The sequence below is a fragment of the Verticiella alkaliphila genome (assembly GCF_018904615.1).
Taxonomy (GTDB): domain Bacteria; phylum Pseudomonadota; class Gammaproteobacteria; order Burkholderiales; family Burkholderiaceae_B; genus Verticiella; species Verticiella alkaliphila.
Window position 1 is genome coordinate 112,151 of record NZ_JADCNH010000003.1, and the last position, 54,901, is coordinate 167,051.

Below are 54,901 nucleotides of genomic sequence, written 5' to 3' on the forward strand. Positions count from 1 at the left end.
GCCGAAGCCATACCGGATGGCGAGATCGATGTCCTCGGCGCTGGCCGCGCCCTGCTCGATCATGCGGGCCGCCTCGTTCATCACCATCACCTGCAGGCGCGGCACGATGTAGCCGGGCGCGTCGTTGCACACCACGGGTACCTTGCCCGCCGCACGCAGATCGGTCAGCAGAGCCTCGCGCACCGCAGGTGCGGTGCCAACATGGGGGGCGACTTCGACCAGGGGCACCAGATAGGCCGGGTTGAGCCAGTGCGCGTTGAGGAACCGCTCCGGGTGGGGAAGGAAACCGGCCAGTTCGCTTGCCTGCATGGTCGAGGACGTCGAGGCGATGATGGCCTGCAGCCCGGCCAATGCGCCGATCACGCCCAGGCCATCGCGCTTGGCGTGCAGCGTCTCCGGCACGGCCTCGAAGATCAGCTCCGCCTGGGCCAGAACGGCAGGCGCATCGGCCTGGTCCACCCAGGGGATGCGGGCCAGCACCGCGGGGCGCTGGGCCGCATCGAGCAGGCCCAGACTCACCAGATGCGCCAGGATGCCAGCCATTTCGGCCTGTGCCTCGTCGCGCAGCCGGGTGGCGGCCTCGGGCGTTCGCTCGCGCAGGTCGACCAGCGCGCAAGGCTGGCCAGCCAGGGCGTACGCCACTGCGATGCTGCGTCCCATGCGGCCGGCGCCCACGGCGGCATGCCGAGTCGAAGTCAGCGTCGTCATGGCCTTGCCTCCGGACGGGTCAGATCGGGCGCACTCACAGGCCTTCTCCCGAGACCAGGCGCTGCTTGAGTTCCGCAGTCGTCAACCCGGCCAGACCCAGACTGGCCAGCGTGCGCGGCCCCTGGCGCAGATCACGTCCGCAGATCGCCGAGGCCATGGCGAGCAGACCGCTCGCCACCGGCACGTCGGTACCCGTCGCTTCGGCCACGGACACGAGCAGGGCCAGACCGTAATGCACGTCCTCCGTCATGTAGCGGTGCGCGCGCAGGTCGATCTTCTCGCGCCAGTCGCCACTGTCGACCAGCATCTTGTGCGCGTCGCCATACATCCACTGATCGTTCTCGTAGTGGTCGCTCAGCGGGAAGTGCGGGGCGCCGTAGCCCAGGGCCTCGCGCACCCGCACCCGCTCGGCATCCAGCGCGTTGGTCACGGCACGCACCGACGGCTGCGTGCCCTCGTTGTGGATGTCCCAGGCGGGGAAATGCTCCAGCGGTCCCGCATTCATGAGGATGAGCGGCGGGTGGATGATCGGCCCGGCGTTCATCAGGGCACCCGACAAGGCGTCCTCGACGCGCTCCACGCTCGGGTAGCCCGCCTGCAGGATCTCGAAGGCCGGTCCGCTGAGCCGAGCGGGCAGCACGCCTGTCGGCAAGCGCGTGGCATAGGCTGTGATGGTGACTTGGCCCTCGCCGTGTTTGCGGGCAAGGTAGGGCAAGGTGCCGGTCTCGGCGAAGGCCACGTCGGCGCGGCAACCGGCTGCGCGGACGGTGCGCAGCATGGCGACGCTGCCCAGGGTGCCGGGCGGCAGGAACACGACCTGGCCATCCGCCAGGTGCGGCGCGAGTGCGCGCGCCACGTCTTCCTGGGCAAAGGCCGGCAGCGGCAGCACGATCAATTGGGCGCCGCGCACGGCTTCGCCGAGATCGGCGGTGGTCACGCCGATGGTGACCTCGCGTTCGCCGCTGGCATCCTTGACCCGCAGCCGCCCACCCTGCGGAAACTCGTCCGCCCGGCGCCGCCACCACCGGACCTGATGCCCGCGCTCGGTGAAGTCCACCGCCGCGGCGTAGCACCCATGCCCGCCACCCAGAATCGCCACCTTCATGATCGCCTCGCTGTGTGTGTCTTGCGGCGCATCCGGTCTGGCGCCGTTCGGCCATTCATTTGCATGCACATGCATCTAATCACGAAAGAATCCATTGCAAAAGGGATGCCAGTTCGGGGTTTACACGCATGTCCCCCGCAAGCTGCGGGAAACTCCCTACACCACCCGCACGTCGCCGCACCCAGGCCACGCACGGCATGCGCCGAGACGAGGCATGGCGCACCAGCCTGCGTCACGATGGCGCTGGCCATGCGGCGCGCAGCCCGCAGCACAACCCGGGGCCACCCCCTGCCCCTGAGGTAAAATGCCCGGTTGCGTGTGGCCCGGACCGAGTCCTTGCCACACACCGTCTGTCCCGCGGAAATGCCGCCAAGGACAGACACCGGGCGTCCTGACCGACGCTCCCGCATCCCGGCCGTTGCCACGGCCTTTGCGTATCACCTTGTTCCGGTGCTCACGCCCTGAGGGAAGAATCATGAATCTGCATCGCCAGCGCGCGCTCGTGCTGTTTTCGGGCGGCCAGGACTCCACGGCCTGCCTCGCCTGGGCGCTCGAGCGCTACGCCTACGTCGAAACCGTCGGGTTCGACTACGGCCAACGTCACCGCATCGAGCTCGACTGTCGTCTGACGGTGCGTGAGCGCATCGCGGCTGCCTTTCCCGCCTGGGCCGCCCGGCTGGGCCAGGATCACCTGCTGCGCGTGGACGTGCTGGGCGAGATCAGCGATACGGCGCTCACCCGCGACGCGGCCGTCCACATGCAGTCCAACGGCCTGCCCAACACCTTCGTGCCCGGTCGCAACCTGCTGTTTCTCACGCTGGCCGGCGCCCTGGGCTATCGCCGCGATCTGGACGTGATCGTGGGCGGCATGTGCGAGACGGACTTCTCCGGCTATCCGGACTGCCGCGACGTGACCATCAAGGCCATGCAAGTGGCACTGAACCTGGGCACGGACCGCGCCTTCGTCTTCGAGACGCCGCTGATGTGGCTCGACAAGGCGCAGACCTGGCAGCTCACCCAGGACCTGGGCGGCGACACGCTGGTCGATATCGTGCGCGAAGACACCCACACCTGCTATCTGGGCGAGCGCGGCGCGCCGCACGCCTGGGGCCACGGCTGTGGCACCTGCCCGGCCTGCGAGCTGCGCGCACGCGGCCACGCCCGCTGGCTGACCGGTGCGGTGGACGCGCCCGCGGTGCACACACCATGACCTACGCCGTCAAGGAAATCTTCTACACGCTGCAGGGTGAAGGTGCGAACGCTGGTCGCCCGGCCGTGTTCTGCCGGTTTGCCGGATGCAACCTGTGGACCGGCCGCGAGCAGGACCGCGCCGAGGCCGTGTGCCGCTTCTGCGACACGGATTTCGTCGGCACGGACGGCACGTTGGGCGGCAAATTCCGCACGGCCGAGCAACTGGCCGATCTCATCCTCGCTCAGTGGCCTGCGGGCGACGATGCGCACCGCTTCGTCGTCTTCACGGGCGGCGAGCCCCTGCTGCAGGTGGACGCCGAGCTGATTGCCGCCATGCACGCGCGCGGCTTCGTGATCGCCGTGGAGACCAACGGCACGGTCGAAGCCCCCCCCGGCATCGACTGGATCTGCGTGAGCCCCAAGGCGGGTGCACCGTGGGTGCAGCGCAGCGGCCATGAACTCAAGGTGGTGTGGCCCCAGCCCGGCATCGACCTGGACGTCATGGAACAGGGCGAGTTCCAGCACCGGTATCTGTCGCCCATGGACAACGCCGAGCAGACGAGCAACATCGCCACCTGCATCGCCCAGTGCATGGCCCGCCCTGCCTGGCGGCTGAGCCTGCAGACCCACAAGATCACCCACATCCGCTGAGGGCACCATGACGTACACGCTCACCCAGCGGTTCTGGTTCGACGCCGCCCACACGCTGGATCGCCAGATCGAGCGCGAAGGCAGCCTGCGCATCCACGGCCACACCTACCACGCCGAAGTCAGCGTGCAGGGCACGCCCGACCCGGCCACCGGCATGGTCCTGGACCTGGGCCTCTTGCGCCGCGAAGTCGAGGCCGTGCGCGAGCGCCTCGATCACCGGCTGCTCGACGAGATCCCCGAGCTGGGCAAGCCCACGCTGGAGAATCTGTGCGCCTACATCGCCCGGCATCTGGCGGGCCGCGTGCCGGTTACCTCGGTGCGGGTGTGGCGCGAGTCCATTGGGGATGGGTGTCTGTTGACGCTGTAAATAGCAGCGGCTTTCAATCGACTATCGCCGAAAAACGCCGCTTCACAGCAATAGTCATCAACGGCTGACAGGCGGATTTGGAGCCCGAGATCCCGAAAGACGCAACAGCTTCGGAACACCGCGCAACTTAAGGCAAGCATGCTTACTAACTGATGAACGCCATCAGCGTTGCAGCGAAGGCATCCGATGCGAGCAGGTCTGAATCGGCAGCACGCTCATGCCTTAGCTTCCCGTTCCAACAGTCGGTCTACTAGTTTTTCGTGCACGCGATACATGGGTGTCCCGGCCGGCGTGATATCCGAAATGAAACCGTGCTCAATGAGCAATAACATTGCCGGACGTAGGTCAGGATGCTTATCAGTGTGGTATTCAAAAGACGGCTCGCTCACGAATCCCATCACCGTGTTGCTTGTCTTTATGAAAAATGCACGCACATTTCGACCGTCCGGCGTGGAAAAATCGGATCTCATCTCGGCAATCAGCTTGGGAAACCGATCTTCAACATCCTTCCACTTTTTGTCTTCTTGGTGGACTAACTGTCTTCTCCGACGGTCGTCTGTGAACTTATCGGCCAGATACGCACCCGCGGCGCCTGTGACGACCCCGATGACCAGCCCGACGCCCAAGGAAACAATGTCCATAAGTTTTCGTGAATCTCTTGCGTTGCGTAAACACACTTTGGCACAGGCCACAGCCGTCAAGGCAAGCATGGACGCCATAAGGGCGCGATGCCTCTAGCAGCTTAGCAGGACGCTGTGCTTTCACCTCGCCGACGGCGATAAGGCATAGGGCATTCAGACGACAATCAATGGCAACACAGGGGTCTATTGTGCCTGCTGCCACGTGATCGACGAGGCCGGCGTCCAGCCGCAGTAGCCAGACGAGAAGCGATGCCACGGTATGATCGTGGCATCGACTGAGTGGCAACTAGGGTTCCGGCCGCACCCGGCGCAGGACCGAGCGTTGCGAAAACCTGACCGAGATGACGGCGCCCAAGCCGTCCTCGGCCGGGCTGCACCCGAGGGACAAAAGCCCAGAGGCGGAGACGTCGAGTCTTCGTCATGTCCTGGAGCCTTTGCATGTCCCTCGCGTCCCTGTCTCTCGTCGTTCTCGCCGCATTCATCCACGCCACCTGGAATCTGCTCGCCAAGCGCGCGGCAGCCGTCGGGGCGGCCTTCGTGTTCGCGTACGGCCTGTGCGCCGTCATCCTCTATCTGCCGCTGGTGATCTGGGTCCTCATCCACGAGACCACGCCGTGGAGCGCGCCCGTCTTCCTCGCACTGGCCGCGAGCGGGCTGCTGCATCTCATCTACAGCCTGTGCCTGCAACGCGGCTACCGGGAAGCCGACATGTCGGTGGTCTACCCGGTGGCACGCGGCACGGGCCCCTTGATCTCGGTCATCGGCGCCATCCTGCTCCTGAACGAGCCCGCGACGACGACAGGCTTGCTCGGCGCAATGGCGGTGGTGGTGGGCATCGTGCTGATCGCCACGCAGGGCAGGCTGGCCACCTTCCGGCGCCCCGGCGCCTGGGTCGGCGTGAAGTGGGGCATCATGACGGGCCTGCTCATCGCGGCCTACACCGTCGTCGACGGCTATGGCGTCAAGGTATTGCTGATCGCTCCGGTGGTGCTCGACTGGTTCGCCGGCCTCGTGCGCATCACGCTGCTCTCCCCGCTCATCCTGGCCCGGCGCCGCACGGCGTGGGAGGCCATGCGCGGCCATTGGGGCTTGGCGCTGGCCGTGGGTGCACTGTCGCCGCTGTCCTACATCCTCGTGCTCCAGGCGCTCAGTCACGGCGCCCCGTTGAGCCTGGTCGCCCCGGCGCGCGAGATGTCGATGATGGTGGGGGCGTTGCTGGCGATGATCTTCCTGCGCGAACGCGTGGGGCCCGGCCGGCTTCTGGGCTGCGCCGTGCTGATCACCGGGGTCGTGCTGCTCGCGCGGGCTTAGCCGTCGCCAGTGGGGTGCGCGACGCCGCGCCCGAGCAGATCGTCGCGCAACACGGTCACGAAGCCCTGGGCGGCCGGTGACAGCGAGCGGCCTCGCTGGGAGACGACGCTGATGGCGCGGGTGACGGTTGGCGACACGAGCGGACGGATGACGAGGTTGGGATACGGCGCCGTGGCCACCAGCGCGCCCGGCAGGATGGATACGCCCAGCCCGCTCGCCGTCATCCACAGGGCCGAAGTGAGGAACGCCGCCTCGTTCACGACACGCCAGGACACGCCCAGCTGCGCCGCCATGGCGTCCACCTGGCGCCGCACGCCATAGCCGCCGCGAATCGCGATGACGTCCATGCCGTCGAGCGCCGTCCAGCGCACCCGCCGGCGTGCGGCCAGCGGATGGTCGCTCGCGCAGACGACGCACAGCGTGTCTTCCACCAGGGTGTCGAGTGCGATGCCCGGATCGGCCTGCTCCGGCGTGCCGATGCCGAACTCGACCTTGCCGCTCAGCACGCGCGCGAGGAACTGCTCGGGCGCGCAGTCGTCCAGGACGATCTGGATATCGGGGTACTCGGCCCGGAACCGCCGCACGGCCCCTGGCATCACTGCCATACCCACGGCCGGCGTCACGGCCACCTCCACGCGGCCGCGCTGGCGCAGACGCAGCGCCTGCATGCCGTCACCGAAGGTACGCACGTCGCCCAGCACGCGTTCGGCGAGCGCAATGGCCTCGTCGGCTGCCCGCGTGGGCTCGAGAAACCGCGTGGTGCGGTCGAACAATCGCACACCAAGCGACGATTCGAGCTGACGCAGCAGCACGCTCACCGCCGATTGCGTGACCGACAAATGCTCGGCCGCAGCCGCCAGGCGGCGGAACCGGTACACCGCCGCGAACGCCCGCAGTTGCTTCAGGCTGATCTGCTGCTCCGTGCCCATGCGGCCTCACTTGATGAATTGTGAAGAATCCTTAGGAATTTTTCGATTCTAGAAAGTCCTGGCCTGGGGTTCAATGGGCCACCAACGTCACAGCAGCCTGCAGAGCTGCGTTTCGAGGAGACACCCATGACCAGCCATTCTCGACTCGGGCCGGTACTGCTGCTGGCTGCCCTGGCCAGCGCGCCAGCCATCGCCGCAGACGCGTTCCCGACCAAGCCGGTGCGCATCGTCGTCACCTTCCCGCCCGGCGGCTCCACCGATGCCGTCCTGCGCATGATCGCGCCACGACTGTCGCAGCAGCTCGGCCAGCAGGCCGTGATCGACAACCGGCCAGGCGCCGGCGGCAACATCGGCATGGCCGCCGTGGCCCAGGCAGATGCCGATGGGCACGTGATCGGCGTGGGTGCAGCCGGTGCGCTCGCAGCCAACGCCAGTCTGTACAAGGACATGCCGTTCGACGCCCAGCGGGACTTTGCTCCCGTCTCGCTTCTGGCTCACGTGCCCTTCGTGATCGTGGCCCGCGCCGACGATGCCCTCGCGACCCTGCCCCAGATCCTGGACGCAGCCCGTGAGCATCCCGGCACACTGACCATGGCGCACGGCGGCAACGGCACTGCCATGCATCTGTCCGTGGAGCTGCTGCGCCAGATGGGCAAGGCCGACATCACCGGGATCGCCTATCGCGGCAACGGCCCGGCGACTGTGGACGTGCTGGGCGGCCAGGTGCGCCTGGCGATGCTGGATCTTCCCTCGGCCCTGCCGCACGTCCAGGCGGGCAAACTGCGCGCCGTGGCCGTGACGAGCGAATCCCGTCTGTCGGCGCTGCCCGAGACGCCCACCATCGCCGAGGCCGGCCTGCCGGGCTATGCGTCCACGGGGTGGTTCGGCTTCGTGGCCCCCGCCGGCACACCGGTGCCGGTGGTGGCGCGCTGGCATCAGGCGATCACGGCCGCGCTGGCGGATCCGCAGATCGCCCACGACGCCGAGACCATGGGTGTCACGCTGGCGCCGGATACCCCAGCGGATTTCGGCCGCTTCATCGCGACCGAGACTGACAAGTGGCGCGAGGTCATTCGCACCGCCGGCACACGCCTGGACTGAACACATGCCCAACACGATCGATACCGACGTCGTCATCATCGGCGCAGGCCCCGTTGGCCTTACCCTGGCCATGGACCTGCACACACGAGGCATCCGCACCGTGGTGCTCGAGCGCAGGGCCGCCGGCGAACTGCCCAGCGTGAAGTGCAATCACGTCTCGGCCCGCACCATGGAGCAATTCCGCCGGCTCGGCATCGCGGCCACAGTGCGCGAGCTTGGCCTGCCCGCAGACTATCCCCACGACATCGCCTTTCGCACTGACGTGTGCGGCCAGGAACTCACCCGCGTGCGCATTCCCGCGCGGGCGCAGCGCTTCACGGACCTGTCCGGCCCGGACGGGGGGTGGGCGACCCCCGAGCCGCCCCATCGCATCAATCAGATCTACCTGGAGCCCGCGCTACAAGCCCATGCGGCCACGCTGTCCCGGATCACCCTGATGCACGAGGTCGAGGCCGGCGCCTTCACGCAGGACGCCGAGGGCGTCACGATGCCTGCGACACGCCTGGCCGACGGCAGCAGCTTCTCGGTGCGTGCCCGCTTCCTGGTGGGCTGCGATGGCGGCCGCTCCGGCGTACGCAAGCAGCTGGACATCCCGCTGGAAGGCACCCCGGTCATTCAGAAGGTGCAGTCCACCTGCATCCGTGCCCCCGGCCTGCTCGAACGCCTGCCGGGCACGCCCGCATGGTGCTTCTACGCCGTCAACCCGCGCCGGTGCGGCACCGTCTTCGCGATCGACGGCCAGGAGACGTGGCTCATCCACAATCACCTGGCACCGCACGAGGGCGACGGGGAGGCGGTGGACCGGGATGTTGCCATCCGCACCATCCTGGGCGTGGGCCAGGACTTCACGTACGAGATCATCAGCCGCGAGGATTGGGTGGGCCGCCGGCTGGTGGCGCCGCGGCTGCGCGAGGGCAATGTCTTCCTGTGCGGCGATGCGGCGCATTTGTGGGTACCTTACGCCGGCTATGGCATGAACGCCGGCATTGCGGATGCCATGAATCTCTCGTGGCACCTGTCGGCCTATCTGCGCGGCTGGGCTCAAGCGGGCATCCTGGACGCCTATGAACAGGAGCGCCAGCCCATCACGGATCAGGTCTCGCGCTTTGCCATGGACCATGCCCAGAAGATGATCGCCGCGCGCGGCGCCGTGCCGGCCGACATCGAGGCCCCGGGGGCGCACGGCGACGCCATCCGCTGCGAAGTGGGCCGCAAGGCATACGACCTGAACGTGCAGCAGTTCTGCGCCGCCGGCCTGAACTTCGGCTACTTCTACGACGCGTCGCCCCTCATCGTCTACGACGGCGAGACGGCGCCGCCCTACACCATGGGCAGCTTCACGCCCTCGACAGCGCCCGGCTGCCGCGCCCCGCATCTCTGGCTCGCCGATGGCCAATCGCTGTATGACGCGATGGGGCCGGACTACACGCTGCTGCGCCTGGATCCGCGCGCCGATGTGAAGCCACTCGTGCGGGCGGCCCACGCGGCAGGCGTTCCACTGACCGTCCTGGACGTCACCGGGAACGTGCCCGATGCCTACCGACACGGCTTGGTGCTCTGCCGTGCCGACCAGCACATTGCCTGGCGAGGTCATGCCCTGCCGGACGACGCCGAGCACCTCGTCACGCAGCTGCGGGGTGGGGCGGCCGGTATCGCTTCGTCGTAAATGTCATATTGACATGCCAATAGACTATTCGGGAGAATCGACCGCAGACAAGACCCAAACATCCGAGGAGCCTTCCATGAGCCTGTCCGTCGTCCCCATGACCGAACGCCCGCCGACCCCCGCGTGGCTGACCGAGTGGGCGGCCTTCGCCGCCAACGTGCGCTGGGAAGACCTGCCGCCCGCGGTGACGGAACGCGCCGTCCAGGTGATGTATGACAGCGTCGGCGCCATCGCCGCCGGCGCCCAGGAACCGGAAACGCGGGCGCTGGCCGATCGGCTCGCGCCGGCGGGCGACGGCGGTGTGGCGCCTGTCATCGGCACGCACCGGCACGCGCCGGCAGCCACGGCCGCGCTCCTGAACGGCGTGGCAGGCACCATGCTGGAGCTCGACGAGGGCAACCAGTATTCGCGCGGCCATCCGGGCATCCACGTGGTGCCCGCGATCCTGGCCTACGCCTCCACGCACGCGGTCTCCGGACGTGACCTGCTGCTCGCGCTCGCGCTGGGCTATGAGATCGGTGCGCGCATCGGCATCGCCTCCAAGCTGCGCGTGACCATGCACCCGCACGGCACCTGGGGCACGGTGGGTGCGGCCGTCGCGGTGGCGCGCCTGGCGGGCGCCACGGCTGAGCAGATGGTGGAAGTGATCAACGTGTCCTCCACCCTGGGCCTGGCCACGAGCCGGCGCACCATGCTCGAAGGCGGCACGGTGCGCAATACCTTCGCCGGCTGGTCCAACCAGATCGGGCTGACGGTATGGGATCTGGTCGCAAGCGGATTCACCGGCGAGGCCGACGGCCTGGCGACGATCTTCGGCACGGTGGCAGCGGACGACTGGACGCCCGCTGCCATGACGGAAGACCTCGGCACGCGCTGGGAGATCGCCCGCAATTACTTCAAGCGCCACGCCTGCTGCCGCTACAACCATGCCGCACTCGATGCGCTGGAGAAGATCAAGGCCGAACTCGGCACCGCGCTGCGTGCCGAGGATGTCGACGCGATCGAGGTGGATACCTACATCTGGGCCGCCCAACTGGCGGGCCCGGCGCCGCACAACACGCTCGCCGCCAAGTTCTCGCTGCCCTACTCGCTGGCCACGCACATCGTGCATGGGGCGGCCTCCGTGGAAGCATTCCGCGCCGAAGCCCTCACCAACGAGACCACGCGCGCCCTGGCGCGCCGCGTGACACTGCGCGAATCGAAGGAATACACGGCAATGCTGCCGGCGCTTCGCCCGGCGCGCGTCACGGTCAAGCTCAAGGACGGCCGCACGCTGTCTGCCGAGAGCCTGACCAACCGCGGTGATACGGAAGATCCGTACACCACGGCAGACGTGGAAGCGAAGTTTCTCGCGCTCGCCACGCCGGTGTGGGGCGACACGCACGCACAGACGCTGCTGCGGGCCACGCAGCAGCTGCCGGCTCAGGCGGATCTGGTCGACTACCTGGCGCTGCTCGCGCGCTGACGCGTCAGGCCTTGCCCGCTTCCACTGGATCCATGTGGAAGCGGTTGTTCGCCCCGCGCGAGAGCGTCATGCGGTATTCGAAGCGATCCGGGCGGTACAGCATCTCCACGTAGTCCACGGCGCGGTCATCCGCGTCATAGAACACCCGCAGGAGCTTGAGCAGGGGCGACCCCACGCTCACGTCCAGGTGCCGCGAGGACTCGTGATCCGCCACGGTGGCGGTGATCGTCTGCTGCACCCGGGCAAGCTCCACGCCCGCGCGCGCCAGCAGCTCGATCAAGGGCTGCTCGGTCAATTCCTCTTCGGTGAATGTCCGGCCAATCGATTCGACGACGTAACTCGTCGAGCGCGAGAACGGCGAGCCATCGAGATGCCGCACGCGCACGGCGCACTGCACGAGCGCGCCTGCCGGCAGATCCAGGGCGTCGATCACGTCCGGCGGCGGCGTCACGTAGTCGAAGGACTGCATCTCCACCGAGGTGCCATGGCCGATCAGCGACAGGTTGGCGAGCAGCCCGTCGATGCCTGCGGCGATCGGACCGCCGCCCGAGCGCAAGGCCCCGGAGCGCGTCACCGTCGTCCCACGCCCGCGCACCCGCACGGCCAGGCCTTCGCCCGCGAGCTCGTCGAGCGCGCGCTTGGCCGTGATGCGGCTCACGCCGTAGGTCTCGGTCAGCTCGGCCTCAGTAGGCAGGGTTTCACCCACGCGGTAGGTGCCATTCACGATACGTTCGCGCAGAATGACATAGAGGCGGTGGTACAGCGGGATGGGCGAGCGGTCCTCGCCCAGCGGGCCAGAAGCGGCTGGGCTATTGCGTCGGGCCGACTTGCGGGCTGGCTGGCCCGCCAGGGGCGTTGCGCGTCGAGTTGTCATTCTTCGTAGGCGCCAGAGATGCGGAATTCGATAAAACCGAAGCATGCCAGAAACCCGCGCCGCCCCGGGGAAACCACCATTGCGGCCTCGAACCTAATGATATAGCATTAATTCATTTAGAGCCGATGACGAGCCGCAAGCGCCCGTCACGACTCGCTTTTTCCTTTTGCGCCCTGCGCATGCCGCTTTCGGAGAGCTTCGCGATGGAAACCTCGAACCTGACAGCCCGCCAACTGTTTGAAGCGATCCGGGAGAAGCCGACCCGTCCGCGCTTCGGCTTTGGCCGCAAGCCCATCCTCGTCAACGTCGATCTGCAGAACGCCTACACCCGTGTCGGCGAGTTCGCGACGGCCTACGAGACCGACCCGCGCCAGCTGGAATACGTGAACGAGCTCGCGAAGGGCTTTCGCGCGCACGGCCTGCCGGTGGTGTGGACTTACGTGGCCTACATGGAATCCGGCGAAGACTGTGGCGTGTGGGGCACCCGCACCGACACCCCGGATTCGCTGCAGAACATCAAGGTGGGCTCGCGCCGTTCGGAATTCGATGAGCGTCTGGAGATCGATCACGTCAAGGATGTGATCATCAACAAGCGCATGGCCTCGGCCTTCTTCGAGACGCATCTGTCTTCGTTGATGGTCTGGCACCAGTGCGATACGGTGGTGCTCACAGGCGGCTCCACCTCGGGCTGCATCCGTGCCGCCGTGGTCGATGGCCTGTCGCGCGGCTATCGCATGGTCGTGCCGGAAGAGTGCGTGGCCGACAAGCACGAGAGCCCGCACTTTGCCAACCTGTACGACATCGCCGTGAAGTACGGCGACGTGGTCCCCGTGAAGGATGTGTTCGACTACCTCGCCACCTATGGCAAGGAGGCAAAATGAGCCAGGCCGACGTCACCATGACCATGGGCAGCGATCCCGGCCTGTATGGCTACCTGCCCTACAGCCAGCGCCCGAAGATCACCTGGCCAAACGGTGCGAAGATCGCCGTCTGGATCGCGCCGAACATCGAGTTTTACGAATACGCGCCCCCCACGAACCCGCAGCGCACCCCCTGGCCGCGCCCGCTGCCGGACGTGCTGAGCTACTCGCACCGCGATTACGGCAACCGCGCCGGCTGGCAGCGCATGTTGAAAGCCATGGATGCCGTCGGCATGCGTGGCTCGGTGTCCCTGAACGTGGCCCTGTGCGAGCATCACCCCGAGATCATCAAGGCCTGCGCCGATCACGGCTGGGAATTCTTCTCGCACGGCATCTACAACACGCGCTACACCTACGGCATGACGCCGGACCAGGAGCGCGAGATCATCCGCGATTCGATCGAGACCATCCGCAAGCACACCGGCCAGCGCATGGACGGCTGGCTCGCGCCCGCGCTGTCGAACAATACCTGGACGATGGATCTGCTCGCCGAAGCCGGCGTGCTCTACACCTGCGACCTGTTCCACGATGACCAGCCCACGCCGATCAACGTGAAGTCGGGCCGTCTCATCAGCGTGCCCTACTCGCTGGAGATGAACGACACCATCGTCTACAACACGAATCTCTACACCCCGCGCCACTACGGCACGGCCATCAAGCGCCAGTTCGACCAGCTGTACGCCGAGGGCGCCGAATCGGGCACGGTGATGTGCATCCCGCTGCACCCGTATCTCGTCGGCCAGCCGCACCGCATCGACGCCTTCGCCGAAGCCCTGCAGCACATCGCCGGCCATGACGGCGTGTGGCTCGCCACCGGGCGCGAGATCGCCCAGCACTACCTCGACAACCACTACGACGCCATGGCCCAGGCCATCGCCGCCGCCAACCGCTGACCGGGGGGCCGAAGATGCCGCTGAACGACGACTACCTGCAATACACCGAACGCGCGCACCGCATGGACCACGACCGCTATGACTGGTCGGACATGTTCCAGCGCGCGCCGATCACCTGGCCGAACCAGGCTCGCGTGGCCCTCTGGGTGATGCCCATTCTCCAGTGGTTCCCGCTGGACATGACAGGCAAGCCGTTTCGTGCGCCCGGCGGGCTCACGATGCCCTTCCCGGACTTCCGTCACTACACCAACCGCGACTACGGCAATCGGGTCGGAATCTTCCGCATCCTGAAGGTGCTGGCCGAGCGCAACGTGCCGGCGTCCGTGGCCGTGAACGCCGTCATCGCCGATCGCTACCCGGCCCTGATGCGGGAGCTCCTCGCGCACGACGTCGAGATCGTCGCCCACGGCCAGGATGCCGCCCAGGTGCTGCATAGCGGCATGAGCGAGGCCGACGAGCAGGCCCTGATCTCGGGCGCCCTGGACACGCTACGCCGCGCGAGCGGCCAGGCCGTCACGGGCTGGCTCTCGCCGGGCCGCGCACAATCGTCGCGCACGCCGGAGCTCCTGGCCGCCAACGGCGTGGCCTATGCCTGCGACTGGGCCAACGACGATCTGCCCTACGCCATGCGCACCGCCAATGGCCCGATCTTCGCCATGCCGCACGCGCAGGAGACGGACGATCGCACGGTGATGCTGGACTTCCATCACACCGAGGACGACTGGCTGCGCCAGATCACGGACCGCTTCGACGTGCTCTACCGTGAGTCCGCCGAGTTCGGCGGCCGCGTGATGAGCCTGCCCCTGCACGCCTGGGTGGCCGGCGTGCCCTACCGCATCGGTGCAGTGCGCGAAGCGCTCGACCACATCCTGGGGCATGACGGAGTCTGGGCTGCCACCGGCGCCGACATCCTGGCCGCGTTCCAGGCTTCCGAAGGAGCTGCCCGTGGCTGACGCTGCCGCCCGCGCTCGATGTTCGACAAGGTGTGGGATCGTCACGTGGTGGTGGCCCGTGAAGACGGGCCCAACCTGCTCTACATCGACCGCCACATCGTCCATGAAGGTTCATTCCACGCCTTTGCCGACCTGAAGCGACGTGGCCTGTCGATCCGGCGCCCGAAGCAGGTCTTCGGCACGCCCGATCACTACGTGCCCACGCACGCGCGCAGCGCCGACGAGGCCGCCAGCCCGCAGATCGGGCACATGATCCGGCAATTCGACGTCAACATGCAATGGGGCGGCGTGCCGCACTTCCCGCTGCGTGACGCGCGCCAGGGCATCGTGCACATCATCGGGCCCGAGCAAGGCATCACCCTGCCCGGCATGACCCTGGTGTGCAGCGACAGCCACACCTCCACGCACGGTGCGCTCGGCGCCATCGCCTTCGGCATCGGGCAATCCGAAAGCGCCCACGTGATGGCCACGCAGACGCTGTGGCAGAAGCGCCCTAGCACGCTGCGCATCACTGTCACCGGCACGCGCGCGCCCGGCGTGTCGGCCAAGGACGTGATCCTGGCCATCATTGCCCAGATCGGCGCCGATGGCGCAGTCGGCCATGCGATCGAGTATGCCGGCCCCGTGATCGAAGCCATGTCGATCGAAGAGCGCCTCACGGTGTGCAACATGTCCATCGAGGCCGGTGCCCGTTGCGGCATGGTCGCGCCGGACGAGACCACCTTCGCCTACCTGAAGGACAAGCCGCAGGCGCCCAAGGGCGCGCTCTGGGATGCCGCCGTGCAGGATTGGCGTTCGCTGCGCACCGACGACGGCGCGCACTTCGACCGCGAAGTCGTGGTCGATGGCGACCGCATCGAGCCCATGGTGACCTGGGGCACCAGCCCGGATGCGGCCGCGCCCATCGGCGGCGTGATTCCCGATCCGGCTGCCATGACGGATCCCCAGCGCCGCACCACGGCTCAGGCCGCGCTCGACTACATGGGCCTCACCCCGGGGGACCGACTGGACGCCATCGCCATCGACACGGTGTTCATCGGCTCCTGTACCAACAGCCGCATCGAGGATCTTCGGGCCGCCGCCGCCGTGCTGAAGGGCCGCAAGTCGCGCGTGCCCGGCATGGTCGTGCCCGGCTCCGGCCTGGTCAAGGCCGCGGCAGAAGCCGAAGGCCTGGACCGCATCTTCATCGATGCGGGCCTGCAGTGGCTGGATGCCGGCTGCTCGATGTGCGCGGCCATGAACGGCGATGCGGTGCCGCCCTTCCAGCGCTGCGCCTCCACCTCCAACCGCAATTTCGTCGGCCGCCAGGGCCCGAATGCCCGCACGCACCTCGTGAGTCCTGCCATGGCCGCCGCGGCCGCCGTGGCCGGACACCTGACCGACGTGCGCCAGCTGCTCGCCGACTAGAGGCCAAGCCATGGAACCCTTCATCTCGCTGACCGGCGTGGCCGCGCCCCTGGAAGGTCGCAACATCGACACCGACCAGATCATCCCGGCCCGCTTTCTCAAGGTGGACAAGGACGCGGGCTACGGCCAGTTCCTGTTCCACGACCTGCGCCTGGACGACCACGGCCAGGAACGCCCCGAGTTCGTGCTCAACCACGCCGCGTTCCGTCAGGCGAAGATTCTCGTCACCGACGTGAACTTCGGCTGCGGCTCCTCGCGCGAGGGCGCGGCCTACGCATTGCACGATTACGGCGTGCGTGCGGTGATCGCCCCGAGCTTTGGCGACATCTTCTACAACAACTGCCTGAAGAACGGCATGGTGCCCGTGCGCCTGCCCGACGACGTGACGGCCGCCCTGCGCGAGCGCCTCGCGCGCGGCGACGGTGCCGAGATCACCGTGGATCTCGACAAGACCGAAGTCACGTTGCCTGATGGCAGCAAGCATTCGTTCTCGATCGACCCATTCTGGCGCGACTGCCTGATGCAGGGCAAGGACGAGATCGGATTGACGCTGGGCCATCTCGCCCAGATCGAAAGTTTCGAGCGCGATTACCACGCGCGCATGCAGTGGCTGGACAACTGACCGGTAACAGGAGATCTCTATCATGTCGCAATACGAGAAGGGCAGTGCGCACTTGACGAAGGCCGGCACCAGCCGCCGCCGTTTGATGCAGGTCGGGGGTTCGGCCCTCGCGTTGAGTGCCCTGGGCGCGCCGGCCTCTTGCGGGCCCAGCCCAAGCCGATCCGCATCGGCGCGATCAGCCCGCTCACGGGTGCACTGACCTACAACGGTACGCAGGCCCAGGCCGGCATCCGCTTCGCCGTGGACATCATCAACAAGGCGGGCGGCATCAAGAGCATGGGCGCGCGCCGCTCGAAGTGATCTTCGCTGACGCCGAATCGCGTCCTGACGTGGGCGCGGCCCAGGTCGACAAGCTGGCCGAGGCCGGCGTGGCCTGCCTGATCGGCGCGCAATCGAGCGCCATCACGCTCGCCACCACGCAGGCCGCGGCCCGTTTCGGCCTGCCCCAGGTCGTGGACATCGGCACCGCCCCGCAGCTGCTGCAGCGGGGTCTGACCAACGTGTTCCGCTTCACCCCGGGTGTGGAATCGTCGGTGGGCACCGGCATCGGCAACCTGGACAGCCTGAACAAGGCCGCCGGCAACCCGATCAAGCGCGTGGCGATCGTCCATGAGGACGGCCCCTTCGGCTCGGGCATGGCCAAGATGCTCAACGAGCGCCTGCCCGGCATCGGCCTGGAAGTGGTCGAGACGATCAGCCACCCGACGCCGCAGCGCGACTTCACGAACATCGTGCTGCGCCTGCGTCAGGCCAAGCCCGATCTCATCATGCCGTCGCACTACATCAACGAGTTCATCCTCTTTGCCCGCACGATCCGCCAACAGCGCCTGCAGACGAAGGGCATCTATTCGATCTTCGGTGGCGGCGCCTCGAACATCCGCTTCGTGCGCGAGCACAACGAAGCCGCGCAATACATCATCGACACCAACCACTGGTACGACCCGCGCAAGGAGCTCTCCAAGGAACTCGCCAAGCGCACGGCCGATGCCAAGCTGGATCTGACCTACGACATGATGGTGTCCTTCGGCTGCATGCAGATCATCGCGCAAGCCCTGGAGACGGCCGGCTCGGCAGACCGCGAGGCGCTGACCAAGACGTTCACCGAGCACACCTTCGGCGACACGATCATGCCCTACGGCCCGACGAAGTTCGAGAAGGGCAACAACGCGGGCGCGCAACTCGTGAACACGCAGATCCGCGGCGAGAACATCGAACTCATCTACCCGAAGGAGTTCGCCACGGCCGAGCCGGTGTTCCCGATGCCGGCCCGCAGCTGACGCCTCACCTGACCACCCCGGGCCGCCGCGCAGACGGCCCGGGTCTTCCACCCCCTCCCTAGAAAGGCAAGCGCATGCTGGGTCTCATTGTCCCCGCAGTGCTGAACGGGCTCATGTCCGGAGCGATCTATGCTCTGGTCGCGCTCGGGCTGACACTGATCTACGGCGTACTGCACATCATCAACTTTGCGCACGGCAGCCTCTTGATGCTGGCGCTCTATGCCGTGTACTTCCTGCACGTGCTGTTCGGACTGGACCCATACGTCGCGCTGCCCTTCATGGTGGCGGGCTTCTTCGCGCTGGGCTATGCCCTGCAGCGCGGGGTCATCAGTACCTTCAGCCACGGCAAGGACAGCAACATCCTGCTCGTCACGCTGGCCCTGTCGATCATCATCGACAACCTGGCGCTGTACTTCTTCACCTCCAACACCCGCACGGTCGACTTGGCCTACGCTTTCGAGATGGTCGAGATCGGGCCGGCGTTCATCCCGCTGCCCCGCCTGATCGCCTTCATCGCCGCCCTCATCTTTGCGGGCCTGCTGTGGTTCGTGATGACGCGCACGCGCACCGGCAAGGCCATTCGCGCCATCGCCGTGGAAAAGCGCGGCGCCGAGCTCATGGGCATCAACGTCAAGCACGCCTACGCCATGTGCTTCGGCATCGGCACGGCCTGCCTGGCCGCCGCGGCCTGCCTGCTGCTGCCGACCTTCTACGTGACCCCGCAAGTGGGCTATGCCTTCGTGCTGGTGGCCTTCACCACGGTGGTGCTGGGTGGCATGGGCTCCTTCGTGGGCGCCCTGGTGGGCGGCCTGCTCCTGGGGGTGGTCGAAGCCCTGTGCGGCCTGTTCCTGGGTGAAACCCTGGGCCAGATCGGCATCTTCGCCGTCTTCATCCTGACCCTGCTCTTCCGTCCTGCCGGACTCTTCTCGCCGCGAGGTGCCCGATGATCAAGCGCGAGCACACCGGCAACGTCATCGTCGCCGTCCTTCTGGGCGTGTGCGCCCTGCTGCCGTATTTCGTCCTGTCCGCGGCCTGGACAGGCTTTGCCATCAACATCCTGATCTTCAGCCTGCTCGCGCTCGCCTGGAACATCACCGGCGGCTTCGGCGGCATGATGTCCTTCGGCCATGCCGTGCTCTTCGGCAGCAGTGCCTACGCCACGGCCATGCTGCAGCTGCACCTGGGGCTCAATGCCTGGCTCGCTGGCGCCGTGGCGCTGGCCGTGGGCGCGCTGGTCGGCGGTTTCATCGGCGCCCTGTCGTTCCGCTATGGCCTGCGCGGCTCGTACTTCGCCCTCGTCACCCTGGCGTTCGCCGAGGTGTTCCGGGTGCTGGCGAGCTCGTTCACCGTCACGGGTGGCGGGCAAGGCCTGTCGCTGCCGCTCGGCCGCGAACTCGCCAACCTGCAATTCGCCTCGCGCCTGGACAACTACACCTTCGTGCTCATCCTGGTGCTAATCGCCCTGGCCATCACGATCGCCGTGCGCCGTTCGCGCTTCGGTGCCTACCTCATCGCCATCCGCGAGAACGAGGAAGCGGCCAAGGCGCTGGGCATCAACACCTTCCGCGTGAAGGTGCTGGCCATGACGCTCTCGGGCGCGATGGCCGGCACGGCCGGCGTGGCCTACCTGCAGACGTTCCTCTTCGTGGATTCGCAGATCGGCTTCGGTACCGTGATGTCCTTCGAAGCCCTGCTCGGCCCCATCATCGGTGGCGCCGGTACGGTGCTCGGCCCCATCCTGGGCTCGCTGGTGCTGCATACCCTGGGCGAAGTGGCCCGTGAATCCATCGGCGGCGCCCCGGGCCTGAACCTCGTGTTCTACGGCGTGGTGCTGCTCATCATCTGCGCTTCCTGCCGGACGGTCTCATGGGGATCTTCAAGCCGCGCAGCCGTGCCCAAGCGAAGCCGGAGGACAAGTGATGCTGCGCGTACAAGGATTGACCAAGCGGTTCGGCGGCGTGGTCGCCGTGGACAATGCCTCGCTCGACGTGGCCGAGGGCCGCATCGTGGCACTCATCGGGCCTAACGGGGCGGGCAAGACCACGCTGTTCACCATGGTGTCCGGCTTCCAGAAGCCCGATACCGGCACCGTGACCTACCAGAACCAGGACATCACGGGGATGGCGCCGCATGCCATCTGCCAGATGGGCGTCACCCGCACCTTCCAGATCGTGCAGCCCTTCGCGGGGCTCTCCGTGCGCGAGAACATCGCGATCGGATCGCACCTGCACCACCCCAAACGCGCCGACGCTCTCGCCGAGGCTGCCGTGGTGGCCGAATCGCTGGGCATGAAGGCCATGCTCGACCGCCCCGCGCAGGACCTGACCGTGGCCGGGCGCAAGCGCCTGGAGCTCGCGCGCGCGCTGGCCACCCGGCCCAAGCTCTTGCTGCTGGACGAAGTGATGGCCGGGCTCATCCCGAGCGAAGTCCTGGAGATCATTCCCATGATCCGCAAGATCCGCGACTCGGGCGTGACGATCCTCCTCATCGAGCACGTCATGCAGGCGGTGATGAGCCTGTCCGAGGAAGCCTACGTGCTGGCCCAGGGCAAGATGATCGCCCACGGCACGCCGCAGCAACTGGTGGCCGATCCCACCGTCATCGAAGCCTATCTGGGCCACGGCGCGGCCGAGCGCCTGAAAGCGGAGCACGCCAATGCTTGAGATCTCTGGAATCCGTGCGGGCTATGGCCCCGTGGCCGTGCTGCACGGCATCGACATGGCCATCCAGGCCGGCGAGATCGTCGCGGTGCTGGGCTCCAACGGCGTGGGCAAGACCACGCTGAACAACGTCATCAGCGGCATCATCAAGCCGACTGCAGGCACCATTCGCTTCGAAGGCGAGGACGTGACCGGCGCCTCGCCCGCCCACATGGTGGGCCTGGGGCTGGCGCACGTGCCCGAAGGCCGCAAGATCTTCCCCAATCTGTCCGTGCACGAGAATCTCGAACTCGGCGCCTACCGGCGCGCCACGGCCAATTCGGCGCGCAATCTCGAGCGCATGTACGACACCTTCCCGCGCCTGCGTGAACGACGCACGCAGCTCGCAGGCACGCTGTCCGGCGGCGAGCAGCAGATGCTCGCCATCGGCCGCGGGCTGATGTCCGAGCCGCGCATGGTGATCCTGGACGAGCCTTCGCTCGGCCTGTCGCCCGTGATGGTCGAGGAAATGTTCCGCCTGGTGCAGAAGATCAACGCCGAAGGCCTCGCCGTGCTGCTGGTCGAACAGAACGTCGTGCAATCGCTCGAAGTCGCCACGCGCACCTATGTGCTCGAGCAGGGCCACTTCGTCCTGGAAGGCAAGTCCGCGGACGTGCTGAAGGATCCGAACCTGCGCAAGACCTATCTGGGGCTGTAATCCCTGCCTCGCGGCCGCCCGCAGGCGGCCGCCCTCCTCATTCCCGGAGACTTTCTTGACCCAACGCCTCACCACCCGCCTGCGTGAGTTGCTCGCCGGCCCGCGTGCCTTGATGGCCCCCGGCGTGGCTGACCCGCTCTTTGCCCGCATCGTCGTCCAGCAAGGCTTCGACGCGCTCTACATGACGGGCGCCGGCACCTCGGCCACGCGCCTGGGCATGCCCGACGTGGGCCTGCTCACGCTGACCGAGATGGCGGACAACGCCGCACGCATCGTCGCGGCCTCGCAGCTGCCCCTGATCGCGGATGCGGACAACGGCTTCGGCGGCCCGCTCAACGTGCGCCGCACCGTGCAGGAATATGAACGCGCCGGCGCCGCCGCCCTGCACCTGGAAGACCAGGTCCTGCCCAAGCGTTGCGGCCACCTGGCCGGCAAGCAGCTCGTCTCCAAGAACGACTTCGTCGCCAAGATCCACGCGGCCGTGGATGCGCGCCGCGACGAGGACTTCGTCATCATCGCCCGCACCGACGCCATCGCCGTCGAAGGCTTCGATGCCGCGATCGATCGCGCGCTCGCCTACAAGGAAGCCGGTGCCGACGTGCTGTTCGTGGAGGCGCCAAGCCAGGCCCAGCTGCCGGACATCGTGCCGCGCCTGGATCACCCCGTGCTCTACAACATGGCCACGAGCGGCAAGACGCCCTTCCTCAAGCGCGAAGAGATCGAAGCCCTGGGCTTCAAGCTCATCATCTATCCGAACTGGATGATGCTCGCTGCGATCAAGGCCGCCACCGGCGTGCTGCAGACGCTCAAAAGCGAAGGCACGATCGCCAGCATCGCCCCCGAGGTGCCGTCGTTCCAGCAGTTCTTCGATCTGGTCGGCATGCAGGATGTGCGCGCCCTGGAAGAACGCTACGGCGTGCCCGAAGAAGCCCGCACCAACTATTGATGTCGCGCGCGGCCGGTGCACGCCGGCCGCCGCCCTCCGCCTGGAATTCGCCATGCCCGTCCTTGATCCCGCCCAAGCCCAGTTCGATATTCACGTGCCTGCCGTTGTCGTCGGCGGCGGCGCCTGCGGCCTCACTGCTGCTCTGACCCTGGCCGATGCCGGTCTCGGCGTGCTCGTGCTGGAGCGCGATGCGAACCCGAGCGGCAGCACGGCGCTCTCGGCCGGGCTGGTGCCGGCGGCAGGCAGCCGCCTGCAGCGCGAGAAGGACATTGCCGATACGCCGGCGATCTTCGCGGCCGACATCGCGGCCAAGGCCCACCATGAGAACGATGCCGAGGTCGTGCGTGCCGTCGCCGAGGTGTCGGGTCCGACCATCGATTGGCTGATGGACACGCACGGCCTGGATCTGCACCTGGTCGAAGGCTTTCGCTATCCCGGCCATTCGCAGCTGCGCATGCACGGCCCGCATTCCCAGACTGGCGCGGATCTCCAGCAGATGTTGCTCGTCGCGGCCGAGCGCGCCGGCGTGGACGTGCTCACCAGCGCGTCGGTGGAGGACGTCTATGCCGACGCCGACGGCCGTGTGCGCGGCGTGCGCTTCGTGCGCCCGGACGGCAGCAGCGAGACGGTCGGCTGCGACGTGCTCATCCTCGCGTGCAACGGCTTTGGCGCCAATGCCGAGATGGTGCGCCAGTACATCCCCGAGATGGCCGATGCTGCCTACTGCGGCCACGAATCGAACACCGGCGACGCCGTGCGCTGGGGCGAGGCCCTGGGCGCCGGGCTTGCCGACCTGGGCGCCTATCAAGGTCACGGCTCCGTGCCCTTCCCGCACCGTTCGCCGCTCACCTGGGCCGTGATCACGCTGGGCGGCTTTCAGGTCAACACCGAGGGCAAGCGCTTTGCCAACGAGATGAGCGGCTACTCCGAGCATGCGCAGGAAGTGCTCAAGCAGCCTGGCGGCATCGCGTGGGACATCTACGATGCCCGCTGCGAAGCCCCTGCCCTGGCCTTTCACGACTACCGCGAGATGCAGGCGGTGGGCGCCATCAAGCAGGCCGACACGCTCGAAGCCCTCGCCACGGTGACGAACCTGCCGCTGGCCGCCCTTCGTGAGACGCTGGCGCAGGCCACGGCATGCGCCGCCGGCGAGGCAACCGATCCGCTCGGCCGGGATTTCACCACCAGCCCGGCGTTGAAGCCGCCTTACCGCGCCGCCCGGATCACCGGCGCGCTCTTCCACACGCAGGGCGGTCTCACGGTGGATACGGACGCCCGCGTCCTGCGCCAGGATGGCAGCCCCATGCCCAATCTTTTCGCCGGCGGCGGTGCAGCCCGTGGCCTGTGCGGCCCGGCGGCCTGGGGCTATCTGTCGGGCAACGGGCTGCTGTCCGCCGTGATGCTGGGCCGCCTCGGCGGCGCTGGCAGCGAGCCGGCAACTGGCCGCGTGAGGACACGGCCGGCACCGTCCGCCATGGCGCGGTGCCGGCGACCGACTCGGCGGCCGTGACGGCAGCGCCCTGCGCGTATAGGATGACGGTCTACCCTTGGGAGAGACCTCACCATGCACTACACGCATCTGGGCAAGACCGGCCTGCAAGTCTCACGACTGTGCCTGGGCTGCATGAGCTACGGCGACGGCCAGCGCGGCAAGCACGCCTGGACGTTGAGCGAGGCCGACAGCCGCCCCTTCCTGCGCAAAGCCCTGGATGCGGGCATCAACTTTCTCGACACGGCCAACAGCTACTCCGATGGCCACAGCGAAGAGATCGTCGGGCGCGCCGTCCTGGATTTCGCCAGCCGCGACGACGTGGTCATCGCCACCAAGGTGTTCTTCTCCGACAGCAAGGGACCGAACACCGAAGGCCTCTCGCGCAAGGCCATCTTCCGCAACATCGATGCAAGCCTGAAGCGCCTGGGCACGGATTACGTCGATCTCTACCAGATCCATCGTTGGGACAATCACACCCCCATCGAAGAGACGCTCGAAGCCCTGCACGACGTGGTCAAGGCGGGCAAGGCGCGCTACATCGGCGCCTCCAGCATGCACGCCTGGCAATTCGCCAAGGCCTTGTACACGTCGGATCGCCACGGCTGGACGCGCTTCGTGAGCATGCAGCCGCACTACAACCTCATCTACCGTGAGGAAGAGCGCGAAATGCTCAAGCTGTGCGCATCCGAAGGCATCGGCGTGATCCCCTGGAGCCCGCTGGCGCGGGGCCGACTCACCCGTGACTGGGACGAGACCACGAACCGGCAAGACACCGATCTGGTGGGGCGCAACCTCTACAACGCCACGGAAGACTCCGACCGTCGCATCGTGCAGGCCGTGGCCGACATCGCCGCCGAGCGCGGCGTGCCGCGCGCCCAGATCGCGCTCGCCTGGGTGCTGCACCAGCCCATCATCACCGCGCCCATCGTGGGCGCCACCAAGCTGCATCACCTCGAAGACGCCATCGCGGCACTCGACATCGAGCTGAGCAGCGAGGAACTGCAGCGCCTGCAGGCGGACTACGTGCCGCATCCGGTGACGGGGCTGCGCTGATCGCACGCGGCGGGGCCGGGCATCACCTGGCCCCGCAATGACCTCGCCAGGGCGACACCCAGCGCGCCAGGCTCGCTACACCACGCCCTGGGCTTTCAGGGCATCGATCTGCCCAGGAGTGAGCCCGGCTTCGGCCAAGACCGCTGCGGTGTGCTCACCCACGCGCGGCAGTGCACGCTCCGGACCCAGCGCCTGACCGTTCCAGCGAAAGCCCACCGAAGGCACGCGCAACGCCACCCCGCTCATTGCATCCTGCACCGTCTGCACCACGCCGCGCTCGGCCACATGCGGCTCGGCCAGCACGTCCGGCAATGCGCGCACGCGCGCAGCGGGCACGTGGGCATCGGAGAGCGCCCGCTCCCAGGACAGCGCATCGCGCGTGAGGAGCGCCTCGCGCAACGACGCGCCGAACTCGGCGGCATGCTCGCGGCGGATCTGCGGGTCGGCAAAGCGCGGATCCTGCAGCCATGCCTCGTGCCCCAGCACCGCGCACAGCCGCCGCACCTGATGCTCCTGGTTGGCCGCCAATGAGAGCAAGCCGTCCTGCGTGGGGAAGATGCCCGAAGCCGGGCTGCCGCTGGCTGCCGTATTGCCCTGGGCCTTCGGCGCCATCTGGGCGTTCGTCCAGCCGGACACGGTCGAGGCCATCGCGCACAGCGCCGCGTCAAGCATGGCGACATCCACGCATTGCGCTTCGCCCGTGCGATCCCGCTCGCGCAGGGCGCTCACCACGGAGAACGCGCCATAGATGCCGGCGAGGTAGTCGAACATCGGCGGGCCGATGCGATTGGGCACCGTCTGCGCCGTGCCATTGAGCATCGTGACGCCGGACATGGCCTGGATGACGTGATCGTAGGCGGGGCGGCGGCTGAACTCGCCCGTCTGCCCGTAGCCCGAAATCGCGCAGTAGACGAGATCCGGGCGATGCTGCCGCGCTGCCTCGAACCCGATGCCGAGCCGATCCGCCACGCCCGGGGTGAAGTTCTCCACCAGCACGTCCGTGCGGGCGATCAGGCGCTGGATGACGTCGGCGGATTCCGGCGCGTGCAGATCCAGCGTGATGGCGCGCTTGCTGGCGTTCTGCGCGGTGAATTGCGCGGACAGATCCGGCACGCCGGGCACGGCTGCACCACCGCGCGCCCAGTCGCCGCCCGGGCGTTCCACCTTGATGACGTCGGCACCCAGCAGCGCCAGCTGGTAGGTGCAGTAGGGCCCGGCCAGCACCGTCGTGAAATCCAGCACCCGGATACCGGCAAGCGGCATGGGTCGGTTGGCAGCGTCGGTCATCAGTCCACCTTCACGCCAAGCTGTTTCACCAGGTCGCCCAGTCGGTTGTAGTCGGCCTCGATCGTCTTGCGGAACGCGTCGCGGCCTTCGCCCAGTTCGACCATGCCGGCCAGCTTCAGACGCTCGTCGAATTGAGGCGTGTTGAGCACCTTCAGGATGTCTGTCTCGAGCTTGGCCTGGATGTCCTCCGGCGTCCCCTTCAGGGCAAACAGACCCAGCCAGGGCCGCAGCGGGGTGAAGCCCGGGGCAACCTCGGCCGCCGTCGGTACATCCGGCAGGTCCGCCAGCCGCTTGTCGCTCGATGTGAAGAGCGCCACCGCACGGCCCTCGCGCACCAGGGGAAGGAGGACGGAGGTGGATTCCTGCTGCAAATGAACGCGGCCGCCGACCATGTCCGTGGCCGCGGCGGAGGATGCCTTGTACGGCACGTGCTCGGCCTTCAGCCCCGAGGCAGCCTTCAACAGCTCGAAGTTCAAGTGAGGCACGGTGCCGTTGCCGAGCGAGGCGTAGTTGAGCTCACCCGGGTTCGCCTTGCTGTAGGCCAGCAGTTCCGGGAACGTCTTGACTGGCACGGTCGCACTCACTGCCAGCACGCCCTGGGGATACGCCACCGACACCAGCGGCGCGAAGTCTGTCAGGGCGTCGTAGCCCACGTTGGAGTACACATGGGGGTTGATCGCCATGGCCGCCATGGCCGAGAAGAGCAGCGTGTAGCCGTCTGCCGGCGCACGACGCGCCAGCGCGGCGCCCATGCTGCCGCCCATGCCGGGCCGGTTCTCGACCGTCACGGGCTGGCCCCATTCGCGAGAGAGCCCCTCGGCGACGAAACGTGCCAGGACATCGGTGACATTGCCGGGAGCGTAGCGCACGATGATCGTGACGGGTCTCGTCGGATAGTTGGCCGCGGTCTGCGCAGCGGCAACGCCGCACATGGCGAGGCCGAAAGCACCAACGGCCAGGGCCCAGGAAGAACGGGTCATGTCAGGTCTCCGTATCGTTGTTCGTGTGCGAACAGTCTAGGCGCGTCCAGGATTAAGCGATAATCGATTCATCGACTTGATCGATTTGATTTCCTGATGGCAAGACTGGATCAGCTCCGCCTGCGTGACCTCCTCGTGCTCGAGACCATCAACGCACTGGGCACCCTGCATGCCACGGCGGGGCAATTGCACATCAGCCAGCCGGCTGTGTCCCAGATCGTGAAAGGGCTGGAGGCGGCGTTCGGCACGGCGTTGCTCGTACGCGGCCAGCGTGGCGTCGCGCTCACGGCCGCTGGGCGGGCAGCGCTCGATCACCTGCGCGTGGCGCGTCACGCGCTGGAGGCCGCGCGCACGGCAGCGCGCGCGCCGCAGGCACCCGTGCTGCGCCTGGGCACCTTGCCGCTGGCGATGCTGCATCGCGTGCCAGCCGCGTTGGGCAGATTGCGCGAGCGTTTGCCCGGCGTGCGCGTGCGGCTCGTGGAGAGCACGGTGGATGCGCTCTGGGAGCAGCTCCACGAGGGCCGCATGGACGCCATCGTCAGCCGGCTGCCGACCCCCAAGGCCTCCCGCACGCGGTTCACGGGCATCGTGCACCAGACAATCGGCCAGGAGCCGATCGTGCTCGTCGCGCCACGCAAGCACCCCGCCGCGCGCCTGCGCCGGCCCACGCTGGCAGACCTGACGGGCTACGACTGGATCCTGCCCAATCCCGAATCGTTCACGCGCGCCACGTTCGACACCCACTGGCTGAAGGCCGGGCTCGTGCCGCCGGCGCCCGCCATGACCTGCGCCGCGTTCCACAGCAGCCTGCATCTGGCCGCGCGTGTGTCGATGCTGACGGTCGTCCCGGCGAGCGCGGTGGCGTTGTATGCGCGATCTCTCGATCTGGCGGCGCTGCGCATCGACTGGCCCGAACAGGACGCGGACATCGTCTTTGCCTGCCGCGAAGCCAGCCTGAGCGTCCCGACGCTTGCCGCCTTGCGCGACAGCTTTCTCGAAGACGACAGATAGCCGGATACGAAGACGGTCGCGGTATATTGTCGGTCCATTGGCATCACGACCAGACGCCAATGCACGCCTCATTCATCTCACCAGATCAGATCGGAACGCATGGCCGCCCACCCCACCCGCACGCTCTCCCCGGAACTCTCCGACCGCCGCATTCTCGTGACCGGGGCAGGCTCTGGCATCGGGCTCGCCACGGTGCAGATTCTCCAGGCGCAGGGTGCGCAGGTGGCAGCCGTCGTCCAGAACGAAGCGCAGGCCGCTGCGGCACGCGCCGAGATCCCGGAGGCGGTCCTGCTGGTTCAGGACCTGCTGGACGAGGCGGGCTCGGCGAGCCTGCCCGCGCGGGCAGCCGAGGCACTGGGTGAGCCCTTGCAGGGCCTGGTCTGCTGCGCTGGCATCTATGTGAAGAGCGCATCTGACGACATGCGTCTGGACGATTGGCGCCGCACGCTCGAGATCAATCTCACCGCCACCTTCGTGCTCGCACGCGCGGGTATTGCCCACATGCGGGCCGCCAGCGTGAGCGGAGGCAGCGTCGTGCTCATCAGCAGCCAGATCGGCGAGGTGGGGCACCCCAAGGCGGCGGCGTACGCGGCCTCGAAGGCAGGACTCAACGGCATGATGCGTTCCCTGGCGCTGGAATGGGCGGCTGAGGGGCTGCGCGTCAATGCCGTCGGGCCGGGCCCGGTGGATACGCCCATGGTCGCCAAGGCGAAGACCGATCCCGCCCTGCAGGCCGCGATGGAATCGAATATCCCGATGGGGCGCCTGGGCCAGCCCCGGGAGATCGGCGAACTCGTCAGCTTTCTCCTGTCGCCACGGGCCTCGTTCATCACCGGGCAACTCATCTGCGCCGATGGCGGCTACACCGCTCGCTGACGTCGAATGCCGTGCCATGCATGCGGCCGCCCTGCGCGGGCGGCTCGCGCCTGGACCTATCCTTCGGCCCATCCGGGCCACACCCTCATCATGGAGTTGCTTTGAACGTGGACAGCCAGAAACAGGAAGCCGGGGCGAAACTGCTCGAGGAGATGCTTGCCAAGCGGGGCTACCTGCTCTCCTATCACCGCATGCTGGCGGCCTCCGATCCCGGCATCCTTTCCGCCTACGAGAACCTGTACACGCGGTTGGTGCTCAACGAGCGCGCGCTGAATCTCGCGGAACGAGAGATCGTGTGGATTGCGTTGATCGTGGTCACCCGCGTGCGCTACGCGACATTCCACTTCGAGCGTGCCACGCAGGGTGGCTTGGATGACGCATCGATCGTCGACTCGGCGGCCATCGGCGCGGCTTGCGAATCGTTCGATGCCTTGCACTTCAATCAGAACGCCTTTGCCAAGTGGCTGCCTGAAGACCAGGCCATGCAGCGCTACTTCGCCATGTTCGACACGGCACGCGGCAATCTGCCGCCGGCCATCGCCGAAGTGGCCGCCGTGGTGTGCCACGGCGCCTTGGGCAATGCCGCCGGCATGCGCGCGCACTTCGCGCGGGCGTTCAAGCTGGGCGCCACCACCGAACAGATGGCCGAAGGCATTTCGTATCTGCTGCAGCATCGTGGCGGCCCGACCATGATCGACGCCGTGAACTGCTGGGAGAGCGCGGCCAAGGAATTCGGCATTCCCGGGCCGTACTGATCCTTGAGATGGCGTGACCGGGCAGGTCCTTGCCCGGTCACAGGCCACTTACTCGGACGTGATGCCAGCTTCCTTGATCACGGCCGCCCATTTCGCGCGCTCGCGGTACAGCAACGCGGAGAATTCCTCGCTCGTGCCCCCCACCGCTTCCAGTCCGAGCGGGGCCAGGCGTTCGCGCACGTCCGCATCCTGCAGCGCTTCGGCCATCGCGGCGTTCAGGCGGGCAACCACCTCGGGCGGCGTGCCGGCAGGCACGAGCGCACCGTTGTAGCCCGTGCCATCGATGTCCTTGATGCCCACATCACCCAGGCTGGGGATGTTCGGCGCCAGCGGCGAACGCTCGGGCGCCAGCACGGCCAGCGGCTTGACCTTACCCGTGGTGATGAGCTCGGACAGACCGCCCAGGCCGTCGATGCCCAGCGGCACGTGGCCACCCAGCAGATCGATCTTGAGCGGGCCCGATCCCTTGTAGGGCACGTGATCCATCTGGACGCCGGTGCGCTGCTTCAGAAGCTCCATCGTCAGGTGCGAGTTCGAGCCCGCGCCTGCCGTGCCGAAGGAGAGCTTCTGCGGCTCGGCCTTGGCCTGCGCGAGCACGGCCTCGAGCGTGGTGAGCGTCGTGCCCGGGCCCGCGACGAGGACGTTGGGATAGCGCGCCAACTGGATGACCGGGGTGAGATCTTCCAGGCGGAAGCCCGGGTTCTTGAACAGCGATTCGCTGGTGGCGATGTTCGGTGCGGTGATCAGGATGGTGTAGCCATCGGCGGGCGACGTCGCGACGTCACGCGTGCCGATGTTGGTCGATGCACCCGGCTTGTTCTCCACGATCACCGATTGGCCAAGCTTGGTCGACAGCTTCTGGGCCACCAGGCGAGCCACCACATCCGTACCACCGCCAGGGCTGTAGGGCACGACGATGCGGATGGGCTTGGTGGGGAACTCCTGCGCTGACGCGCCGGTGATGCACAGGCCCGCAACCAACGCGGCCTTGCCGAGGAAACGCAAGATCAACTTCGACTCCTGATTCAGTGAAATCGCGTCAGGCGGTGATTCGCCCGCACGCGAAAGGACATGCACACAGTCACCCGGCATCTGCGATGCGCGAGCGTAGGGACGACGGATGCAGCAGAGAACAATGCAAGAACCATGCTAGGAATGCGTTCATCGACCCATCAGATCAGCAGCCCTCGTCCCTGGGTCACCACCCAGTCTGCATAGGCGTCGATGGCCGCCCGCGGCTCGCTGAACACCGCACCAAACTCGGCCTCGAACCGCGTGGGCGCCGGTGGCGAGCGGCGTGGCCGGGCCAGGTCGTCGTTGTACGCGATGCTGGGCGACTCGTCCTGGCCCGCCCGACGCCAGGCGAACGTCGGAACCCGCTCGCGCAACGCCGCGCACAGCGCCTCGGGATGCCAGGTGTGGCCGACGCCCAGGTTGTACACGTCGTGGCGGTGCGCAGGCGCGAGCAACAGCCGGATCAAGGCACGGGCGATGGCGGTGCTCGATGTCCAGTCCCGCTCGCCGCCCTCGGCCAGCACGACCGGCTCGCCGCGCAGGGCCGCGCGCGCGATCTGGAACGGCGGGCTCAACGTGTCGCGCACGCCAGAGTCATGCTCCCAAGGGCCGTAGATGGCCGTGAGCCGTGCGCACACCGTGTCCAGGCCAAACGTGCGCGCCTGGGCCACCAGCGCTTCGGCGGCGACCTTGGTGTAGCCATATACCGTGAGCGGCGTCGTTGGCGTCTCCTCGGTGAGTGGCGCCTCGGCAAAGGGCGCTTCACCGTAGACGGCCGTCGAACTCGTGAACACGACGCGGCGCACGCCAGTCTCGCGCGCCAACTGGAGCACGCCGTTGGTGCCCGCCACGTTGACCGAGAAGGCCGGTACCGCCGCCGCACCCTTGGCCGCCGGGCCCACCGTGAGCGCCGCCGTGTGCAGCACACGCTGCACGCCATGACGCACCATGGCGTCGCGCAACGCATCGACATCGCGCACGTCGCCCGTCACGACGGCAAGACTGCCGGGCAACGCGGCGAACCGCTCACGTGCCGAGCCGGGCAAGGGCCCCAGGCTGTGCGCGATCACGGCATGACCGTCTGCCAGCAACTGCTCGACGACGTTCAACCCGATGAAACCGGCCGCGCCGGTGACCAGAATGCTCATGACACAGATTACCTTGCTTCAGATGTCGTAGGCGAGGCGTGCGCCCTCGTAGACTGCTTCCATGGCCGTGCGAGGGGCGAGGCAGTCACCGGCCTCCCGCACCTGCAGCCCGGCGGCCTGCAACGGCGCCCGCAGGCTGTCGTTGGCCATGTGATATTGGGCGAGCACCAGCGCATCGGCCTCGTGCCGATGCAGCTCGCCACAGGAGACGTCTTCCACCGTGAGCACGCGCCCATCCCACGCCTGCAGACGCCGCAGCGGGGCCAGGCGCACGCCCTTCTCCCGCAAGCGCCGCGTCGTGGCGAGTGTGCTGTAGATCGTGGTGCGCCAGAACACGGCGGCAACCGGGCTGTAGACCGTGACGCGCTTGCCGAGGTCGGCCAGATGTTCCACGACGGACAGCGTGGCCCACTCGCCGGTCAGGTCCACCACCGCGACGGTGTCGCCCAGGCGATCTGCCTCGCGCACGGCAAGGGTCACGTCGTAGACTGGGCCGCCACCCGGCACCGCAGGGGCTGCCTGCGGACTCGAGCCGGTGGCGAGCACCACCACGTCGGGACGCACGGCCAGCACACTCGCCACGTCGGCCCGGCGCTGCAGATGCACGGTGACGCCATGGCGAAGCACCTGAGCCTGCTGATGATCAAGCAGCTTGAGATAGCGCGCCCGCGACGGCACGTCGCGCAGCACATTCAACTGGCCACCCAACGCCTGCCCCGCCTCCCACAGCTGCACGCGATGCCCGCGCGCGGCGGCTGTCCACGCGGCTTCCAGGCCGGCGGGGCCGCCACCGATCACCAGCACGTCCCGAGGCTGGGCCGTGCGCGCGTCGCCGGCACCGGCCATTCGTTCTCAACCCCGGCCCGCGGATTGACCACGCACCGGATCGGCATGTTCTTCTCGAGCATGCCAGCGCAACCTTGATTGCACGCGATACAGGGCTGGATCTCGTCCTCGCGCCCGGCCAGGGTCTTGGCCACCAACGCGGGCTCGGCCAGGTGCGCGCGGGCCATGCCCACCATGTCCGTCTCGCCCTGGGCGATAATCGTCTCGGCCTCGGCCAGCGTGTCGTAGCGGCACACGCTCATCACCGGCACGGCGTGACCGCTATCGTGCAACCGGCGTCGCACCGCGCCCGGCAAATGACGGAACATCTGCGGATCGAACGCCATGTCCGCCATCTGGGTGGCCAGCGAGTAGCTCGCGTGATAGGCCGAGTGCGACACATTGACGAAATCCAGTGGCACCGCCTGCGCCAGCGCCGCCACGGCCGTACAGACCTCGTCCAGGTGCAGGCCGCCGTCGACGAACTCGTCGCCACTCACCCGGATGCCAAGGCAGAAGTCGCGCCCGACAGCCGCGCGTACCGCCGCCACCACCGCCAGCGGAAAGCGCAGCCGGTTCTCCAGCGAGCCGCCGTAGGCGTCTTCTCTCGCGTTGGACAAGGGCGAGAGGAACTGCTGCAGGAGGTGGCCATGGCCTAGCTGGACTTCCAGACCGTCCAGCCCTGCCTCCACCAGATTGCGCGCCGTGGCGACGTGGCCGTCGATCACCGTCTGCATATCGTCTTCCGTCATGGCGTGGGGCATGGCCGACGTGCCAGACCACCGCACAGGCGAAGGCCCCCACGACACCGTGCGCTCGAAGTCGCCATCCACTTGCCGGCCGAGGTGGATCACCTGGCCGAGCAGCCGCGCGCCTTCCGCGCGCACGGCCGCAGCGATGCGCGAGAAGGGCTCGATGCAGTCCCGCGTGAAGCCGCCCACGGCCTGGGGGCGCCCCAGGCAATTGCTCTGCACGCGAATGGATTCGAAGATGATGGCCCCCACGCCGCCGCGCGCCCGTTCGCGGTGATAGGCGAGGTGCCGCTCGGACGGCAGGTGATCGATGCCGAAGCTGGTCGTGTGGGCTGGCACGAAGATGCGGTTGCGCACGGTGAGCGAACCCAGCTGGATCGGCGTCAGCACATGGGCGAAGCGGGCGTGCACGTCGGTCATCGCAGTCTCGTGGGTTGGGCGTGCGCTGCACCGGCGTCACGTTCGTTTGCGTTAATCATATATCATTAAGCATCGTTGGCGGCAGCGTTTCCGCTCAGGAGAAATGTCCATGCAATGCGTCTTCCACCAAGGCGAAGTCGTCCTCATTACCGGGGCGGCGGGCGATCTGGGCCAGGCCATGGCCCGCGCGTTCTCGGATGCGGGCGCGAGACTCGTCCTGATCGACCTGGCAGCCGACCCCCTCGCGGCGCGCTGCCGCGACACGGGTTTGCCATCGGAGACGGTGCTCCTGCAGGCTGCCGACGTCACGCAACCCGAGCAGATCCAGGCCGCGGTTGATGCCGCCGTGGCGCGATGGGGCCGTATCGACGTGGCCGTGAACAACGCCGCCATCCTGACGCCGTTGGCGCGCGCCGCAGACCTGCCGCTGGCCGACTGGCGCCGCGCCCTGGACGTGGATCTCACCGGCGCGTTCATCGTGGCGCAGGCCTGCCTTGCGCACATGCTGCCCGCACGGCGCGGCGTCATCCTGAACATCGCCTCGCAGCTCGGACACGTCACCACGCCGCAACGGGCTGCCTACAGCGCGGCCAAGGCCGGCCTCATCTCGCTCACGCGCTCGCTCGCTCTGGACTACGCCCCCGACGGCATTCGTGCCGTCAGCCTGTCTCCGGGGGCGATCGCCACGGGAAGGCTCACGCGAGCCTATGGCAGCCTGGCAGCGGCCGAGGCGGCCCTGGCACCGGGCTATCCCGCCGGGCGCTTGGGAACACCCGATGAAATCGCCCAGGCTGCGGTCTTTCTCGCCAGCGACGCCGCGGCCTTCGTGTGCGGCACCGATCTCGTCATGGACGGTGGCTACACCGTCCAGTGACGCGCCTCAGGCCAGCGTGAGGGTGACGTCGATATTGCCGCGCGTGGCGTTGGAGTACGGGCAGACGGCATGGGCCTTGTCCACCAGCGCCTGGGCGGCCTCGGGCGACAGCCCCGGCAGGCTCACGACGAGCGCCACCTCCAGACCGAAGCCGGTGGGGACGGGGCCGATGCCCACCTTGCCCTCGACCGTCGCGTCATCCGACACGGGCGTGCCTTCCTTGCCGCCGATGAACTTGAGCGCGCTCAGGAAGCAGGCGGCATAGCCAGCGGCGAAGAGCTGCTCTGGATTCGTGCCCTGACCGCCCGCACCACCCAGTTCGCGCGGCATGGTGAGCCCGGTGTCGAGCTGCCCGTCCTGCGTGGCGATACGGCCGTCGCGGCGGCCGCCGCTGACCTTGGCTTGAGCGGTGTAGAGGATCTTGTCGAGTGCCATGGGACGCTGCTCCATGAAAGAGTGAATGCGATAAAGATAGCACACGATTAAATAGTGCGCTATTTATATCTGGCAGAAATTGCCTGCTTGCGTCCTCAGCGCGTGTCATCCCTCGCCGTCGAGCCGATGCCGCAAGGCGTCGAGCTGGGTTCGCAGCGCATCGGCTTCGTCGCGCGAGCATCCGACGGCACACGCGATGCCGTGAGCCACCCGGCCGGCAGGCGCGCGCAGCGCGCGTCCAGCGTCCGTGAGCCGAATCACCACCTGCCGTTCGTCCGCCACACCGCGCTCGCGCACGAGCAATCCTGCGCTGGCCAGCCGCTTGAGCAGCGGCGTGAGCGTGGCCGAATCCAGCCGCAGTTGCGCGCCCAGCTGTGAGACCGTGAGCCCATCCTGCTGCCACAGGACGAGCATCACCAGATACTGCGGATACGTCAGCCCCAGCTCCGCCAGCAGGCCGCGGTACGTCTTGTGCATGGCCAGATTCGCGGCATACAGCGAGAAGCACAGCTGGGCATCCAGCGGGCCGGGCACGGGCAACGAGGCAGGAGAATCGGTCATCCTGGCAGTGTAACGGCAGCCCCCGCGCATCGGCAGGGACGGGCCAGCGTCAAATCACCGAACTGGTGCAGCCGTCCATGGGAATCACGGCGCCGGACACGTAGCTCGCATAGTCGGAAGCCAGGAAGAGCGCCACGTTGGCGATCTCTTCGGGCTCGGCCGCGCGTCCCATCGGAATGCCGGACAACTGCTCGGCGAGAAGATCCTCGCGCCTGCGTCCGGTGGCGCGCACCGCGGCCTGCAAGCCCTCTTCCACACGGCTCGTCTGGGTGAGGCCAGGGTTGATGACGTTCACCCGCACGCCCTTGTCCGCCAATGCGCGGGCATATCCCACCGAGGCCAGCATGAGACCAGCGTTGGCCGAGCCACCCGCGATGTGCATCACACCGGCCTGCTTGCCACCCTGACCCACGATGTTGACGACGCTGCCCTTGCCGCGCGCGGCCATGCGCTTGAGCACGGGCTCCATGGCGTGGACATAGGTGAAATACTTCGCATCCATCGCCTGGCGAAAGGCAGCGGGGTTGAGTTCGTCCACCGAATAGCGGCGCGCCGCGCCGGCTGAGTTCACGAGCACACCGATCGGACCGACCTCGTCCTCGATGGATTCGACAAGCCGCAGCACCGCATCACCGTCCGTCAGATCCACCGCATAGGTCTTCATCGCAAGACCCTCGGCAGCCAGCGCCTGCACGGCATCGCGCAGGTTGTCACGGTTACGGGACACCCCCACTACCGTGGCGCCGGCCTGCGCGAACGCGCGCGCGCACGCCAGCCCGATACCCTTGCTCGCCCCGGTCACGAGCACCACGACTTGGGAAAGATCGATCTTCACGCATCACTCCTGAAGGATGGCGGCACTGAAGGCCGCCGAGAGACAGCCAGTGTAGGGCAGGACAGCGCGAGGAGCCGCTAGCTGCTCAACATCGACTTGGGCAGATTCACCAGGAACCCGCGCAGATCGCGCGCGCCTTGCTCCAGGCTGATGTGCCGCATCATCGTGTCGTGTGCACGGGCGGGATCCCGCGCCAGAATGGCGTCGACCACTTCGCCATGCTGCGCATGCGAGGCCGGCAGACGGCCCACGGCACTGAAGGCATGGCGCAGGTATGCACCGGTTCGTGCACGCAGACGCATCAATTCCTGGCGCAAGTAGGGATTGCGTGCACCGTGATAGAGCACTTCATGGAAATCGTGATTGACGCGGCTCCACGCGGCCACGTCATCATTGGCGACGACTTCGGCGGCTTTGGCATGGATCTCGCTTAGCTGTTCGCGCTCGTCATCGGTCATGCGCTCGCACGCCAGCCGTGCGCACACGCCCTCCATCTCGGTGAGCAGTTCCCAGATGGCCAGCAACTGCGGCACGTCCATGCGCGCCACCACCATGCCGTTGCGGGGCACGCTGATCAACAGACTTTGCGCCTGCAATTGCAGCATGGCCTCACGCACTGGCGTGCGTGACACGCCGAACCGCTCGGCAATGCCGTGCTCGTCGATGGTGTCGCCCGGCAACAGGATGCCGTGGCGAATGTCTTCCTCGATCGATTGACGGATCTGCTCGCTAACTTTCATGACAAAAAGATTGCCGAATGTCCCACCCTTCGCTTATAAATATATTTACGTTTCCGTAATATATATGGACGAGAGGGGGTAAATGTATGGTTCGCCAGAATACCCTGCCGTCGGCATCGCCGGATACCGTTTCCGAGGTGCCCCTGGCCGACGCCCTGCGCAGCTTGCTCATGGCGCAAGAGATCGTCTTTACGGAGGCGGAACTGCGCAGCGCGGCGCGCACCTGGGAACGTCTTGCGCCCGTCCGGTACGGCCAATCGTCATGATGCACCCAATGTCCGCGTCTGTGGCATTGCCATCCACGCTCACGGCGCTGCGCGCGCAGTTGGCGGCGGGCACGATCAGCCCGGAAGCGGCGCTGGCCCGTCAGCGCGCCGCTCTGGCGCACGACCGCTGGCATTGCCTGACGCACATCTTCGGTGACGCACCCGCCGCCCCTGCCGACCTGCCGCTCGCCGGCATCGGCCTTGCGCACAAGGACATCTTCGCCATCGGCGAGCGCTTGCCGCACTGCGGCACGGCAAACCCTGTGGAGGCCGGCGGTGCGCGCACGCCGGCCGTGCGGCGCCTCGAGTCGGCGGGTGCCACCACCCTCGCCACGCTCACCATGGCCGAGTTCGCCTGCGGGGCGACGGGCGAGAATCCCAACCTGCCGCGCCCCGTGAATCCGATCGACGCGGATGCCGTCGTGGGCGGCTCCTCGAGCGGCTCGGCCGTGGCTGTTGCGGCAGGGCTGTGCTACGGCGCGCTGGGCACCGACACCGCCGGGTCGGTCCGGATCCCGGCGGCCACGTGTGGCGTCTTCGGCTTCAAGCCCGGGGCGGACGTGCTGCCGACCGCGGGCACGCATCCGCTCGCGCCCTCGCTGGATACGCTTGGCCTCCTCACGCGCAGCGTGGATGATGCGCGCGTGCTGTTCGATGTGGTTCGCCAGGCCCGCTCGAGCCGCGCGCAGGACGTCCCGCAGACTTGGCGCATCGGTCTGGCGCTCGCGCATCCGCGCTGGGGCGTGCCGGACCCGGGGATCACCGAGGCCCTGCGGGACTTCGCTCACACGATGGGCCAATGCCAGGACGCCACGCTCGACGAGCTCCCGGCGCTCACGCGCGCGGCCGAGATCGTCATGCACGTCGAGGCCGCGGACGTCCACGCCCAGGCCTTGCGCACCGGACAGCCAACGCTTGGCGCCCTGACCCGCGCCGTGGTGCTGCCAGGCAGCACGCTGCCCGCCCCGTGGTACAGCCAGGCCCGCCGGGATCAGGATGCCCAGCGCCGACGCTTCGTGGCGCGCCACCTGCGCGGCCGCGACATCCTCATCACGCCCATGCTCGCGCAGGGCGTGCCGGACTGGAGCGCGGTCGACACGAAATCGCCTGGCTTCGTGCCACGAACCTTGTTGGGCCTTTTTGCCTGGACGGGCTTTGTCAATTATCTCGGCCTGCCCGCCGCGACCTGGCCCATCGGCACCGATGCCCGAGGCAGGCCGATCAGCGTGCAGGCCATCGCACGCCCGGGCGACGAACGCCTGCTGCTGGCCTTCGCGGCCGATGCCGAGCACCGGTACTACGGCAAGGCCGGCTTCGTGCCGGCGCCGCCCGCCTTATCCGATTCCCTGTCTGCCTGACCCTGCGAGCACCCATGACACGCATCCAAGCCAGCCCTGCCCTCAAGCGCTTTCGCGTCCTGGACGTGTCCCGCGTGCGCGCTGGCCCCACCTGCGTACGCATCCTCGCGGACTTTGGGGCAGACGTCATCCGCATCGAGCCGCCACGCGGCGTGGATCCCAACGAAGCCATGTTCGCGGGCGATCGCTGGGGCGGTGACTTCCAGAACCTGAACCGCAACAAGCGCTCGCTCGCGCTGAACCTGAAGAAGCCCGAGGGGCTCGCCATTTTCCAGAGGCTCGTGGCCGACGCCGACGTGGTCGTGGAGAACTGGCGCCCCGACGTGAAGAAGCGGCTGGGCGTGGACTACGAATCGCTGCGCGCCATCAACCCGCGCATCATCCTTGCCAGCATTTCCGGCTTTGGCCAGGACGGCCCCTACGCCAAGCGCCCGGGCTTTGACCAGATCATCCAGGGCATGGGCGGGCTCATGTCGGTCACGGGGCATCCCGACCAGGGCCCGGTGCGCGCCGGGCTGGCCGTGGCCGATTCGAGCACCGGGCTGTACGCGGCCATCGGCATCCTCACGGCACTGCTCGAGCGTGAAGTGTCCGGTGAGGGCCAGTGGGTGCACGCCTCGCTGCTGCACACCCAGATCGCCATGATGGATTTCCAGGCCGCCCGCTATCTGAATGATGGCGACGTGCCGGTGCAGGAAGGCAACGATCACCCGACCAGCAGCCCGATGGGCCTCTTCGATGCCGCCGACGGCCCCTTCAACCTGGGCGCCTCGGGCGAAGGTAACTGGAAGCGCCTGTGCGATCTGCTCGGCAAGCCCGAGTGGCTGAGCGATCCGGAGTACGCGACAGAGAAGCTGCGCGTGCGCCATCGCCCGCGCTTGAACGCCGAGCTCCAGGCCCTCTTTGCGACGCAGCCTGTGGCGCATTGGGTCGATGCGCTCAACGCCGCCGGCGTGCCCGCGGGCCCCGTCTACACCGTGCCGCAGATGTTCGAAGATCCGCAGGTGCAGTCGCTGGGCGTCGCGCGCACCGTGGCTGCACACGAAGGCGGCGAGCGCACGCTCATCACCCAGCCTGTGACCCTCACCCGCACCCCCGCCGACATCGCACGTACGGCCCCCGGCTGGGGCGAACACACAGCCGACATCCTGCGTGATCTCGGCTACGACGAAGCCACCATCGAACGTCTGCACGCCGACGGCGTCGTCTGAGGAGACCCACCATGACCGATTCCTCCACCAGCCCGGGCCGCGTGTTCGCCACCGTCGAGAACGGTGTGGCCAATCTTGTCCTGAGCAATCCGGCCCGCTACAACGCCATGTCGCTGGGCATGTGGGAAAGCCTTGCCCAGCTCACCCGCGAAGCCGACGCCGATCCTGCCGTGCGCGTGCTCGTGCTCCAGGGGGACGGCGACAAATCCTTCGTCTCGGGCGCGGACATCTCCGAATTCGCCACGGTGCGCGACAACCCCGCCCAGGTGGCGCACTACGCCAACGCGGTGCGTGACGCCCAGGAAGGCCTGTCTGCCTGCAGCAAGCCCGTGATCGCGGTGATCCGCGGCATCTGCATGGGTGGCGGCCTGGGCCTGGCGCTGGCCTGTGACCTGCGCTATTGCGCCGATGACGCGCGCTTTCGCATGCCCGCGGCGCGCCTGGGCCTGGGCTATGACCTGGACGGCACGCGGCGCATGGTCGACATCCTGGGTGCTGCCCGCGCCACGGAGCTCTTCTTCACGGCGCGCACCTTCGATGGGCGCGAAGCCGCCCGCATCGGCTTCGTGCACCAGAGCTACGCGCCGGATGCGCTGGCCGCCGCCGTGCGCGAGACGACCAGTGCGATTGCCGCCAACGCGCCGCTCACGCTGCGCTCGGCCAAGATGTCCATTCGCCACCTGCTGGGCGACGAGGACGTCAGCGCAAGTGCCGTGGCCGATGCCGTGGCAGCCTGCTTCGAGAGCCAGGACTACCGGGAAGGCCAACAGGCCTTCCGCGAGAAGCGCCCGCCCCAGTTCACGGGTCGCTGAGCGCGCCGCCCCACCGATCACCCCCCGCCGCTAGCCCTGCTTTCTCAGGAGAGAAACATGAAATCGCTATGCCAGATCGCCGTCACCGCCCTTCTCACCGCTGCCAGCACCGCCGCTTTGGCGCTCGGCCCGCAACCCAAGCCCCTCGCGCAGCCGCAGACGCTGACGCTGGGCATGGTCAAGGTGGGCCATCTCTCGCCCATGCAGTTCATGGCCGAGGATATGAAGCAGTGCAACGTGCAGGTCAAGCCTGCGGAGTTCGTGCGCTACGCCGATGCGCGCACCGCCCTGCTGTCGGGCTCGGTGGACGTGACCGGCATCGGCCCGGCGGACCTGGCGATTGCGTTGTCGCAGGGTAGCAAGGAGATCGTGGGCCTCACCGGCGTCGCCTCCTCGCCCAAGTACCTCGTGGTGCGCAAGGGCGCAGGCATCCAGTCCTGGGCGGACCTGAAGGGCAAGCGCGTCGGCATCGCCCCGGGCTCGGCCGTCTGGTTCCAGTTCGCCGCCACGCTCGCGGAGAACGGCACGCCCTACAACAGCTTCACCCCCGTGAACATCCAGGGCGGCGGCACGGCCTTCGTGCAGGCGCTGCAGCGCGGCGACGTGGATGCCGTGGCTTTGTGGGAACCTTTCGAATCCCAGCTGGTGGCCGAAGGCACCGCGGAGTTCGCCAAGAACATGGATTACAGCCAATCCAAGGCGGTAGGCGCCGAGCTGGGCCTGATCGCGGCCTCGCGCACGGCCATCCAGAACAAGCGAGAAGCGCTCGAGTGCTTCCTGTGGCACTACAAGAACCGCGAGGCCGAGCTGGCCAAGGATCCCGCGGCGTTCGCCCAGGCCTACTCGCAATACACCGGCCTGCCGCTCAACGTGACGCAGGAGTCCGTCAAGCTCATCAAGCTCGGCGGCGTGCTCGACCTGCCCCAGCTGCAACGCCAGGCCAAGACCTTCCATGACCTGGGCGTGATCCCGAAGGACACCAGCGCCGAGATCAACACGGTCTGGGATCCCAGCCTGCTCGCCGACGTCATGAAGTGATGCGTCAGGTCAGCCCCTATCGCCGAGGTATGCCGTGAATACATCCACCTTGAAGGCGCCCGCGTTGCGCCTGCCCCGCGCCCCTCGCTGGCGCCGCCTGGGACTGGGCCTTGTCGTGCCAGTTGCCATCCTGCTCCTCTGGCAATGGGTGGGCATGCGGCCCGGCATGGCCGGCATCATGCCCACCCCCGTGCAGGTGCCCGGGCCTGGTATGACTGGATCTTCGGCAATCCCGGCATGGGGCTGAATCCCTACCTTGGCACGTGGACCAGCAACGTGCAGTATTCCACGATGCGCGTGATCCAGGGCTTTGCCCTGGCTGTGGCCCTGGGCGTGCCGCTGGGCCTGGCGATCGGCTGGAGCCGCACCATTGCGCTCATGCTCGATCCCATGGTCCAGGGCCTGCGCCCGATCCCCATCACGGCCTGGCTGCCTTTTTCCATCGCGCTCTTCGGCATCCGGGATTTCGGCTCGATCTTCCTGATCTTCCTGGGCGGCTTCTACGCCATCGTGGTCAACACCACCCAGGGCGCGCGCGATGTGGATCGCAACCTGGTGCGCGCGGCCACGATGATGGGCGCATCCCCCACCCAACTCCTGCGCCGCGTCGTGCTGCCGGCAGCCATGCCGTCCATCTTCACCGGCCTGCGCATCGGCCTGGGCATCTCCTGGACAGCCGTGATCGTGTCCGAGATGGTGGCCGTCAAGTCCGGCCTGGGCTATGTCCTCTGGGATGCCTATTACGTGGGCCGCATGGACATCGTGCTGGCCGACATGGCCTCCATCGGGATCATGGGCTTTCTGAGCGATCGGCTCATCGTGTTCATCGAACGTCGCGTGCTGGTCTGGCGCATGCTGCAGAACTATTGAGGACCTCGTCATGTCAGGCATTGCCATCCAGCATCTGTCCAAGACCTATCCGGGCGCCACGCCAGTCCATGCGCTCGACGAGATCCATCTGCAGGTCAACGAGGGCGAGTTCATCGCGCTGCTCGGCCCATCCGGCTGCGGCAAGTCGACCCTGCTCAACCTGGTCGCAGGCTTTGAGCAGCCCAGCGCCGGCAAGCTGACCGTCGAGGGCCAGGCCGTGAAGCGCCCGGGCCCCGAGCGTGGCGTCGTGTTCCAGGAGGCCGCGCTCTTTCCGTGGCTGTCCGTCTGGGAGAACGTCGTGTTCGGCCCGAAGATGGCGGGTGAGGCACGCAGTGCCTACGAACCGCGCGCGAAGGAGATGCTCGAGATCACGGGCCTGTCGGCCTTCACGAACCACCTGCCGGTGCAGCTCTCGGGCGGCATGCGTCAGCGCGTGGGCATTGCCCGCGTGCTCACGCTGGGCTCGCGCATCCTGCTGATGGACGAGCCCTTCGGCGCGCTGGACGCGCAGACGCGGCTCACCATGCAGGAGCTGCTGCTGTCGGTATGGCACCGCTTTCGCAAGACGGTCGTCTTCGTCACCCACGACATCGACGAGGCCATCCTGCTGGCCGACACGATCTACGTGATGTCGGCGCGCCCGGGTCGCATCCAGACCCGCATCGAAGTGCCCATCGAACGCCCGCGCACGCTGGAGCACACCACCAGCGAGCAATTCAACGCGCTCAAGCGCGAGATCATGCACCAGATCCGGCACTGAGCCCGAAGGAGCCCGCGCATGGCCAACCCCCGCGTCCCCTATCGTTTCTCGCACCAGCGCGCACCGCTGGCGCCGCCACCCGATGGCCGCATCATGGTGCACCTGGTCGTCAACGTGGAGAACTGGCAGTTCGACCAGCCGATGCCGCGCACGATCATCACGCCGCCGCATGGGCGCGAGACCGTGCCGGACGTGCCCAACTTCAGCTGGGTGGACTACGGCATGCGCGCGGGCCTGCCGCGCATGATCGAGGCCATCGCCGAACGCGGCCTGCCCGCCTCGACGAGCTTCAACGCCAGCGTGATCGACGCCTACCCGGCTGCCGCCGAGGCCATGCGCGATGCCGGCTGGGAATTCATCGGTCACGGCGTACACCAGCAGTCGCTCAATCACGGCGACGAATCCCAGATCATCGAAGCCACGCTCGCCAAGATCGCGGCCTTCACGGGCCAGCGCCCGCGCGGTTGGCTGAGCCCGGGCCTGCGCGAGACACCGGACACGCCCGATCTGCTGGCGGCCGCCGGCATCGAGTACGTGTGCGACTGGGTGATCGACGACGTGCCCAACTGGATGCGCGTGAAGGCCGGGAACCTGATCCAGATGCCCTACAACCTGGAGTTGAACGACTCCATCATCTACGCCATCGAGAAACACTCGTCGCCGGAATTCCTGCTGCGCCTGCAACGCACGCTCGCGCTCTTCGAGCGCGAATCCCGCCGCCAGCCGCGCGTGCTGGCCCTGGGGCTGCATCCGCACCTGATGGGCGTGCCGCACCGCTTCGGCGACTTCGAACAGATGCTGGACCTGCTCATGCGCAGCCGCGATGTGTGCTTCATGACGGGCAGCCAGATCGCGGACTGGTTCCGCGGCGCCGAACCGCCCCCCACGGTGTGAGGCCGCGATGCCCGAGATCCTGACAGACGACGACATTCGCCTGCACGTGGAGACCTCGGGCGACGGGCCGCCCATCGTGTTCGTGCACGAGTTCGCCGGGGATCATCGCAGCTGGGCGCCCCAGGTGGCGGCCTTCTCGGCACGTCATCGCTGCGTGGTCTTCGCCGCGCGCGGGTATCCACCGTCGGATGTGCCGCAGGAGGCGTGGCGCTACAGTCAGGCACGCGCCGCCGCCGACGTCCTCGCGGTGATGGATGCCCTGCGTTTGCCCTCGGCCCACTTGGTCGGGCTGTCCATGGGCGGCTTTGCCGTGCTGCATGCGGCGCTCGTCGCACCGGCCCGCGTGCGGTCGATGACGATGGCCGGCGTGGGCTACGGCGCCGAGCCGGAACAGGCAGCGGAGTTCGCGGCGCTGTCCCACGAGGCGGCGGCGCAGTTCGAACGCCTGGGCAGTGCCGGATTTGCGCCCGTGTATGCCAGTGGCCCCGCGCGTATCCCCTTCCAGATCAAGGATCCGGACGGCTGGCAGCGCTTCGCCGAGCAATTGGGCGAGCACGACCCTCGCGGTGCGGCCTACACACTGCGCGGCGTGCAGGCGCGCCGACCCTCGCTGTATGCCCTGCGCGATGAACTCGCGGCACTGACCGTGCCGGCCCTCGTGATCGCCGGCGACGAGGATGACCACACGCTCGCCGCGTCGATCTTCCTCAAGCAGACGCTGCCCGCCGCCGGCCTGCTCGTGCTGCCGCGAAGCGGACACACGTTGAACCTGGAAGCGCCAGAGGCGTTCAACGCCGCCGTGGCCACGCTCGTCGACAGCGTCGAGCGAGGTGAGTCTTGGCTGCGTGACCCGCGCACGCGCGGCGCCAGCATGAAGACGCAGGAATGATGACGCAGAGCATCAGCGCCACCCTCGCCCGCCTGTGCCTGCACCGCGTGCAGGACCATGATCGCGCGCGGGCCGCCCTGCATGTGCGCGACTGGTATGCCTGTGCGCTGGCAGGAACGACGCTGCCCGTGGCGCACACGCTCTGGGCCGGCGCCCGTGGCCTGGCGGGTGATGCGGACCCCTGGGCTGCACTCGGCTTCGAGGCATCTCTCGGCACGCTGCTGGAGATGGACGACATCGACCGCGCCGCGCTGTGCCATCCGGGCCCGGTCATCGTGCCGGCGGCGCTGTTCCTCGGCCGAAGGCTGGGATCGTCCGGACGCCAGGTGCTCGACGCCGTCGTGCGCGGCTACGAAGCTGCCATTCGGGTGGGCCGGGCCACCGGCCCGAGGCACTACGCCTACTGGCATCCGACGTCGACCTGCGGCAGCCTTGGCGCCGCGGTCGCTGCGGCCTCACTGCTCGCCGAAGGCCGCCCGGATACGCATGACCTTCTGGCGCATGCCCTCGGCCTGGCCGCGACGCGTGCCTCTGGCCTCTGGCAGGTGCGTCTGGAGCCCAACTCCGCCAAGCCCTGGCACACGGCACAGGCGGCCCAGACCGGTGTGCAGGCTGCCTTGCAAGCCAGCGCCGGGCTCACCGCTCCCGCGCACATGCTGGAGGGCACCAAGGGCTTTTTCGCCGCGCTGGCCCCGGATGGCGACGCTGCGCATGTCATCAGCGAGCCCGTGGATCACTGGCGCATCCATGACACCAGTTTCAAGCCGTGGCCCGCCTGCCGCCATACCCACCCGGCCATCGCGGCCACGCTCGCGCTGCGCGATGGCTTCCTGGGCCGCAGCGCCGCGTTGCCAGCCATCCAGACCTTGACGGTCCGGACGTATGCCGATGCCCTGGACTTCTGCAACAACCCCCACCCCACAGACGCAGCCCAGGCGCGGTTCAGCCTGCAGCACACCCTGGCGGTGGCCTGGCTGCGAGGCGAGCCCCGGCTGGCAGATTTCCAGCCAGCGGCCCTGACCGATCCGGCGATCGTCGCGTTGCGCCAGCAGGTGCGCCTGATCGCCGACGCGGATTGCCAGGCCCGCTATCCCGCGCATTTCGGCGCCCTGGTCGAAGCCGTGCAGCCGGAGGGCAGCGGCAGCCGCGCCCATTGTGCCGATGCGCCTGGCGACCCCGAAGATCCGCTCTCGGAGACGGCATTGCTGGCCAAACTGGCAGACGCCGCCACCTCTGCCGGGTGGGCGACACCCCAGATTGAGGCTCTGGCCCTCGCCTGCGCCTCGTTGCCCCACGCGCCCGATCTCCGACAGCTGCCCGGACTCCTGCCGGCAGGCCCCGTGCACTGACGCGATTCGCAGCGGCTTCGGTGGCACACTACCCGGATGCCGACTGCTTCCAACCCTTTGCAGGTGGGGATCGCCTTCACCATCATGATTGCGGCGATCTACATCGTCGTCGTGGGCCTCGTCTTCGACGTCTGGTTTGAACGCCGCCATCAACGACGCACGGGTCAACCGCTGACGCCAACCGTGGGCACGCCGCTGCTCACCGCGTTCTATTGCGGCATGGCCCTGCTGGCGCCCACGCAGGGAAGGAAGACGAGCATCCGCCTCGCATCCGCCGTCTGGCGCTGGCTGGCCGTGGGGCAGGTGCTCGCCATGTTTGCCTTCGGCGCGGCAGCCCTCGGATGGTGGCTTCTGCCGGGCCGTTGAGCTCACGCCATGGGCGTCCAGGCCGACAGGTGCCGCAGCTTGTCGGGATTTCGCACCACGTACACCGTCACGACACGCCCATCGCGAATGTCCAGCAACGTGGCCTGCGGCAGGCCATCGGCTTCGAGCGAAATGGCAGCCGGCTGGCCGTTCAGCCGCACCAGCCGCCAAGGCACGGGCGCCGGTCCCGCCTTGCGTGCGAGCCCGGCGTAGAGCCGGCACACCTTGTCCCGACCCACTACCGCGCGCAGCACGGCGGCTCGCTTCCCGCCGCCATCCGACTGGAACGTGGCATCCTCGGCGAGCAGGGTCTGCAGCGCAGCCACATTACCCTCGCGCGAGGCGGCGATGAAGGCGCCGGCCAGGGCGAACGCTGCGTCATCCGCGGCCGGATAGCGCGGGCGCTCGGCGCGCACGTTGGCCCGCGCGCGCACGGCCAGTTGCCGGCAGGCGGCCGGGCTGCGGCCCAGCGTGAGACCGATCTCGTCGAAGTCTGTATCGAAGACGTCATGCAGCAGGAACACGGCACGCTCCAGGGGCGAGAGCCGCTCCAGCGCCAGCAACAAGGCCACCGAGACGTCCTGGGCCAATTCCACCGGCTGAGGGGCTGGCCACGGCGTGGTGGCTTCCTCCGCCCACGGCTCCGGCAGCCACGGGCCTACATACGTCTCGCGCCGGGCACGCGCCGAGCCCAGCTGATCCAGGCATAGCCGCGTCACGACCCGGGCCAGGAAAGCCCGCGGGTGCTCCACAGTCTCTGGATCGCGCGCGTGCCAGCGCAGCCAGGCCTCCTGTAGCACGTCCTCGGCCTCGGCCACCGAGCCCAGCATGCGGTACGCCAGGCCGAGCAGATAGCGCCGGTGCGTCTGCAGGGCAGACGCGGCGGGGTCGGTGGCCGAGGTCATGCGGCCTCGCGGGCCGTGGACTCGAGCGCCGGGTGTTGGGAGCGAAAGCCCATGGCCAGCCGGTTCCAGCCGTTGATCGTGACGATGAGCAGCGTCAACGCCACACGCTCGCGCTCGTCGAAGTGCGCGGCGACCTCGGCATAGACGTCATCCGGCGCCTGGCTCTGTGGCAGCAACGTCAACGCTTCGGTCCACGCCAGCGCAGCCCGCTCACGCGGGGTGAACGCGGTGGATTCGCGCCACGCGGCCGTCAGATGCAGGCGCATTTCCGTCTCGCCATGCTTGCGCGCGTCGGTGGCGTGCATGTAGATGCAGAAGGCGCACCCATTGATCTGCGAGGCGCGGATCTTGACCAGCTCCAGCAGGGCTTGGCCGAGACCGGCGTTGCGCACCGTGTGCTCCAGCGCCAGCATGGGCTTGAGCAGATCCGGGGCGACGGCGACGTAATCGAGACGGGCAGACATGACAGAGCTCCAGGAAAAGTGAGGTTGCCCTGTCTAGACGACACAGCCCGGGCGCGTGTGACATGCCCAGAGCATAAACCTGAGCCGGGACGCCCGGAACTGCAAGCGACAAGCCCGCCGGCCAGTCGCCAGGCGAAGCCATGCTCTCTCGCCCAGCGTCGTCAGCTCACGCCGCGCACCACGCGTACCACCACGCCAGCCCCAACCATCGCCTGCAAGGCGGAGGCGTCCCCTGTCGGCAAGGCCGGCCCTGCCCCTGTCGCCGCCACGACAATGCAAGCGCCGCCGGCTGCAAGGCTTGCCCAGGCCTGCCATTGCGCAGTCGTCGGCTCGGCCGCCGCGACTGTGGACTCGAGCTCGGCATCTCGACGCGCCAGCGTGAGAATGGCGTGAGGCACCGACGGATGATGGTGAATCTCGTCAGCCTCATTCAGAGCGCGCAGGCCGGCCAGGGTGAGCTCACCCGGCTGTCCTGTGCCGGTGCCCAGCACCACGAGCTGACCGGGCCGTGCCGTCACGGGGCGCGACAATGCGGCCGCGAGCGCAGCCTCGGCCTCGGCCGGCCGGCCGTCGCGCAGCAAAGCCGCCACTTCACCCTCCCACAGTTCGTCGTAGAACGCGCGTCGGGCGGGCATGTCGGGAAAGGCCGCGCGAATGGCCTCGCGGGATCTTCCTGCCAACGCCGCGAGCTCGCCCAAGGAAGGATCGAACATCGTCTCCAGGCGTTCGCGCACCCGGCGCGCCAGCACCGGCGCAGCCCCTCCCGAGGAGATCGCGATCACGAGCGGTGCACGATCCACGACGGCCGGTACCTGAAAGGCCGAGAGCTCCGGGTCGTCCACCACATTCACCCACAGTCGCCGGGCGGTCGCGGCATCACGCACGGCCGCATTGACCGCACGGTCGTCCGTGGCCGCCACGACCAGCCAGGCGGCATCCAGCCAGCGCGGCTCGAAGGGGCCATGGCGTAGTTGCACGCGGCCTTGTGCAGCAAGATCGTGCAGCCCCCGCTCGAAAGCGGGCGCGCCCACGGTGACCCGTGCACCGGCTTCCAGCAACGCCGCTGTCTTGCGCGCGGCCACCGCACCGCCGCCCACCACGAGAACGTCGCGCCCGGCCAGATCGGCAAAAAGAGGAAAGAGTCGCATGTGCGCATTATCCCGCGCCCGGGCGCTTCCGAGGGTGGGCACGACGATTGCAATCTGTCTGGCACTCGCCGCGACGTCCGTTGCGGCGCCAGACACAGGAGATCGACATGAGCGACCAAAACTCACGCGAGCCCACCCAGAACCCGACGGGCCAGCAACCGCAGCAGCAAAACGCCCAGAACAAGGCGCAGCAATCCGGTGGCGGCCAGCCCGCGAGCGGCCAGCCGCAGGCCCAAGGCCAGCAGGGCCAGGGTCAACAGCAGCAAGCCCAGCATTCCGGCGCTCATGAGGCGCAGGGCAGCGAGCAGGTCAAGAGCCGCAGCGCGGATCCCGGCCAGAGCAGCTACGGCGGCTTCAAGGGCGAGAACCCGGCCGGCCAGGCCATCGAAGACAAGAAGCAGGACAAGCGCTGATGTCTCGTGGGCCGTACACCGCGTGCCACGCGGTGTGGCGAGTCTGACCGCTCGCACGTGATGCGCCCATCGAAAGGCTTGAGCAAAGCCCCTGTATGAAGGCCTATCGGCCGTCGTCGGGGGCTTTGCAACAGGGGCGGTATACCGTCAGATCTTGTACGACTCGAAGGTGGCGGGGTGAAACACCTCGTCGATCGACAGTTGCCGCGCTGACAGACCCTGCCCGTGATGGTGGCGCAGAAAGGTTTCCAGCGTGCGCCGGTTGGCCTCGATGCCATAGGACCAGTAGTCGTCCCCCAGGGTCTCGCGCGCAGCCTTCAACTGTTCTTCCACAAAGGGCAGCGTGATCTTGGTGGCCGATGTGTCCGCCAGGTGCGCAAGCGCCTGGGTCTTGGCCTGGCTGAACGCTTTGAAGACCGCGCCGGGCAGCCACGGGTGCTGGGCCGCCAGCGTCTTGCGCACGCCCACCACGTGCATGATCGGGAACACGCCTGTTCGCGCGTAGTAGTCCTTAGCCACGGCCGTCGGGTCCGGAAACAACCAGCCCACGTCCGGGTTGCGTGCCGCTGCGCCCGAGGGTGGTCGCGGCGCGATGAACGCATCGATCTCGCCGGCGTCCAGCATGTCGGAGATCGTGCGGTCTGCCGGCGCGCTCTCCAGCACCACACCTGGCGGCAGCTGCAGGGCGATCTTCTCGGGGCGTCCGGGTTCGTCGATGCCGCCGCGCACCCAGGTCACCTCATCCGGGCGCACGCCATAGTCGTCCTGCAGCAGAGCGCGCGCCCACACGATGGCCGTGAGCTGGTATTCCGGAATGCCGATCCGGCAACCACGCAGGTCTTCGGGGCGCCGGATCCGGTCACGTCGTACGTAGATCGAGGTATGCCGAAACGCACGCGACAGGAACACCGGCACTGCCACGTACGGACATTCGCCCTTGGCCGTCTTCACGAGATAGCTCGAGAACGACAGCTCGCTCACGTCGAATTCCTCGTTGCGAAAGGCGCGAAAGAACATCTCCTCCGGCGACAGCGTCATGTAGACGGGATCGGCGCCATCGATCTGCACGCTGCCATTGAGCAGCGGACGGGTGCGATCGTAGTCGCCCATGGCGACGGAAAGTTGCAGCTTGGACATGGGGGCTCCGGGGCTCAGCGTTGATCGACGACGTAGGAGGAATCCACGGCCTGCCCGGCCGGCCCCCAGACGGGTTGCGCGGCGTAATCGCGCCAATCGGTGGTCTTGGGCACGATGGCCTGGAACGCGCACACGGCCGTGCTCACGGTGTCCTCGCCCGTGCCGATGGCGGCGGCACCCTCGCGGAACTGGCGCACGGCGTCGATCATCTGACGGCGAAAGGCCACGACGGCCAGGTCGCTTGCGCCAAGACGATCCTTCGTGCGATCGGCAATCGGTCCCATCGTGAGCCACATCGCCACGTCCTGATTCGGAAAGCCCGTGATGCCGGTGAAGTTGCCGGCCTTCATGGCCTGGCGATCCTGCCAGAAATCGTTCTCGATGGTGCGCAGCGGCCGATAGCGCTCGTCCAGATCCACACCCACCGTCTGGCGCAGGAATTTCCGCCAGGTCTGGGTCTCCGGCGTATGGCCAGGCGCCCCCCAGGCAATGAAATAGAACGACGTGTTGGTGTCGTCCATCGGTACATTGACATTGGCGACGTTGTAGAGATTGTTGGGTGGAATCAGCACGGTACCGGGTGCCACGAACACAGTGGAGCGCACGTATTCGTTGGCCGCCGCGTTCACGATCGGGCGACGCAGCGCGGCGTAGCGAAAGCCATAGCCCGTGTTCTCCACCTGCATGCGCGGCGCCTTGTCCGTGGAGGGGCGCAGCCAGTTGTTCTCGGTGGCTTCGGCGCTGCTCACGCGCGCAGGCACCATGTCCGACGAATGCAGGCTGGAGCTGTGCGCCGAATCGATGGCACCTTCCAGAATCTGCGCCCAGTTGCAGGGCACCCACACCTTGGCAATGGACACGCGCGTCTGTGCCGTGGGCGCCCAGGGCGGCGGCACGAATTCGGGCGTCGTTTCGGCTTGGCCGAAGTACGCCCAGATCATGCCGCCCCACTCCTTCACGGGATAGGCCTTGTGCTTGAGCTTCTCGGCAAAGCCACTGGCGGCAGGCTCGGACACCATCTCCAGCACATTGCCTTCAGTGTCCATCTTCCAGCCGTGGTAGAGGCAGCGCAGGCCGCCGTCCTCGTTGCGGCCCAGCGCCAGCGAGGCGCCTCGATGGGGACAGTGCTCGTCCAGCACGCCGACGTTGCCGTCCGAATCGCGATACACCACCAGCGATTCGCCGAAGACGCGGGCCTTGACGGGCGCGCCGTCCGGCTCGGCGACCTCCTCGGCCAGGCAGACCGGCGTCCAGTGCCGGCGCATCAGTTGCCCCATGGGGGCATCGCCTTGCACGCGGCACAGCAGTTCGTTTTCTTCATGAGTGATCATGGCAGTTCTCGTCGAGCAGTCCAGGTACCAACATTATACTTAGATATCTAATCATTGTCAGCCGTCAGACCGGAAACATGCCGGCGCAGCACGATCGGCTTGCCGCCAGCACGCTGCTTGCAGAGCCAATGCGCAAGTGCCGAATCCAGGTGATCCGTATGGGCAGGAAACCAGTCCGCCAGTGCTCGCGCCAGTCGCCGGCAGGCCTGCGTGTCGCTCTGGTCTGCCAGGCGCGCCCGGACGCCTCTCACCGACGCCAGCACCGCGGCATGCTCGTCGATGTGACACCCGCGCGCCGGAAACTGCGAGCGCTCCATCGCGGCGTTCTCCTGGGCGAAGTGCGCCTGGACGTGCTCGGCAAGCGCATCCAGGCAAACCAGCAGGTCGTCGTCGGCCGCACGCAACAGCGCGTCCAGCAACGCGACGAACTCCCGGTGGGTGTCGTCCATGCCGGGATCGCCCAGCAGATAGGCATCCGTCCAGAAAAAGTCGTCGGCGGTCAGGGTTGACATGGGTGTCTCCCGATAGAGGTATCAGCGCAGGATGAGCAGCAGTGCCAGACCGGCCAGGAAGGCCAGGAGCACGCGCCGAAAGGCAAGTTCGCTCAGCCGGCGGCGCAGGCGCTTGCCCAGCGCCATGCCCAGCGCCAGGGGAACCAGGCCCACGGCAGACACCAGCGCTTCGGAGCGCCCCAGCGTTCCGTACACCGCCATGGACGCGTAGAGCGGAACTATCCCGAAGAGGTAGATGATGCTGATGCTGCCGATGAAGACTTCGCGCGGCAGCCGCAGGCCCATGAGGTAGGTGATGATGAAGGGCCCCGTCATCGACGACACCCCGCCCATCGCGCCGGCCAGTACGCCCACGGTGGGTCCCATCCAGCGCTCGCGCGGCCCGGCGATGCCGCTGCCCTGGTCGAGCAGCATGAGCACCACCGCGCACAGGACCGAGGCGGCGATCAGGGTGGTGAGCACCTCGGCCGGCAACGACAGCGCGAGTCTCACGGAGATCAGTGTCGTGATCAGCAGCATCACGCTCAGCGGAAGAAATCGCCTCAGGTTCTCACGCGATCCGCGGCCGTCCACTGCCTGCCATACGTTCGAGGCCAACACCGGCACGGCCAACAGCGCGATCGCCGTCGTGGGCGGCAGCACGAGGGCAAGAAGCGGCACGGCCAGCAAGGGCAGGCCCACGCCGATCGTGCCCTTGACCACGCCGGCGACGACGAAGGTCAGCGCCACGTAGACGAGCAGCCAGGGCGTGGCCAGCAGCTGCGAGAACCAATCAGTATCCGACATGATCCGTGGCCTACTCGCCCTTCACACCGGCGGCCTGGATGGCCGCGCCGTAGCGCTCGGCCTCGGCGGCGATGGCCTTGCGGTAGGTCTCGGGGTCGCCGCCCACCGGCTCGATGCCCAGGCCGCGCATGGTCGTGACCACCGTATCCATGTGCGCGATCTCTGCCACGTGGCGGCTCACCAGGTCGACGACGGCAGGCGGCGTGCCCTTGCGGGCCAGGATGCCCACCGTCGGTGCGAAGTCGTAATCCGGGATGAGCTCGGCCACCGCCGGCACGTTCGGCGCCAGATCGGAGCGCTTGGCGGAGTTCACCGCCAGCAGCTTGACCTCGCCGCGCGAGACGAAGCCCGACAGCGAAGGCAACGCGGAGAACACCATCGGCACCTGGTTGCCCACGAGCGCCGGCACGGATTGTCCGGAGCCGCGGAAGGGCACGTGGTCCAGTTGCAGCCCGAGCGCCGTCTTCATGGCCTCCATGCTCAGGTGATGGCTGCTGCCGATGCCTGACGAGCCATAGGTGAACTTGCCCGGCTGCTTCTTCACCAGGGCGACGAACTCATCCAGCGTATTGGCCGGAAAGCTGGCATGGGCCGCGAGAAAGAGCGGCGAAGTCGCCACCAGCGAGACCGGCTCGAAATCGCGCTGATAGTCGTACGCCAGATTCGGATAGAGGTACGGGTTGATCGACATCATCGAGCCGTCGGTCACGAGAAATGTCAGGCCATCTGCTGGCTGGGACATGAGCGCCTGTGCCGCGATCACCCCGTTGGCGCCCGGCCGATTCTCCACCACCACGGAACTGCCCAGCCGCTCGGACAGGCGCTGGCTGGTGATGCGCGCCACCGTGTCCGGCAGGCCGCCCGGCGCATACGGCACGATGAAGCGGATCGGACGATCGTTGGGGTAGCCCTTGGCGTCGCCCGCGGCAGCCGCGGCGGACAGGGCTGGC

The 54,901-nt window shown here is 67.6% G+C and carries 58 protein-coding genes and 2 pseudogenes (2 of these 60 cut by a window edge); 37 read left to right on the forward strand and 23 right to left on the reverse strand.

The genetic code is table 11. The features are described 5' to 3' along the window. Positions 1-708, reverse strand: partial view of a 3-hydroxyacyl-CoA dehydrogenase NAD-binding domain-containing protein gene (locus IMZ29_RS03455; RefSeq protein ID WP_216180520.1) — the 5' portion only. Its footprint begins 285 nt before the window's first position; only the first 708 of its 993 coding nucleotides appear in the window; it begins with the start codon at positions 706-708; the stop codon falls past the left edge of the window. 34 nt (positions 709-742) lie between these two features. Further along, a complete protein-coding gene (locus IMZ29_RS03460; RefSeq protein ID WP_216180523.1) occupies positions 743-1,813 on the reverse strand; it encodes an NAD/NADP-dependent octopine/nopaline dehydrogenase family protein in 1,071 nt (356 codons plus the stop codon). A gap of 475 nt (positions 1,814-2,288) precedes the next feature. On the opposite strand from IMZ29_RS03460, the gene queC reads away from it, so the two are divergent. Genes queC through IMZ29_RS03475 form a run of 3 tightly spaced genes read left to right on the forward strand, consistent with a single transcriptional unit; the run spans position 2,289 to position 4,022 of the window. Then, a complete protein-coding gene (gene queC, locus IMZ29_RS03465; RefSeq protein WP_216180526.1) occupies positions 2,289-3,023 on the forward strand; it encodes a 7-cyano-7-deazaguanine synthase QueC in 735 nt (244 codons plus the stop codon). Next, positions 3,020-3,655, forward strand: coding sequence for a 7-carboxy-7-deazaguanine synthase (queE, locus tag IMZ29_RS03470; RefSeq protein ID WP_216180529.1), 636 nt, complete (start codon positions 3,020-3,022; stop codon positions 3,653-3,655). The genes queC and queE overlap by 4 nt, the downstream gene beginning before the upstream one ends. A 7-nt stretch (positions 3,656-3,662) precedes the next feature. Then, positions 3,663-4,022 carry a 6-carboxytetrahydropterin synthase gene (locus IMZ29_RS03475; protein WP_216180532.1) on the forward strand — a complete coding sequence of 120 codons (360 nt, stop codon included), beginning with the start codon at positions 3,663-3,665 and terminating at the stop codon, positions 4,020-4,022. Positions 4,023-4,237: 215 nt separating this feature from the next. Here IMZ29_RS03475 and IMZ29_RS03480 read toward each other — a convergent pair whose 3' ends face one another. Next, a complete protein-coding gene (locus IMZ29_RS03480; RefSeq protein ID WP_216180535.1) occupies positions 4,238-4,663 on the reverse strand; it encodes a hypothetical protein in 426 nt (141 codons plus the stop codon). 438 nt (positions 4,664-5,101) lie between these two features. On the opposite strand from IMZ29_RS03480, the gene IMZ29_RS03485 reads away from it, so the two are divergent. Beyond that, positions 5,102-5,974, forward strand: coding sequence for an EamA family transporter (locus IMZ29_RS03485; protein ID WP_216180537.1), 873 nt, complete (start codon positions 5,102-5,104; stop codon positions 5,972-5,974). Here IMZ29_RS03485 and IMZ29_RS03490 read toward each other — a convergent pair. Continuing rightward, positions 5,971-6,903: a LysR family transcriptional regulator gene (locus IMZ29_RS03490; protein WP_216180540.1), complete on the reverse strand. Its 933-nt coding sequence runs from the start codon at positions 6,901-6,903 to the stop codon at positions 5,971-5,973. The genes IMZ29_RS03485 and IMZ29_RS03490 overlap by 4 nt on opposite strands. A 126-nt stretch (positions 6,904-7,029) precedes the next feature. Here IMZ29_RS03490 and IMZ29_RS03495 point away from each other — a divergent pair, with 126 nt between their 5' ends. From IMZ29_RS03495 to IMZ29_RS03505, 3 genes are all read left to right on the forward strand, one after another. Next, positions 7,030-8,004, forward strand: a complete 975-nt coding sequence (locus IMZ29_RS03495) for a Bug family tripartite tricarboxylate transporter substrate binding protein (protein WP_216180543.1) — start codon at positions 7,030-7,032, stop codon at positions 8,002-8,004. Positions 8,005-8,008: 4 nt separating this feature from the next. Then, positions 8,009-9,670 (forward strand): FAD-dependent oxidoreductase, encoded by a 1,662-nt coding sequence (locus IMZ29_RS03500; RefSeq protein ID WP_216180546.1) that lies wholly within the window; start codon positions 8,009-8,011, stop codon positions 9,668-9,670. Between the two features lie 76 nt (positions 9,671-9,746). Then, on the forward strand, positions 9,747-11,135 hold the full coding sequence (locus IMZ29_RS03505) for an MmgE/PrpD family protein (protein WP_216180549.1): 1,389 nt from the start codon (positions 9,747-9,749) through the stop codon (positions 11,133-11,135). Positions 11,136-11,139: 4 nt separating this feature from the next. Here the strand turns inward: IMZ29_RS03505 and IMZ29_RS03510 are convergent, their stop codons facing one another. Beyond that, complete coding sequence (locus tag IMZ29_RS03510; RefSeq protein ID WP_216180552.1) at positions 11,140-12,009, reverse strand: GntR family transcriptional regulator; 870 nt, start codon at positions 12,007-12,009, stop codon at positions 11,140-11,142. 203 nt (positions 12,010-12,212) lie between these two features. On the opposite strand from IMZ29_RS03510, the gene IMZ29_RS03515 reads away from it, so the two are divergent. The 14 genes from IMZ29_RS03515 (at position 12,213) to IMZ29_RS03580 (ending at position 24,929) form a co-directional block, all read left to right on the forward strand. Continuing rightward, positions 12,213-12,890 carry an isochorismatase family protein gene (locus tag IMZ29_RS03515; RefSeq protein WP_216180554.1) on the forward strand — a complete coding sequence of 226 codons (678 nt, stop codon included), beginning with the start codon at positions 12,213-12,215 and terminating at the stop codon, positions 12,888-12,890. Next, positions 12,887-13,822 (forward strand): polysaccharide deacetylase family protein, encoded by a 936-nt coding sequence (locus IMZ29_RS03520; RefSeq protein WP_253206754.1) that lies wholly within the window; start codon positions 12,887-12,889, stop codon positions 13,820-13,822. Before IMZ29_RS03515 ends, IMZ29_RS03520 begins: the two co-directional genes overlap by 4 nt. A gap of 14 nt (positions 13,823-13,836) precedes the next feature. Beyond that, complete coding sequence (locus tag IMZ29_RS03525) at positions 13,837-14,775, forward strand: polysaccharide deacetylase family protein (protein WP_216180557.1); 939 nt, start codon at positions 13,837-13,839, stop codon at positions 14,773-14,775. 18 nt (positions 14,776-14,793) lie between these two features. After that, positions 14,794-16,182: a 3-isopropylmalate dehydratase large subunit gene (gene leuC, locus IMZ29_RS03530; protein ID WP_216180559.1), complete on the forward strand. Its 1,389-nt coding sequence runs from the start codon at positions 14,794-14,796 to the stop codon at positions 16,180-16,182. A 10-nt stretch (positions 16,183-16,192) separates the two neighbouring features. Further along, positions 16,193-16,804, forward strand: a complete 612-nt coding sequence (leuD, locus tag IMZ29_RS03535; RefSeq protein WP_216180563.1) for a 3-isopropylmalate dehydratase small subunit — start codon at positions 16,193-16,195, stop codon at positions 16,802-16,804. A 138-nt stretch (positions 16,805-16,942) separates the two neighbouring features. Continuing rightward, complete coding sequence (locus IMZ29_RS03540; RefSeq protein ID WP_216180566.1) at positions 16,943-17,104, forward strand: ABC transporter substrate-binding protein; 162 nt, start codon at positions 16,943-16,945, stop codon at positions 17,102-17,104. After that, positions 17,101-18,081, forward strand: a complete 981-nt coding sequence (locus tag IMZ29_RS03545; protein ID WP_216180567.1) for an ABC transporter substrate-binding protein — start codon at positions 17,101-17,103, stop codon at positions 18,079-18,081. Before IMZ29_RS03540 ends, IMZ29_RS03545 begins: the two co-directional genes overlap by 4 nt. Before the next feature lie 74 nt (positions 18,082-18,155). Next, positions 18,156-19,028: a branched-chain amino acid ABC transporter permease gene (locus tag IMZ29_RS03550; RefSeq protein WP_216180568.1), complete on the forward strand. Its 873-nt coding sequence runs from the start codon at positions 18,156-18,158 to the stop codon at positions 19,026-19,028. Continuing rightward, complete coding sequence (locus tag IMZ29_RS03555) at positions 19,025-20,107, forward strand: branched-chain amino acid ABC transporter permease (RefSeq protein WP_216180569.1); 1,083 nt, start codon at positions 19,025-19,027, stop codon at positions 20,105-20,107. The genes IMZ29_RS03550 and IMZ29_RS03555 overlap by 4 nt, the downstream gene beginning before the upstream one ends. After that, positions 20,001-20,744, forward strand: a complete 744-nt coding sequence (locus IMZ29_RS03560; protein WP_216180570.1) for an ABC transporter ATP-binding protein — start codon at positions 20,001-20,003, stop codon at positions 20,742-20,744. The genes IMZ29_RS03555 and IMZ29_RS03560 overlap by 107 nt, the downstream gene beginning before the upstream one ends. Beyond that, entirely contained in the window at positions 20,737-21,438 is a 702-nt protein-coding gene (locus IMZ29_RS03565; protein WP_216180571.1) for an ABC transporter ATP-binding protein, read from the forward strand. The genes IMZ29_RS03560 and IMZ29_RS03565 overlap by 8 nt, the downstream gene beginning before the upstream one ends. A 55-nt stretch (positions 21,439-21,493) precedes the next feature. Continuing rightward, a complete protein-coding gene (locus IMZ29_RS03570; protein WP_253206756.1) occupies positions 21,494-22,384 on the forward strand; it encodes an isocitrate lyase/PEP mutase family protein in 891 nt (296 codons plus the stop codon). Positions 22,385-22,436: 52 nt separating this feature from the next. Continuing rightward, positions 22,437-23,894: an FAD-dependent oxidoreductase gene (locus IMZ29_RS03575; RefSeq protein ID WP_216180572.1), complete on the forward strand. Its 1,458-nt coding sequence runs from the start codon at positions 22,437-22,439 to the stop codon at positions 23,892-23,894. A gap of 54 nt (positions 23,895-23,948) precedes the next feature. After that, positions 23,949-24,929: an aldo/keto reductase gene (locus tag IMZ29_RS03580; protein WP_216180573.1), complete on the forward strand. Its 981-nt coding sequence runs from the start codon at positions 23,949-23,951 to the stop codon at positions 24,927-24,929. A gap of 75 nt (positions 24,930-25,004) precedes the next feature. Here the strand turns inward: IMZ29_RS03580 and IMZ29_RS03585 are convergent, their stop codons facing one another. Further along, positions 25,005-26,216 carry a CaiB/BaiF CoA transferase family protein gene (locus tag IMZ29_RS03585; protein WP_216180576.1) on the reverse strand — a complete coding sequence of 404 codons (1,212 nt, stop codon included), beginning with the start codon at positions 26,214-26,216 and terminating at the stop codon, positions 25,005-25,007. Further along, complete coding sequence (locus IMZ29_RS03590; RefSeq protein ID WP_216180579.1) at positions 26,216-27,196, reverse strand: Bug family tripartite tricarboxylate transporter substrate binding protein; 981 nt, start codon at positions 27,194-27,196, stop codon at positions 26,216-26,218. Before IMZ29_RS03590 ends, IMZ29_RS03585 begins: the two co-directional genes overlap by 1 nt. Before the next feature lie 96 nt (positions 27,197-27,292). On the opposite strand from IMZ29_RS03590, the gene IMZ29_RS03595 reads away from it, so the two are divergent. The 3 genes from IMZ29_RS03595 (at position 27,293) to IMZ29_RS03605 (ending at position 29,838) form a co-directional block, all read left to right on the forward strand. Beyond that, the gene (locus IMZ29_RS03595; RefSeq protein WP_216180582.1) at positions 27,293-28,207 is read left to right on the forward strand and encodes a LysR family transcriptional regulator; all 915 of its coding nucleotides are present in this window, start codon (positions 27,293-27,295) and stop codon (positions 28,205-28,207) included. Between the two features lie 99 nt (positions 28,208-28,306). Then, on the forward strand, positions 28,307-29,083 hold the full coding sequence (locus IMZ29_RS03600) for an SDR family NAD(P)-dependent oxidoreductase (protein WP_216180585.1): 777 nt from the start codon (positions 28,307-28,309) through the stop codon (positions 29,081-29,083). Between the two features lie 107 nt (positions 29,084-29,190). Beyond that, positions 29,191-29,838, forward strand: a complete 648-nt coding sequence (locus tag IMZ29_RS03605) for a carboxymuconolactone decarboxylase family protein (protein WP_216180587.1) — start codon at positions 29,191-29,193, stop codon at positions 29,836-29,838. Positions 29,839-29,886: 48 nt separating this feature from the next. Here IMZ29_RS03605 and IMZ29_RS03610 read toward each other — a convergent pair whose 3' ends face one another. The 4 genes from IMZ29_RS03610 to IMZ29_RS03625 all read right to left on the reverse strand — a co-directional run bounded on the left by IMZ29_RS03610 (position 29,887) and on the right by IMZ29_RS03625 (position 33,997). Then, entirely contained in the window at positions 29,887-30,849 is a 963-nt protein-coding gene (locus tag IMZ29_RS03610; RefSeq protein WP_216180590.1) for a Bug family tripartite tricarboxylate transporter substrate binding protein, read from the reverse strand. A 161-nt stretch (positions 30,850-31,010) separates the two neighbouring features. Then, the gene (locus IMZ29_RS03615; RefSeq protein ID WP_216180593.1) at positions 31,011-32,000 is read right to left on the reverse strand and encodes an NAD-dependent epimerase/dehydratase family protein; all 990 of its coding nucleotides are present in this window, start codon (positions 31,998-32,000) and stop codon (positions 31,011-31,013) included. Between the two features lie 18 nt (positions 32,001-32,018). Beyond that, on the reverse strand, positions 32,019-32,846 hold the full coding sequence (locus IMZ29_RS03620) for an FAD-dependent oxidoreductase (RefSeq protein ID WP_216180596.1): 828 nt from the start codon (positions 32,844-32,846) through the stop codon (positions 32,019-32,021). Beyond that, entirely contained in the window at positions 32,795-33,997 is a 1,203-nt protein-coding gene (locus IMZ29_RS03625) for an oxidoreductase (RefSeq protein WP_216180599.1), read from the reverse strand. The genes IMZ29_RS03620 and IMZ29_RS03625 overlap by 52 nt, the downstream gene beginning before the upstream one ends. A 109-nt stretch (positions 33,998-34,106) precedes the next feature. Here IMZ29_RS03625 and IMZ29_RS03630 point away from each other — a divergent pair, with 109 nt between their 5' ends. Further along, positions 34,107-34,871 (forward strand): SDR family NAD(P)-dependent oxidoreductase, encoded by a 765-nt coding sequence (locus IMZ29_RS03630; protein ID WP_253206758.1) that lies wholly within the window; start codon positions 34,107-34,109, stop codon positions 34,869-34,871. A gap of 6 nt (positions 34,872-34,877) precedes the next feature. Here IMZ29_RS03630 and IMZ29_RS03635 read toward each other — a convergent pair whose 3' ends face one another. The 4 genes from IMZ29_RS03635 to IMZ29_RS03650 all read right to left on the reverse strand — a co-directional run bounded on the left by IMZ29_RS03635 (position 34,878) and on the right by IMZ29_RS03650 (position 37,442). Continuing rightward, on the reverse strand, positions 34,878-35,306 hold the full coding sequence (locus IMZ29_RS03635) for an organic hydroperoxide resistance protein (protein WP_216180605.1): 429 nt from the start codon (positions 35,304-35,306) through the stop codon (positions 34,878-34,880). A 105-nt stretch (positions 35,307-35,411) separates the two neighbouring features. Further along, on the reverse strand, positions 35,412-35,867 hold the full coding sequence (locus tag IMZ29_RS03640; protein ID WP_216180609.1) for a MarR family winged helix-turn-helix transcriptional regulator: 456 nt from the start codon (positions 35,865-35,867) through the stop codon (positions 35,412-35,414). A gap of 49 nt (positions 35,868-35,916) precedes the next feature. Next, positions 35,917-36,702: an SDR family NAD(P)-dependent oxidoreductase gene (locus IMZ29_RS03645; RefSeq protein ID WP_216180613.1), complete on the reverse strand. Its 786-nt coding sequence runs from the start codon at positions 36,700-36,702 to the stop codon at positions 35,917-35,919. Positions 36,703-36,779: 77 nt separating this feature from the next. Further along, entirely contained in the window at positions 36,780-37,442 is a 663-nt protein-coding gene (locus IMZ29_RS03650; RefSeq protein WP_216180616.1) for a GntR family transcriptional regulator, read from the reverse strand. A gap of 86 nt (positions 37,443-37,528) precedes the next feature. Here IMZ29_RS03650 and IMZ29_RS03655 point away from each other — a divergent pair, with 86 nt between their 5' ends. From IMZ29_RS03655 to IMZ29_RS03705, 11 genes and pseudogenes are all read left to right on the forward strand, one after another. Continuing rightward, positions 37,529-37,708, forward strand: a complete 180-nt coding sequence (locus IMZ29_RS03655; RefSeq protein WP_216180618.1) for a hypothetical protein — start codon at positions 37,529-37,531, stop codon at positions 37,706-37,708. 8 nt (positions 37,709-37,716) lie between these two features. Beyond that, entirely contained in the window at positions 37,717-39,066 is a 1,350-nt protein-coding gene (locus IMZ29_RS03660) for an amidase (RefSeq protein ID WP_216180620.1), read from the forward strand. A gap of 14 nt (positions 39,067-39,080) precedes the next feature. Next, a complete protein-coding gene (locus tag IMZ29_RS03665; protein ID WP_216180622.1) occupies positions 39,081-40,277 on the forward strand; it encodes a CaiB/BaiF CoA transferase family protein in 1,197 nt (398 codons plus the stop codon). A gap of 11 nt (positions 40,278-40,288) precedes the next feature. Continuing rightward, complete coding sequence (locus IMZ29_RS03670) at positions 40,289-41,089, forward strand: enoyl-CoA hydratase (RefSeq protein ID WP_216180624.1); 801 nt, start codon at positions 40,289-40,291, stop codon at positions 41,087-41,089. A gap of 57 nt (positions 41,090-41,146) precedes the next feature. Continuing rightward, positions 41,147-42,127 carry an ABC transporter substrate-binding protein gene (locus IMZ29_RS03675; protein WP_216180626.1) on the forward strand — a complete coding sequence of 327 codons (981 nt, stop codon included), beginning with the start codon at positions 41,147-41,149 and terminating at the stop codon, positions 42,125-42,127. Between the two features lie 34 nt (positions 42,128-42,161). After that, a pseudogene (locus IMZ29_RS03680) lies at positions 42,162-42,997 on the forward strand (ABC transporter permease). 10 nt (positions 42,998-43,007) lie between these two features. Continuing rightward, a complete protein-coding gene (locus tag IMZ29_RS03685; protein WP_216180627.1) occupies positions 43,008-43,757 on the forward strand; it encodes an ABC transporter ATP-binding protein in 750 nt (249 codons plus the stop codon). A gap of 18 nt (positions 43,758-43,775) precedes the next feature. Beyond that, positions 43,776-44,651, forward strand: a complete 876-nt coding sequence (locus tag IMZ29_RS03690) for a polysaccharide deacetylase family protein (RefSeq protein ID WP_216180629.1) — start codon at positions 43,776-43,778, stop codon at positions 44,649-44,651. A 7-nt stretch (positions 44,652-44,658) separates the two neighbouring features. Next, entirely contained in the window at positions 44,659-45,540 is an 882-nt protein-coding gene (locus IMZ29_RS03695) for an alpha/beta fold hydrolase (protein WP_216180632.1), read from the forward strand. Then, the gene (locus tag IMZ29_RS03700) at positions 45,537-46,889 is read left to right on the forward strand and encodes an MmgE/PrpD family protein (RefSeq protein WP_216180635.1); all 1,353 of its coding nucleotides are present in this window, start codon (positions 45,537-45,539) and stop codon (positions 46,887-46,889) included. Before IMZ29_RS03695 ends, IMZ29_RS03700 begins: the two co-directional genes overlap by 4 nt. 36 nt (positions 46,890-46,925) lie before the next feature. After that, entirely contained in the window at positions 46,926-47,255 is a 330-nt protein-coding gene (locus tag IMZ29_RS03705) for a hypothetical protein (RefSeq protein WP_216180637.1), read from the forward strand. Between the two features lie 2 nt (positions 47,256-47,257). Here the strand turns inward: IMZ29_RS03705 and IMZ29_RS03710 are convergent, their stop codons facing one another. The 3 genes and pseudogenes from IMZ29_RS03710 to IMZ29_RS03720 form a co-directional block, all read right to left on the reverse strand. Continuing rightward, on the reverse strand, positions 47,258-48,160 hold the full coding sequence (locus IMZ29_RS03710) for a sigma-70 family RNA polymerase sigma factor (RefSeq protein WP_216180640.1): 903 nt from the start codon (positions 48,158-48,160) through the stop codon (positions 47,258-47,260). Further along, a complete protein-coding gene (locus IMZ29_RS03715; RefSeq protein WP_216180644.1) occupies positions 48,157-48,624 on the reverse strand; it encodes a carboxymuconolactone decarboxylase family protein in 468 nt (155 codons plus the stop codon). The genes IMZ29_RS03710 and IMZ29_RS03715 overlap by 4 nt, the downstream gene beginning before the upstream one ends. A 356-nt stretch (positions 48,625-48,980) precedes the next feature. Further along, positions 48,981-49,772 (reverse strand): annotated as a pseudogene (locus IMZ29_RS03720) (precorrin-2 dehydrogenase/sirohydrochlorin ferrochelatase family protein); the annotation flags it as partial. A 107-nt stretch (positions 49,773-49,879) separates the two neighbouring features. On the opposite strand from IMZ29_RS03720, the gene IMZ29_RS03725 reads away from it, so the two are divergent. After that, complete coding sequence (locus IMZ29_RS03725) at positions 49,880-50,185, forward strand: hypothetical protein (protein ID WP_216180650.1); 306 nt, start codon at positions 49,880-49,882, stop codon at positions 50,183-50,185. A gap of 147 nt (positions 50,186-50,332) precedes the next feature. On the opposite strand, the gene IMZ29_RS03730 is transcribed toward IMZ29_RS03725, so the two are convergent. The 5 genes in view from IMZ29_RS03730 to IMZ29_RS03750 are tightly spaced (at most 47 nt apart) and all read right to left on the reverse strand, a layout consistent with a single transcriptional unit that may run on beyond the window. After that, entirely contained in the window at positions 50,333-51,322 is a 990-nt protein-coding gene (locus IMZ29_RS03730) for a substrate-binding domain-containing protein (protein ID WP_216180653.1), read from the reverse strand. A 14-nt stretch (positions 51,323-51,336) separates the two neighbouring features. Next, complete coding sequence (locus tag IMZ29_RS03735) at positions 51,337-52,653, reverse strand: Rieske 2Fe-2S domain-containing protein (RefSeq protein WP_216180656.1); 1,317 nt, start codon at positions 52,651-52,653, stop codon at positions 51,337-51,339. 47 nt (positions 52,654-52,700) lie between these two features. Then, the gene (locus tag IMZ29_RS03740; RefSeq protein ID WP_216180659.1) at positions 52,701-53,165 is read right to left on the reverse strand and encodes a bacteriohemerythrin; all 465 of its coding nucleotides are present in this window, start codon (positions 53,163-53,165) and stop codon (positions 52,701-52,703) included. 21 nt (positions 53,166-53,186) lie between these two features. Continuing rightward, positions 53,187-53,951, reverse strand: coding sequence for a sulfite exporter TauE/SafE family protein (locus IMZ29_RS03745; protein ID WP_216180662.1), 765 nt, complete (start codon positions 53,949-53,951; stop codon positions 53,187-53,189). Between the two features lie 10 nt (positions 53,952-53,961). After that, positions 53,962-54,901, reverse strand: partial view of a Bug family tripartite tricarboxylate transporter substrate binding protein gene (locus IMZ29_RS03750; RefSeq protein WP_253206764.1) — the 3' portion only. The gene runs 86 nt beyond the window's last position; 940 of the gene's 1,026 nt are visible here — the last part of the coding sequence; the start codon falls outside the window, past its right edge; the stop codon is at positions 53,962-53,964.

Excerpts from the sequence above, each read along its gene's own strand:
- IMZ29_RS03620 (WP_216180596.1), bottom strand. The coding sequence starts at position 32,846 with ATGGCCGGTGCCGGCGACGCGCGCACGGCCCAGCCTCGGGACGTGCTG.
- IMZ29_RS03735 (WP_216180656.1), bottom strand. The coding sequence starts at position 52,653 with ATGATCACTCATGAAGAAAACGAACTGCTGTGCCGCGTGCAAGGCGAT.
- IMZ29_RS03630 (WP_253206758.1), top strand. The coding sequence starts at position 34,107 with ATGCAATGCGTCTTCCACCAAGGCGAAGTCGTCCTCATTACCGGGGCG.
- IMZ29_RS03480 (WP_216180535.1), bottom strand. The coding sequence starts at position 4,663 with ATGGACATTGTTTCCTTGGGCGTCGGGCTGGTCATCGGGGTCGTCACA.
- IMZ29_RS03510 (WP_216180552.1), bottom strand. The coding sequence starts at position 12,009 with ATGACAACTCGACGCGCAACGCCCCTGGCGGGCCAGCCAGCCCGCAAG.
- IMZ29_RS03555 (WP_216180569.1), top strand. The coding sequence starts at position 19,025 with ATGATCAAGCGCGAGCACACCGGCAACGTCATCGTCGCCGTCCTTCTG.
- leuD (WP_216180563.1), top strand. The coding sequence starts at position 16,193 with ATGGAACCCTTCATCTCGCTGACCGGCGTGGCCGCGCCCCTGGAAGGT.
- IMZ29_RS03650 (WP_216180616.1), bottom strand. The coding sequence starts at position 37,442 with ATGAAAGTTAGCGAGCAGATCCGTCAATCGATCGAGGAAGACATTCGC.
- IMZ29_RS03705 (WP_216180637.1), top strand. The coding sequence starts at position 46,926 with ATGCCGACTGCTTCCAACCCTTTGCAGGTGGGGATCGCCTTCACCATC.
- queE (WP_216180529.1), top strand. The coding sequence starts at position 3,020 with ATGACCTACGCCGTCAAGGAAATCTTCTACACGCTGCAGGGTGAAGGT.
- IMZ29_RS03635 (WP_216180605.1), bottom strand. The coding sequence starts at position 35,306 with ATGGCACTCGACAAGATCCTCTACACCGCTCAAGCCAAGGTCAGCGGC.
- IMZ29_RS03625 (WP_216180599.1), bottom strand. The coding sequence starts at position 33,997 with ATGACCGACGTGCACGCCCGCTTCGCCCATGTGCTGACGCCGATCCAG.
- IMZ29_RS03500 (WP_216180546.1), top strand. The coding sequence starts at position 8,009 with ATGCCCAACACGATCGATACCGACGTCGTCATCATCGGCGCAGGCCCC.
- IMZ29_RS03515 (WP_216180554.1), top strand. The coding sequence starts at position 12,213 with ATGGAAACCTCGAACCTGACAGCCCGCCAACTGTTTGAAGCGATCCGG.
- IMZ29_RS03690 (WP_216180629.1), top strand. The coding sequence starts at position 43,776 with ATGGCCAACCCCCGCGTCCCCTATCGTTTCTCGCACCAGCGCGCACCG.
- IMZ29_RS03495 (WP_216180543.1), top strand. The coding sequence starts at position 7,030 with ATGACCAGCCATTCTCGACTCGGGCCGGTACTGCTGCTGGCTGCCCTG.
- IMZ29_RS03595 (WP_216180582.1), top strand. The coding sequence starts at position 27,293 with ATGGCAAGACTGGATCAGCTCCGCCTGCGTGACCTCCTCGTGCTCGAG.
- IMZ29_RS03715 (WP_216180644.1), bottom strand. The coding sequence starts at position 48,624 with ATGTCTGCCCGTCTCGATTACGTCGCCGTCGCCCCGGATCTGCTCAAG.
- IMZ29_RS03580 (WP_216180573.1), top strand. The coding sequence starts at position 23,949 with ATGCACTACACGCATCTGGGCAAGACCGGCCTGCAAGTCTCACGACTG.
- IMZ29_RS03520 (WP_253206754.1), top strand. The coding sequence starts at position 12,887 with ATGAGCCAGGCCGACGTCACCATGACCATGGGCAGCGATCCCGGCCTG.
- IMZ29_RS03615 (WP_216180593.1), bottom strand. The coding sequence starts at position 32,000 with ATGAGCATTCTGGTCACCGGCGCGGCCGGTTTCATCGGGTTGAACGTC.
- IMZ29_RS03740 (WP_216180659.1), bottom strand. The coding sequence starts at position 53,165 with ATGTCAACCCTGACCGCCGACGACTTTTTCTGGACGGATGCCTATCTG.
- IMZ29_RS03660 (WP_216180620.1), top strand. The coding sequence starts at position 37,717 with ATGTCCGCGTCTGTGGCATTGCCATCCACGCTCACGGCGCTGCGCGCG.
- queC (WP_216180526.1), top strand. The coding sequence starts at position 2,289 with ATGAATCTGCATCGCCAGCGCGCGCTCGTGCTGTTTTCGGGCGGCCAG.
- IMZ29_RS03560 (WP_216180570.1), top strand. The coding sequence starts at position 20,001 with ATGCTGCGCGTACAAGGATTGACCAAGCGGTTCGGCGGCGTGGTCGCC.
- IMZ29_RS03550 (WP_216180568.1), top strand. The coding sequence starts at position 18,156 with ATGCTGGGTCTCATTGTCCCCGCAGTGCTGAACGGGCTCATGTCCGGA.
- IMZ29_RS03730 (WP_216180653.1), bottom strand. The coding sequence starts at position 51,322 with ATGTCCAAGCTGCAACTTTCCGTCGCCATGGGCGACTACGATCGCACC.
- IMZ29_RS03525 (WP_216180557.1), top strand. The coding sequence starts at position 13,837 with ATGCCGCTGAACGACGACTACCTGCAATACACCGAACGCGCGCACCGC.
- IMZ29_RS03710 (WP_216180640.1), bottom strand. The coding sequence starts at position 48,160 with ATGACCTCGGCCACCGACCCCGCCGCGTCTGCCCTGCAGACGCACCGG.
- IMZ29_RS03700 (WP_216180635.1), top strand. The coding sequence starts at position 45,537 with ATGATGACGCAGAGCATCAGCGCCACCCTCGCCCGCCTGTGCCTGCAC.
- IMZ29_RS03585 (WP_216180576.1), bottom strand. The coding sequence starts at position 26,216 with ATGACCGACGCTGCCAACCGACCCATGCCGCTTGCCGGTATCCGGGTG.
- IMZ29_RS03695 (WP_216180632.1), top strand. The coding sequence starts at position 44,659 with ATGCCCGAGATCCTGACAGACGACGACATTCGCCTGCACGTGGAGACC.
- IMZ29_RS03675 (WP_216180626.1), top strand. The coding sequence starts at position 41,147 with ATGAAATCGCTATGCCAGATCGCCGTCACCGCCCTTCTCACCGCTGCC.
- IMZ29_RS03485 (WP_216180537.1), top strand. The coding sequence starts at position 5,102 with ATGTCCCTCGCGTCCCTGTCTCTCGTCGTTCTCGCCGCATTCATCCAC.
- IMZ29_RS03670 (WP_216180624.1), top strand. The coding sequence starts at position 40,289 with ATGACCGATTCCTCCACCAGCCCGGGCCGCGTGTTCGCCACCGTCGAG.
- leuC (WP_216180559.1), top strand. The coding sequence starts at position 14,794 with ATGTTCGACAAGGTGTGGGATCGTCACGTGGTGGTGGCCCGTGAAGAC.
- IMZ29_RS03640 (WP_216180609.1), bottom strand. The coding sequence starts at position 35,867 with ATGACCGATTCTCCTGCCTCGTTGCCCGTGCCCGGCCCGCTGGATGCC.
- IMZ29_RS03490 (WP_216180540.1), bottom strand. The coding sequence starts at position 6,903 with ATGGGCACGGAGCAGCAGATCAGCCTGAAGCAACTGCGGGCGTTCGCG.
- IMZ29_RS03505 (WP_216180549.1), top strand. The coding sequence starts at position 9,747 with ATGAGCCTGTCCGTCGTCCCCATGACCGAACGCCCGCCGACCCCCGCG.
- IMZ29_RS03745 (WP_216180662.1), bottom strand. The coding sequence starts at position 53,951 with ATGTCGGATACTGATTGGTTCTCGCAGCTGCTGGCCACGCCCTGGCTG.
- IMZ29_RS03590 (WP_216180579.1), bottom strand. The coding sequence starts at position 27,196 with ATGACCCGTTCTTCCTGGGCCCTGGCCGTTGGTGCTTTCGGCCTCGCC.
- IMZ29_RS03725 (WP_216180650.1), top strand. The coding sequence starts at position 49,880 with ATGAGCGACCAAAACTCACGCGAGCCCACCCAGAACCCGACGGGCCAG.
- IMZ29_RS03665 (WP_216180622.1), top strand. The coding sequence starts at position 39,081 with ATGACACGCATCCAAGCCAGCCCTGCCCTCAAGCGCTTTCGCGTCCTG.
- IMZ29_RS03685 (WP_216180627.1), top strand. The coding sequence starts at position 43,008 with ATGTCAGGCATTGCCATCCAGCATCTGTCCAAGACCTATCCGGGCGCC.
- IMZ29_RS03600 (WP_216180585.1), top strand. The coding sequence starts at position 28,307 with ATGGCCGCCCACCCCACCCGCACGCTCTCCCCGGAACTCTCCGACCGC.
- IMZ29_RS03475 (WP_216180532.1), top strand. The coding sequence starts at position 3,663 with ATGACGTACACGCTCACCCAGCGGTTCTGGTTCGACGCCGCCCACACG.
- IMZ29_RS03655 (WP_216180618.1), top strand. The coding sequence starts at position 37,529 with ATGGTTCGCCAGAATACCCTGCCGTCGGCATCGCCGGATACCGTTTCC.
- IMZ29_RS03460 (WP_216180523.1), bottom strand. The coding sequence starts at position 1,813 with ATGAAGGTGGCGATTCTGGGTGGCGGGCATGGGTGCTACGCCGCGGCG.
- IMZ29_RS03575 (WP_216180572.1), top strand. The coding sequence starts at position 22,437 with ATGCCCGTCCTTGATCCCGCCCAAGCCCAGTTCGATATTCACGTGCCT.
- IMZ29_RS03565 (WP_216180571.1), top strand. The coding sequence starts at position 20,737 with ATGCTTGAGATCTCTGGAATCCGTGCGGGCTATGGCCCCGTGGCCGTG.